Here is a 56,155-nt window from a genome sequence, read left to right on the forward strand (position 1 = left end):
GAAGCCCCCGCCGCCCCGGGGGGGGGGGGGGGCGGGGGCCTCTTGCGGGGGGCCCCCGGGCGCGCCTTTGCCGTGGGGCCGGGGGCCGCCGTGTCACGTGCGGGCCGGGGAACGGCCCGGCCGCCGCCCGGGGTCCGGGCCGGGCCGCCTTCCTAGTCGGTGGCGATCGCGTTCAGTACGTTCATCCGCGCGGCCCGGAAGGCCGGCAGGAGCGCGGCCAGCAGGCCGACGACCGCGGAGGCGACGAAGACGATCACGATCGTGCTCCACGGGATGCGCAGGATCTGCAACCCCTGGGAGGCGAGCACCTGCTGGGCGGCCGAACCCCAGCCCAGGCCGAGCGCGAGGCCGACCAGCGCGCCGAAGAGCGAGATGACCACCGACTCCAGCCGGATCATCCGCCGCAGCTGGCGCCGGGAGGTGCCGATCGCCCGCATCAGGCCGATCTCCCGGGTCCGCTCCACCACCGACAGCGCCAGGGTGTTGACCACGCCGAGCACCGCCACGATGATCGCCAGCGCCAGCAGCGCGTAGATCATGTAGAGCAGCTGGTTGACCTGGTCCTTGATCAGGTGCTTGTAGTCGGCCTGGTCGCGCACGTCGATCTGCGGGTAGTCGTGCGTCGCGGCCTTCAGGGAGGCGTACGCCTCCTTCTCCTTGCCGTCGGCGGCCTTGGCGAACATCAGGAAGTCACCGGGCATCTTGTCCGCCGGCAGGTAGGTCCGCGCGGTGTTGATACTGGTGAACAGGGTGCCGTTCTCCAGGGCGGTGCCGCCCTTGGTGACCGCGGCGATCTTCAGGTGCGCGGTGCGCCCGCCGACCAGCGCCACGGTCATGGTGTCCCCGACCTTGACGTGGTTGTCCTTGGCGAACTGCTCCGGCACGGACATCGCGTCCTTGCCGTAGGCGTCGGAGAGCTTGCCCTGCGTGGTCGCCAGCTGCACGTCCTGGGTGTAGGTGCTGTCGGCGGCGCTGAGCTGGCCCTTGATCTTCTTGCCGGACGGCGTGGTCAGGGTGCCGTTGACGATCGTGTAGTTGGTGATGTGGTCCAGGTCCGACGCCGACCTGATCGCCTTGGCGGCGGACGGGGTGATCGGCTGCGAGCCGTTGCTGCCGACCTCGATGATGAAGTCCGCGCCGACGGACTTGTCGAGCTGGTCGTTGGCGGAGGCCACCATGGACGAGCCGACCACCGACATGCCGGCCACCAGCGCCAGGCCGATCATCAGCGCGGAGGCGGTGGCGCCGGTGCGGCGCGGGTTGCGCAGCGCGTTGCGCTCGGCGAGCCGGCCGATCGGGCCGAAGAACCGCAGCACCACGGCGCTGACCGCGCGGACCACCACGCCGGCGAGCAGCGGGCCGACGATGACGAAGCCGACCAGCGACAGCAGCACGCCGATACCGAGCATCCCGCCGCCCGAGGACGCCTTGTCCGACTGGGATGCCGCGACCAGGGCGAGCACGCCCGCGGCGCAGACCAGCACGCCGATCGCGGCCCTGATCCGGCCGGCCCTGGCGTCGGCCGGGGTGCCGGCGTCGCGCAGCGCGGCCATCGGGGAGATCTTCCCGGCCCGGCGGGCGGGGATGTACGCGGAGACCACGGTGACGACGACGCCGATGACGAGGCCGACGATCGGGGTGGTGGCCTTGATGGTCAGCTCGGAACTGTCCAGCTTCAGACCGGCCTTGCCCATCAGCTTCATCAGCCCGACGGCCAGGCCGATGCCGCCGCCGATACCGACCACGGAGCCGCTGACGCCGAGCATCACCGCCTCGATCAGCACCGACCGGTTGACCTGGCGGCGGCTGGAGCCGAGCGCCCGCATCAGGCCGATCTCCCGGGTGCGCTGGGCGACCAGCATGGAGAAGGTGTTGACGATCAGGAAGATGCCGACCAGGACCGCGATCCCGGCGAAGCCGAGCATCGCGTACTTCATGAAGTTCAGGAAGCCGCCGAGGTCGTCCTCCTGCTTCTTCGTGGTCTCCTTCGCGGTGTCGACCGTGTAGTGGCCGCCGATCGCCGCCTTCACGTTCGCCTTGAGCTGCTCGTCGGAGACACCCTTGGCGGCGGTCAGGCCGTAGCCGGTGTAGGCGTCGGCGCGGCCGAGCAGCTTGGACTGCGCGACGGCGGTGTCCACGTAGACCACGGCGGCGCCGGGGTTGGTCGACTTGAAGGTGACGATGCCGCTGAGGGTGACCTTGAAGTCGCCGGGCTGCGCGATGACCCGCAGCGTGTCGCCGATCTTCAGGTGCTTCGCCTTGGCTGTGTCCGCGTCGATCACGGCGTCGGTGTCCGAGGTGGGCAGGTGGCCGGAGGTGAGCTTCACCGCCCTGGTCTCGGTGGAGTCCCAGTTGCTGACGACGGTCGGCGCGCCGGAGGACGGGCTGATCTTGTCGTTGTGCGCGTCGGCGACGGTGACGTCCTGGCTGGTGACGTCGGGCACCGAGGAGACCACGCCCTTCACGTGCGCCAACGTGCCCTGCAGGGAGGCGGGCAGGGTGTCCGGGATGCCGGTGGCCTGCTCGTTCTTCACCTCCTTGGCGCTGACGGTGACGTCGGAGGCGGTGTTGCCGAAGAGCCGGTCGAAGGTGGCGGTCATGGTGTCGGTGAAGACCAGGGTGCCGCAGATGAACGCCACCGACAGCAGCACCGCGACCCCGGACAGGGCCATGCGGCCCTTGTGCGCGAAGAAGTTGCGCACCGACGTCTTGAAGACGGTCACGAGGTCCTCCCGCGACCGTCGAAGGACTTCATCCGCTCCAGCACCGACTCGGCGGTCGGGCTGACCATCTCGTCGACGATCCGGCCGTCGGCGAGATAGAGCACGCGGTCGGCGTAGGAGGCGGCGACCGGGTCGTGGGTGACCATCACGATGGTCTGGCCGAGTTCGTCCACCGAGCGGCGCAGGAAGCCGAGCACCTCGGCGCCGGCCCGGGAGTCCAGGTTGCCGGTCGGCTCGTCGCCGAAGATGATCTCCGGCCGGGCGGCCAGCGCCCGGGCCACCGCGACGCGCTGCTGCTGGCCGCCGGAGAGCTGGGTCGGGCGGTGCTTGAGCCGGCCGGCCAGGCCGACGGTCTCCACCACGCGGTCCATCCACTCGCGGTCGACCTTGCGGCCGGCGATGTCCATCGGCAGCGTGATGTTCTCCGCCGCGTTCAGCGTCGGCAGCAGGTTGAACGACTGGAAGATGAAGCCGATCTTGTCCCGGCGCAGCTGGGTGAGCTTCTTGTCCTTGAGGTGGGTGATCTCGGTCCCGCCGATCCAGATCCGGCCCTCGCTGACCGTGTCGAGACCGGCCAGGCAGTGCATGAGGGTCGACTTGCCGGAGCCGGAGGGGCCCATGATCGCGGTGAAGCGCCCGCGGGCGATGTCCACGTCCACCGCGTCCAGCGCGACCACCCGGGTCTCGCCCGAGCCGTACGCCTTGGTCACCGACCGTCCTGCGGCGGCAACGGCCGTACGTTCTCCGCTGCCCCCGGCTGTGGGAACCGTCATAGCCGTCGTCACTTCTGTCTCCCGTGGTGGTGTCGTCGTACGTGACCGCGTGCGTGCGGGGCGCCGATCGCCCTTGTGTCCATGAGCCTGCCGGAGCGTGCCGCACCTGACGATGGGGCAGGTCTCCGGATCGGGGGTGGGGCTATCCCCACCTCCGAGGTGCGGGCGAGCGGTTCCATCCCGCCCTATGACCGTAGGCACCACCCGGCACCCGATCGTCATCCGCCGGTACGAACCGGTGGGCGCCGAAAGTAGGTGTCTCCCCCTAGGGGTCTGGTACCACGGTCGGAGACGCGGCTCAGGGTCGGCGGTCGGCGGCCCCGGCGGACGTGCCGTCAGGCGCCCGCGCGCAGCCCCGAGATGCCCACGTCGAGCGCGGCTTCGAGGTGGGTGAGCCGGCCGGTCTGCAGCAGGATCGACACCCCGCCCTGGATGCCGGCGAGCAGCGCCGCGGCCGCCCGTTCGGCGTCGACGCCCGGCGCGACCGCGCCCTGGTCCCGCATCGCCAGCACGCCGTCGGTGATCTTGCGCTGCCACTGTTCGAGCAGCCGCGCGGTCACCTCGCGCGAGGCGGGCGTGGTGCGGCTCAACTGGGTCATCAGGACCCCCAGCGGGCACGTCGTGCCCTGCTGGCGGTAGCGGGCGAGCACGGCGTCGCGCCACGCGTCCCAGGCCGCCCAGGAGGTCAGGTCGCTCAGGTACGGCTCCTGGTCCAGCAGCACCCGGTCCGCCTCGTATTCCGCGACGGCGTACATCAACTGCTCCCGGCCGCCGGGGAAGTAGTGGAAGAGCTGGCTCTTGCTGGTCGCGGTCACCCGGCAGACGTCGTCCAGGGTGGTGGCGACCGCGCCCCGGGCGCGGATCTCGGCGGCGGCGCCCTCGACGATGCGCTGCCGGGTGGCCCGGCCCTTCGCGGTGAACCTGACCGGCTGCTGCGTCATGCCCCCAGCGTCGCACACCGCGGCGCGTTTTCTGGACTTGCTGGTCCACTTTCTGGGTGCCACGCTCGGCCCTGCCACCAAGGAGCACCACCAGGCGTCGGGAGAACGCCGAGGTCGTGAGAAGGGTGGCACCGGTCGGCGCGCCGCAGCACCGCGTGCCACCGCGGACACCAGTCGGGGGCAGCACCCAGGAGGACGACAGTCATGGAACGGCGATTCGACGGCAGGACCGCCCTGGTCACCGGCTCGACATCGGGCATCGGGGCGCAGGTCGCCCGCACCCTTGCCGCCCAGGGCGCGCTGGTCGTGGTCAGCGGCCGGCGGGTCGAACGCGGCGAGGCGGTGGCGGAGGAGATCGAGGCGGCCGGCGGTCGGGCGGTGTTCGTGCCGGCCGACCTCGCGGCGGGCGGCGCGGCCGTACGCGGCCTCGCGGACGCGACCCTGGCCGCGGTCGGCGGCCGGCTGGACATCCTGGTCAACAACGCGGCGCTGCTGCTCGAACCGCGCCCGACCGCCGAGGTGGACGAGGCGACCCTGGACGCCGCCTACGCGGTCAGCGTGAAGTCCGCCTTCCAGCTCACCGGCGCGCTGGTGCCCGCGATGGCCGAGCGCGGCAGCGGCGTCGTGATCAACATGGGCTCCATCAGCGGCACGAGCGGCTGGGCCGACTCCGCCCTCTACAGCATGACCAAGGCCGCGGTGCACTCCCTGACCAAGTCCTGGGCGGCGGAGTACGGTCCGCGCGGCGTACGGGTCAACGCGGTCGCCCCCGGCCCGACCGCGACCGCGGAGAACATCGCTCACGCGGACCAGCTCGCGCCGCTCCTGGCGACCACTCCCTCGGGCCGTCTCGGCCGCCTGGACGAGGTGGCCGCGGCGGTGGCCTTCCTCGCCTGCGACGAGGCGTCGCACATCCACGGGGCGATCCTGCCGGTGGACGGCGGGTTCACGGCGGTGTGAGCGGTACGGGCGGAGGGCGCGGCGGACCGGGCGGACCTGCGGGCGGGGCATGCGGCCGGGCCGGGCGGCCGCCTTGCGGGGCGGGGCCCTTGCCCGGGGCGCCTTGCCCGGGGTGCCTTGCCCGGGGCGGCTCAGCTCATGGTGAGGCGGACCGGGCGGACCCCTCCGACCAGGGCGGACAGCGCGCGGTCGATGTCCGCGCCGACGTACCAGTCGCCGGTGTGGTCGACCGCGTAGACCCTGCCGTCGGGGTCGATCGCCAGCAGCGCGCCGGACCCGGACTCCTCGCCGATAGGGCTGATCTCGGTCTCCAGGGCGCGCCCGAGGTCGCCGAAGGTGCGGGCCAGGTGCAGACCGCGCAGCGGGTCGACGACGACCGGAGCGGGCGCGACCTGCCGGCCCGGCCCGGACACCGGGGGGATGGTCAGACCGCCGAACTCCGCCCACGCCTCGACGGCGGCCGGGAAGACCGCGTGCTGGTGGCCGCCCGGCGACAGGTGCCCGCGCAGCCGGTCCGCCCACTCCTCGGCCTGCTTGATGTCCCAGCGGCCCGGCTGCCACCCGGCCGCCCGCAGCGCGGCGTCGACGCCCACCGGGAAGCGCGTGCCGCCGGCCGTGCCCGCGCTCACGCCCGCCCCACGCCGGGGTCGAACGGCCGCACCCCGAAGTGCGCGAGCAGCGGCGCGCAGGAGCGGCAGGGCGGCGCGTAGGCGCCGTGCGCGGGGTCGCCGTCCTCGCGTATCCGGCGCGCGGTGAGCTTGGCGCCGCGAAGCGCCTTGCGGGCCTCGCCCTGGGTGAGCGGGCGGCGCGAGGCACGCTTGCCGCGGGTCGCCTCCACCGCCGTCAGGTGACGTGAAATCAGCACCGGTTCGGGGCACCGCCCGGTGAACCGCTCGCGCTGGGCGACCGGCAGCGCGTCCAGGAACTCCTGCACGATCGGGTGGAGCACGGGCGGCTGCTCCCCCTTGGCACCGGTGCAGGTCAGCACCTCGTCGCGGATGGACAGCGCGGCCGCGATCGCGGGCAGGATGCCGTCCCTGCGGTGCCGCAGCACCGGGGGCTCCAGCGGGTCGCGGGCAGCGCTCCAGCTCAGCCTCGGGTCGGCGGTGCCCGCCGCTGGTAGGCGAGTTGTCATATCCTGCCCCGTTCCGTCATCCATCCGCCCAAGGCGGCAGCTCCCCCGTATGCCGAATCAGAGTGCCAAACAGGCCATCCGATGGGGAAGCGGAACGCGGTGTGGCGACCTTCCTGTGTGGGCCATGTCACCGTCTTGTGACGTTACGTCGGCGCCATGGACACGCAGCGCGCACATCTGCCGCCGTTCACCGGCCGGTCGCCGGCACACAGCGCGGTCACAGCGTCACCGCGCGCCGTTTACGGGGCCGTTCGCGACCGGGAGGATCGGATCGGCGCCGCGAACCGGCGCCGATCCCCCCACACACACGACCCAGGGAACGTGACCCCATGCACCGTGCCCGAAGAGACGCGGACGCCCCGAGCGCCCGCCGTGTACGACGTGTTCCCCGCCTGCGGCGTCCCCCACGCGCCCGGGCCCGCGCCGCCGCCCTCGCCGTGCTGCCCGCACTCCTGCTGGCGGCCGGCTGCTCGTCCGGCTCCTCAGGTTCCACCGACGCCGACGGCGGCAAGGGCGGCGGGCGTTCCGCGGCCCAGGCGTCGGCCGACGCCGGCAAGGCGCCGCTGAGCGTGGCCCAGCTCTCCCGCGCGCTCGTCACCGACCATGACGTGCCCGGCTGGGTGATCGAGATGACGCAGACCGACGACGGCACCGCGACCACCGCGCCGGCCGGGGGCTTCGACCCCGACGACCTGGGCGCGCAGGACGACACCAGCGGCTCGCCGGTGCTGGTCGCCGACAAGCCCGAGTGCCGGCCGCTGGCCGACGTCAGCAGCTCGCAGCCCGCGATCCACCGGATGGCGTCGGTCGGCGCCACCTTCGCCGAGGCCACCCCCACGGCCGGTGCGGCCCCGGAGGAGATCGACCGGATGCTGATCGCCAGCCACGCCCCGGGCGACGCGCGGAAGGTGATGGCCGCGATCAAGGGCGCGCTCGCCACCTGCACCGCGTTCGAGGCCCGCGACCTGAACGGCACCCGTACGCCCTTCCGGGTCGGGAAGGGCCCGGTGGTGAAGGTCGGAGACGAGTCGGTGGCGTACGTCATGACCGACACCGCGGACAGAAAGACCGGCGCGGCCCTGGTGACGGTGGTGCGCACCGGCGACACCGTGACCTCCTACCTGTCGACGAAGACCGAAGGGGGCGCCGGGCAGGTGCCGTTGGAGGTCGCCCGCAAGGAGGACCGGAAGCTGCGGGCGGCCCTGGCCGCGCGGAAGTGAGCGGCGCCGCGCACGGGACGGCGGCCGGAGAGGAGGAGTGCGTCACCGTGACCGTGTGGTGATCGTGTTGTGAGCAGTGCCATAGGAGGCAGGGCGGGCCCGGTGCCGTAGAGTCGCGCGGCAGCGGGCCCACGCCCGCGAGGGCCGGGCCGGGACGCTCCGGACCGGACGCGGCACGCGGGCAGGGGCGGCGCCGCGCAGCCGGGCCCGCACACGACACAGGGGTACCCATCGATGCGGATACGCGCACGCCGTCGCCTACCGACCGGTAGCCGCAAGGTGCTGGCAGTGGCCGTACTGCTGCCCGCGCTCGCGCTCACCGCGGCCTGCGGGGGCGGCGGGAAGAGCAAGGACAGCGGCGGCGGCAGCGCGGCGTCCCGGAAGCTGACCCGCTCGGTGATCACGGCGAAGGACCTCGACCACCTCAAGGTGGTGCCCGCGACCAGTACGAGCCAGCTCCTGGGCGACGAGCAGACCACCGACCCCGCCGCGTGCCAGCCGGTGGCCGACCAGTGGAGCCTCAAGCCGAAGCTGGCCCGCACCGTCTACACCGGCGCGCTGGTCACCGACACCGCCGCCAAGGACGCGGGCGCCAAGACGATCTCGCTGGAGGTCGTGGCGTCGTATCCGGCGGGCCGCGCGAAGCAGGTGCTCGACCAGCTGTCCACCGCGGTCGCCCACTGCCCCGGCTACAAGGTCACGCGCAACGGCCGGACGTCGCAGTTCACGGTCAAGAGCGTCGACCCGTCCACCGGGCCCGCCGATACCGCCGGCACCTACGGCGACCAGCGGGTCACCTACACCGTCACCGACCCCGCCCTCGGGGCCTCCGGGGTGGCGCTGGTCACCGTCCTCCGGGTCGGCGACTCCACCGCCGCCTTCGAGACCGTCCGCGCCGACCACAAGACCGCGTCGCTGCGGCCGGCGATCGCCGGCAAGCAGGTCGCCAAGTTGCGGGCCGCGGCGGGCGGGAGCTGAGACCCGTACCGGCCGCGGCGGGCGGGAGCTGTCGCGAAACCGGGCCGATCCGGGGCCGATCGGGGCGATCCGGATGGCGGTGGCCGAGTTGTCCACAGGGACGAGGACGGGACCCGCGCCGCTCTTGCCGGACCCCCTAGGCTGTCGTCATCAGCTCAGACGCAGCAGGGGGCAACCGCCATGACCACAGGCCCGCAAGGGCTGGGATCACCTCCCGGACCCGTAGCCGCCGCGCAGGCCGCGCCACCGAACGCGGCCTACGCCGGACAGGTCGTGCACTTTCCCGACCCGGTCCGGGCCGCCCGCCACCCGCAAGGCGTGTGGGTGGACGACGAGGGCTACCCCGACTTCTCGCCGTACGCCCGCGCGGCGGCGGAGATAGCCGAGCCTCCGGAGGGCTTCGGCGTGGACGAACTGCGCCTGACGGACTACGTCTCGGCGAACGCCGCCCTGCACGCCGCCGGGCACGAACTGTGGGGCAACCTGCTGCCGGTGGCCACCCCGCACGGCTGGACCTGGCACCACGTCCGCGGCAGCCGCCGGCTGGAGTTGGTGCCGGTCGAGGTCAAGTCGCTGCTGCGGCACCACGGCGGGCTGGCCACCTCGGTGGCCGACCACACCAAGCGCGGCACCCGCCCGCTCCAGGAGACCCGCCCCGTGCACTTCGGGCTGCCCAAGGAGCCGGTCGCGGTCACCGAGCAGCAGGTCCGCGACGTGGAGGAGGAGTTGGGGTACCGCCTGCCCGGCGCGTACCGCGCCTTCCTGAAGGCCGCCGGCGGCTGCGCCCCCCAGGGCGTCGCCCTCGACCCCGGCCTCGGCCTGCTGCTGGACCAGCCGTTCTTCACCGTCCGCGACGACGCGGCGGTCAACGACCTCGTGTACGTCAACAAGTGCCTGCGCGACCACCTCACCAAGGACTACCTCGCGATCGGCTACGTCCAAGGCGGCCTCCTCGCGGTCCGGGTGAAGGGCGAGGGCACCGGCTCCGTCTGGTTCTGCGGTTACGACGACGCGCGCGACGGCGACGGGTGGGACACCCCGGCGGACCGGGTGGCCGACCTGCTGCTGCCCTGCGGCGACTCGTTCGACGAGTTCCTGCTGCGACTGGCCGGCAATCCACCCGAGTTGGACACGGTCGCGAATCTGATGGTCGACGGCGGCTTCGCCGACGCCGTAGCCGTGGAGGGATGAGACAGCACATGGTCACTTTCGCGCAGGCGCAGGAGCGCGCGGAGCGCTGGGTGAACGCGGACGTCCCCGCGTACGAGACCCGGGAGATCCGGGTCCGGGAGTTCGACCTGGGCTTCGTGGTGTGGTCCGAGGCCCGGGAGGACGGCCCGTCCTCCGACGAGGGGTCGGTCCGGGTGGTGATCGCCCGTGACAGCGGCGACGCCACCTTGTGGCCCGCTCTGCCCATCGGCGAACTCATTCGCCGCTACGAGGAGGAGTACGGCCCGGTGCCCGATGACGCGGCGCCCGAGCCGCCCCAGCGACTCGACCTCGAAGCGACCTCGTTCCTGCTCAGCCCCCCGCAGTGGCTCCAGGACGCCGCCGACCGGATGGGCATCCCGGACCGCCGCCCGTCCGCCGCCGAGCAGCCCCCGGTGCCCGCTCCCGCGGCGGGCGACGCCCCGGCGGCCGGGGAGCCGGCGCCCTCGACCGGCGGCCGTATCGACTACCGCCGTCCCGGCGACGGCGGCGGGCAGGACGCGGGGTCCGGCGCGGCGCCGGCCGCTGCCGCGGCGGGTTCCGGCGCGCAGGGCGGCATCGACTACCGGCGCCCCGGCGACAGCGGCGCCTCCCGTCCGGGCCCGGCCGACCAGCCGGACGGGCAGCAGGCAGCGGCAGCGGCCGACTCCGGGTCCGGGTCCGCCGGATCGGCGGGCGGCGGCGCGCCGGGCCCCACGGGTTCCGGCTCGGGCGGCATCGACTACCGGCGGCCCGGCTCGGTGCCCTCGGAGAGCTCGGGCGGCGGCAGTTGGGCCGGGAAGACGGTGAACGACTCCGGCGAGGGGCAGTCCGTCCCGGTGCCGGCGACCGTCTTCGCCCCGCCGATCAGCGACACGGACCAGGCCGAGGAGCCGGCGACGGGCGCGGAGGCCAGGACCGAGCTGCTGTCCGGGCGGAGTTCGCTGCCCCGCACCGCGCCCGCACCGCAGCAACAGCAACCGCAACCGGCACCCCCGGCCCGGCCCGGGGTGCCGCACACGATCGGCGGTTCCGAGTACCCGCCGCCCGGTGGTCCGGCGGTTCCGCTGCCGCCGCCGGGCAGCGCGGGCGGTCCGGCCGGTCCGGCCGCGCCCATGGGCCCCGGCCCCGCCGACATCGGCCGGCAGCCGAACCAGGGCCAGGCACCGGGCCAGGGCCAGGGCCAGGGTCCGGGCCCCGGGCAGGGGCCGGCTCAGGGCACCCCGCCCCCGCCGCCGTATTCCGGTCCGCCCGCACCCGGCGCGGGCACCCCGCCCCCCGCGGGCAACAACCCGCACTACGCGGCCACCATGCTCGCCGGCCCCGGCACGACCCCGCCCGGTCCCGGCGCGGGCGGCCCTCCCCCGCCGCCCCCGTACATGGGCACGCCCCCGCCCGGCGCGGGCACCCCGCCGCCCCCGCCGCCCGGTGCCGGCACCCCGCCGCCCGCGGCCAACGACCCGCACTACGCGGCCACCATGCTCGCCGGACCCACCCTGCCCCCGCCCGGCATGGGCACCCCGCCCCCGCCGCCGCCCGGAGCAGGAACTCCGCCGCCGCCCCCGGGAATGGGCACTCCGCCCCCCGGTGCCGGCACCCCGCCGCCCGCGGGCAACGACCCGCACTACGCGGCCACCATGCTCGCCGGCCCCGGCATGCCGCCGCCCGGCATGGGCACCCCGCCCCCGCCGCCGCCCGGCATGGGCGGGCCGGCGATGGCCCCGCCCGCGCCGCCCGGATACGGCTACCCGCAGGGCGGAGCGGTGCCCACGGTCGGCCCCGGCTACATGGCGGTGCTGCGCTACCGCGGCCAGGACGGCAGCGAGCAGCAGCTCATCCGGCGGTCGGCGCCGGGCACCCCGCACCCGGAGTGGCAGATCCTGCACGAGTTGCGCTCGCTGGGCATCCGTCCGGAGCAGGTGCTCGAACTCCACACCGAGCTGGAGTCCTGCGATCTGCCCGGCGGCTACTGCACCCGGATGATCCGGGAGACCTGGCCGCAGGTGCGGATCAGCCACACCGCGCCGTACGGCCGCGACCACGCCGGCCGCCGGCAGGGCGTCCAGCACCTGCTCACCCACCAGGGCGAGCTGCACCAGGTGGCCGGCGCCCCGGCCCGGCCGCAGCCGCAGCGGGTGCCGATGCCCGATCCGCACAGCGTGCTGCGGGTGCCGCCGGTCGGTCTCGACGTGATCGGCCAGGAGGTGGCGAGCGCGTTCGGGCCGCAGGGCGTGTTCAGGTTCGAGCAGCGGGCCGTGTCCCGGCAGGGCGTGCCGGACATCGTGGCCCAGACACTGATGTGGTCGGGGCTGCCGGTCGACTTCTCGCCGTTCTTCTGGGCGCAGGCCCAGCCCGGTCAGCCGGTGCCCACGCTCGCCGAACTGGCCGCGCAGCGCGGGGTGCAGCCGGCCGCGGACGCCGGGTCGTACCTCGTGATGGGCAACGACTTCGGCCGCCAGCTGTGCGTGCAGTACGGCACCGCGCACATCGTCGCGGTGCCGCTGGAGGCCGGGCCGGGCGGGCAGCCGGCGCAGCCGCAGTTCGTCAACTCCAGCCTCCCGGAGTTCGCCCGCTGCATGGCGCTGCTGGGCCGGATGTGGCGGCTGCGGATCGGGTTGACGCCGGAGCAGGCCGGGCACTGGACGGTGGACTTCCAGGCCCAACTGGCCGCGCAGGACCCGGCCGCGATCGCCTCGCCCGACAACTGGTGGTCGGTGCTGGTCGAGCAGATGTGGGACGGGCTGCTGTAGGCGGATCGTACGGATGTGCGGCCGTTTCGTGCGGGCCGGGTGGAAGCTGCGTCTTCCGCTCGGCCCGTCCGCGTTTCCGGGGTAGGAGACAGTCGGAGTGTCGAGGCTCTTACAATTCGGGCATAAGCGATAAATGGGAACACGGGAACGGCCCGACGTCGCGAGGGGCAGTGGCCATGAGCAGTGATACGTCCGCATCGACGCAGACGCAGCCGGAGGCACGGGAGAGGTTCGGTGCGGCGCGCGGACGCGGCTACCGGCCGGACCAGGTCGACCGCTTCCTGGACGAGCTGTCCGAGGACCGGGACGCGGCCTGGGAGCGGGCCGCCCGGCTGACCGTGCTCGCCAACGAGATGGACGCCGAGTGCACCTCCCTGCGGCAGCAGGTCGAGGCGCTCGGTCCGACCGACTTCGCCCGGCTCGGCGCCGGCGCGCAGGAACTGCTCCAGATGGTCGAGGACGAGGCCGCCGCGGTACGCGAACGCGCCGAGGTCGAGGCGCAGTACGCCCGGGACGCCGCCGACACCGCCCGCCGCACCCTCCAGGACGAGGCCCGCGCGGCCGCGTCCGCACGGCTCTCCGCCGCCGAGGAGCAGGCCCAGCACGTACTGGACGAGGCGTGCGGGCGCGCCGCGGAGATCCTCGGCGCCGCCCGCGCCGAGGCCGACTCCGTACGGGGCGAGGCCGGCGCCGCGCTCGACGCGATGCAGCAGCAGGTCGACCGGGACCGGGCCGCCGTCGACGCGGAGCAGCGCGAGCGGGTCGAGAGCCTGGAGCAGGAGCTCGCCGAGCAGCAGGCCGTGGTCGACGGCCGGCTGTCCGGGCTGCTCGCCGACGCGGAACGCCGCCTGGCGCAGGCGCAGCAGGAGCGGGCCGACGCGGAGGCGGCGCTGCGCGACCAGCAGGCCGAGGCCGACGCGCGGGCCGACGCGTTGATCGCGGAGGCGCGCACCCATGAGGAGAGGGTGCGGCGGGACGCGGAGCGGGTGCTGCGGGAGCACGAACTGCACCGGGACGAGGTGCGGGCGCACCTGGCGCACATCAAGGCCACGCTCTCGGAGTTGACCGGGCGCCCCTGACGCGTGCGGCGCCGCTGACGCGCGGGGCACCCCCTGACCCACCGGGGTGCCCCGTCCTGCCGGTTCGGGGCGCACCTGCCGGTGGAGGGTTGCCCGCCCCCACCCGCCCCTTGCGCGGGGTACCCCGGGGGTCAGGGCGCCGTCGGGACCATCGCGGAGACGCGGAAGCCGCCGTCGGGAGTGGGGCCGGCGGCGAACCCGCCGCCATGGGCGGTGACCCGCTCCCGCATCCCGGTGAGCCCGTGCCCGCCGCTCGGCAGCGCCGTGGCGACCACCGCCTCGGCCGGGCCGTTGACGATGAGGACGGCCACCTCGGCCTCGCGGTAGGCGAGCCGCACCTGCGCCTTCGCCCCGACCGCGTGCTTGCGCACGTTCGTGAGCGCCTCCTGCACCACGCGGTAGACGGTCGCCTCGATCCGCCGCCCGCAGGGCCGCTGCTCGCCCTCGACGGCCAGCTCGACCCCCATCCCGGCCGCCCGCGACTCCTGTACGAGCTGCGCCAGCTCCGCCAGGCTCGGCCCGGCGTCGGGCTCGTGGCCGAGCGCCGCCTCGACCCCTGCCTCGGCCGCGGCGTCGACCCCCGCCTCGCCGGCCGCCGGGTCCGCCGCGCCACCCGCGTGCTTCGCCCGGGGCGCGGCATCCCCCGTCCCCGTGCCCGAGGCCGAACGCAGCACCCCGAGCATCTGCCGCAGCTCGGTGAGCGCCTGCCGCCCCATGTCGCCCAGCAGTTCCGCGCTCGCCGACGCCTTGGCCGGGTCCTTCAGCGCCACCGCCTTCAGCGCGGCCGCGTGCACGACCATCAGGCTCACCCGGTGCGCGACCACGTCGTGCATCTCCCGGGCGATCCGGGCCCGCTCAGCGGCCCGCGCCCGCTCGGCCCGCTCCAGCGCCTTCTCCGCCAGCAGCTCCAGCTCGCGCTCCAGGCCGTCGGCCCGGTCCCGCAGGCTCTCCACCAGCCGGCGGCGGGCCCGTACGTACAGCCCGAACAGCACTGGCGGCGCGGTGAGGCCGAAGGCGACCAGGATCGAGATGGCCAGCACCAGCGGCAGCCCGAGCCGGCTGCTGGAGTGCCGCACGCTGGACTCGATGCTCACGAAGGCGACGAGCATGGTGCCCAGGCCGCTCATCCCGGCGAACAGCGCCGTCAGCCGGCGCGGCACCTCGGACGCGGCCAGGGTGTAGAAGCCCATCATGGACAGGATGAGGCCGGTCTGCGCGGGGGTGACCGCGATCGCGACCAGCACCACCGCGATCGGCCAGCGCCGGCGCAGCACCAGCATCGCGCCCACCAGCAACCCGATCAGGGCGCCCAGTCCGCTGACGATCCCGATCCTCGCCGCGAACGTGGCGCCCTCGAAGGACGCCTCCAACGCCGAGGCCGCCGCCAGCGACACGTCCAGCGCGACACTTCGCCGCCTCGTCCACCACCACAGGCCGGACCAGGACCCCGCGTGTGCCGCGTCGGCCTCCTCGTCCGGTACGCGCGCCCCCGTCGTACTCATGCCGTCCAGCGTAGGCGGTACCCGGAGCACGGGAACGGCCCGTCCTGGTGTCCGTCTGTTGGGCCGGGCGTCTCGCCGCGCGGCCCCCGACCTATCCTGGACCGGTCGGACAGCGCGGTCCGCGAGTCCCCGTACCCGAGTTCGTACCCACTCGTCTCCCAAGCCGTCGCCCATCCCACTGCACAAGGAGCCGCACCTGTGAGCAGCGCCGACACCCCACCGGACAGCAGCACCGCCCTGCGAGCCGATATCCGACGCCTGGGCGAACTGCTGGGCGGCACCCTCGTCCGGCAAGAGGGCCAGGAACTCCTCGACCTGGTCGAGAAGGTACGCGCACTGACCCGCAGCGACGGCGAGGCCGCCGCCGCACTGCTCGGCGAGACCGACCTGGAGACCGCGGCGAAGCTGGTCCGCGCCTTCTCCACCTACTTCCACCTGGCCAACGTCACCGAGCAGGTGCACCGAGGCCGCGACCTGCGCTCCCGCCGGGCCAACGAGGGCAGCCTGCTGGCCCAGACCGCCGACCTGCTCAAGGACGGCGACCCCGTACACGTGCGGGAGAGCGTGCAGAACCTCAACGTGCGGCCGGTCTTCACCGCGCACCCCACCGAGGCGGCCCGCCGCTCGGTGCTGAACAAGCTGCGCCGGATCGCCGAGCTGCTGGACCAGACCCCGGTCTCCTCCGGCGACCGGCGGCGCGCGGACCTGCGGCTGGCCGAGAACATCGACCTGCTGTGGCAGACCGACGAGCTGCGGGTGGTCCGCCCCGAGCCGGCCGACGAGGCCCGCAACGCGATCTACTACCTCGACGAGCTGCACGCCGGCGCGGTCGGCGACGTCCTGGAGGACCTGGCCGCGGAGCTGGAGCGGGTCGGGGTGCCGCTGCCGCCGCAGACCCGCCCGCTGACCTTCGGCACCTGGATCGGCGGCGACCGCGACGGCAACCCCAACGTCACGCCCGAGGTGACCTGGGACGTGCTGATCCTCCAGCACGAGCACGGCATCACCGACGCGCTGGAGCAGGTCGACTTCCTGCGCGGCGCGCTGTCGAACTCCATCCGCAACTCCGGCGCGAGCCAGGAGCTGCTGGACTCCCTCTCCGACGACCTGGTGGCGCTGCCGGAGATCAGCCCCCGCTACAAGCGGCTGAACGCCGAGGAGCCCTACCGGCTGAAGGCCACCTGCATCCGGCAGAAGCTGGTCAACACCCGTGAGCGGCTGGCCGGTGGCACTCCGCACGTCCCCGGCCGGGACTACCTGGGCAGCGCCGAGCTGCTGACCGACCTGCAGCTGATCCAGGACTCGCTGCGCGCCCACCGCGGCGGCCTGATCGCCGACGGCCGCACCGACCGGACGATCCGCACGCTCGCCGCGTTCGGCCTGCAACTGGCCACCATGGACGTGCGCGAGCACGCCGAGGCGCACCACCACGCGCTCGGCCAGCTCTTCGACCGGCTCGGCGAGGAGTCCTGGCGGTACTCCGACATGCCGCGCGACTACCGCCGCAAGCTGCTCGCGAAGGAGCTGCGCTCGCGCCGCCCGCTGGCCCCGAGCCCGGCGCCGCTGGACGCCGCGGGCGCGAAGACGCTCGGCGTCTTCCACACCATCCGCGAGGCGTTCGAACGGTTCGGCCCGGAGGTCGTGGAGTCGTACATCATCTCCATGTGCCTGGGCTCCGACGACGTGTTCGCCGCAGCGGTGCTGGCCCGCGAGGCCGGGCTGATCGACCTGCACGCCGGGGTCGCGAAGATCGGCATCGTGCCGCTGCTGGAGACCACCGACGAGCTGAAGATCGCCGACAAGCTGCTCGACGAGATGCTCTCCGACCCCTCCTACCGGCGGCTGGTGTCGCTGCGCGGCGACGTGCAGGAGGTCATGCTCGGCTACTCCGACTCCTCGAAGTTCGGCGGCATCACCACCTCGCAGTGGGAGATCCACCGCGCGCAGCGCCGGCTGCGCGACGTCGCGCACCGGCACGGGGTGCGGCTGCGGCTCTTCCACGGCCGCGGCGGCACCGTCGGCCGCGGCGGCGGCCCCTCGCACACCGCGATCCTGGCGCAGCCGTGGGGCACCCTGGAGGGCGAGATCAAGGTGACCGAGCAGGGCGAGGTGATCTCGGACAAGTACCTGATCCCCTCACTCGCCCGGGAGAACCTCGAACTGACGGTCGCGGCCACCCTCCAGGCGTCCGCGCTGCACACCGCGCCGCGGCAGTCCGACGAGGCGCTGGCGCGCTGGGACTCGGCGATGGAGATCATCTCCGAGGCCGCGCACTGCGCCTACCGCGAGCTGGTCGAGGACCCGGACCTGCCGAAGTACTTCTTCGCCTCCACCCCGGTCGACCAGCTCGGCGAGCTGCACCTGGGCTCGCGTCCGTCCCGCCGGCCGGACTCCGGCGCGGGCCTGGACGGCCTGCGGGCCATCCCGTGGGTCTTCGGCTGGACCCAGTCCCGGCAGATCGTGCCCGGCTGGTTCGGCGTCGGCTCCGGGCTGAAGGCGGCGCGTGAGGCCGGCCTGGACTCGGTGATCGAGGAGGCGCACGGCCAGTGGCACTTCTTCCGCAACTTCCTGTCCAACGTCGAGATGACGCTGGCCAAGACCGACCTGCGGATCGCCCGCCACTACGTCGACACCCTGGTGCCCGACGAGCTGAAGCACGTCTTCGCCACGATCGAGGCGGAGCACGAGCTGACCGTGCGCGAGGTGCTGCGGATCACCGGCGAGTCCGAACTGCTCGCCGCCAGCCCGGTGCTGGCGCAGACCTTCCACATCCGCGACCAGTACCTGGACCCGATCTCCTACCTCCAGGTGACGCTGCTCGCCCGGCAGCGCGAAGCGGCCGCCCGCGGTGAGGAGCCGGACCCGCTGCTGGCCCGCGCCCTGCTGCTGACGGTCAACGGTGTGGCCGCGGGTCTGCGCAACACGGGCTGACACCGCACCCGCACGTTCCCCGCGTCGCCACCCGGCGGCGCGGGGAACGTGCGACGGGGGGAACGTGCGACGCGGGACCCGCGCGGGCGATGTGCGCGGGGGAACCTGCGCGGGGCGCCCGCGCGGGAAGGACGGGTGAGCAGCCGCGGGGGATCTGGCCGGCGGTTCCGCTTCGGGTCCGCCACCAGCGGCGGCGCCCGGCCCGTCGGCGGCGCACGTCGGTAAAATCCAGGCCGGGAAGTTCGGCCAAGGTGGCTCCATTGTCCGGCCGAGCACCTACTCTTTTTCCACGACGCCGGTGGGGGCCGGCGTCCATCAGGGGGCGAGACGCACGGGGTCCGGCGCCTGGGCAAGGACGGCGGTCCCTGCCCGGTGCCGGGCTCCAAGCGAGGCGGACGCCCCGTCGCCACTGGGGGAGTGCCGTGAATCGGGAGTGGTGTCCGTGGGTCGTATCCGGGTCCTCGTCGTCGACGACCATCGCATCTTCGCCGAGTCGCTCGCGGCCGCCCTCGCGGCCGAGCCCGACGTCGACGTGTCCGCGGCGGGCAGCGGCTCCGCCGCGCAGCGCTGCCTCGACCGCGCGGCCGCCGACGGCCGCCGCTACGACGTCCTGCTGGTCGACGCCGACCTGGGCGCCGGGCCGCGCCCGCCGGTGACGCTGGCCGCGGTCCCGCCGGCGCTGCCGTCGCAGCCGCGCCCGCTGGAGCCGCGCGACCCGGTGCTGGACGGCCTCGCGCTGGTGGAGCGGATCAGGGCCGCCTACCCGGGCACCCGTACCGTGGTGCTCGCCGAGCGGGACGACCCGGTGCGCGCCGCGCGGGCGCTACAGGCCGGCGCGTCCGGCTGGGTCGCCAAGGACTGCTCGCTGTCGCGGCTGCTCGCGGTGGTCCGCGGGGTGCTGCGCGACGAGACGCACCTGCCGCCGGCGCTGCTGACCGGGGTGCTGCGGGAGCTGACCGCGGCGCGCCGGCACCGTACCGAGAGCGAGCAACTGGTGGAGTCGCTGACGCCGCGCGAGCAGGAGGTGCTGCGCTGCATGGTGGCCGGGCTCGGCCGCAAGGCGGTCGCGGAGCGGCTGTTCCTGTCCCCGCACACCGTCCGCACCCACATGCAGAACGTGCTGGGCAAGCTCGGGGTGCACTCCACGCTCGCGGCGGTCGCGCTGGCCCGGCGGGCCGGGGTGGGCCCGGTCGAACTGCTGCCGTCAGCCGGGGACGTTGTCGAACGGCGCGGTTAGCTGCCGCAGCAGCCCGGCGAGTTCGGTGCGCTGCCGGTCGGTCAGCTCGCCCAGGATGGCCCGCTCCTGGGCGAGCAGCCCGGCCAGCGACTGGTCGGCGCGGTCCTGGCCCTGCGGGGTGAGCCGGACCAGCACGCCGCGCCGGTCGCTGGGGTCGGGCTGCCGCTCCACCAGCCGCTTCTTGGCGAGCCGGTCGATGCGGTTGGTCATGGTCCCGGAGGTGACGAGGGTCTGGGTGAGGAGCTGGCCGGGTGAGAGCTGGTACGGCTCGCCGGCCCGGCGCAGCGCGGTCAGCACGTCGAACTCCCACGGCTCCAGGCCGTGCTCGGCGAACGCGATCCGGCGGGCCCGGTCCAGGTGCCGGGCGAGCCTGCTGACCCGGCTGAGCACTTCGAGCGGCTCCACGTCGAGGTCGGGGCGCTCTCGGCGCCATGCAGCGACCAGCCGGTCGACCTCGTCCTCCATGGGATCAGTGTAGTAGGTCTGTCGACATGAAGTCTCTTGACATCAAGATATCTCTGGGAGCAGGCTGAAGGTGAAGGGCAGAACCTCGCCCTCCGTTTTCGCCGACTCCGTAGCACCCAGGGAGTACGAACGATGCCAGCAGCGCCGACGTGGGACCCGCACCAGTATCTCCGGCACTCCACCCATCGCACCCGCCCCTTCCTCGACCTCCTCACCCGGATCACCGAACTGCCCGGCGGCGACGCGCCCCGGATCGCCGACATCGGCTGCGGCCCGGGCAACGTCACGGCGCTGCTCGCCGACCGCTGGCCCGGCGCACACATCACCGGCTACGACAGCTCGGCCGACATGCTCGACGCCGCCCGCGAGCACGCCGGCCCCACCTCCGGCGGCGGGGAACTGGACTTCCGCAAGGCCGACGCGGCGGTGTGGACGCCCGACGAGCCCTTCGACCTGATCGTGTCCAACGCCGCGCTGCAGTGGGTGCCCGGACACGCCGACCGCTTCCCGTCCTGGCTGGAGCACATCAACCCCGGCGGCGTCCTCGCCTTCCAGGTGCCCGGCAACTTCAACGCCCCCAGCCACGCCCTGCTCGCCGAGTTGTGCGACACCCCCCACTGGCGCGCCCGCCTGGAGGGCCACGGCCGCCGCTACGTGCACATCCTCTCCCCCGCCGACTACCTGGAGCGCCTGACCGAGCTGGGCTGCACCGGCGTCGACGTCTGGGAGTCCACCTACGTCCAGTTGCTTCAGGGCGAGGACCCGGTGCTGGACTGGACGAAGGGCACCGCGCTGCGCCCGGTGCTCACCGCGCTGGAGGACGACCCGGTGGCCGCCCGGGAGTTCGTCGGGCAGTACCGCGACCTGCTCCGCAAGGCGTACCCGGTGGGGCCGCACGGCACGGTCTTCCCGTTCCGCCGGATCTTCGCGATCGCCCGCACCGCCGCCGCGCCCGCCGGGGCCGCGTCGTGATCGCCGGCCTCGACCACGTCCAGCTCGCCGCGCCGCCCGGCAGCGAGCCACAGCTGCGCGCCTTCTACACCGGCGTCCTCGGCATGGCCGAACTGACCAAGCCGCCGGTGCTCGCGGGCCGCGGCGGCTGCTGGTTCTCGGCCGGCACCGCGGTGCTGCACCTGGGCATCGAGGAGCACTTCCGCCCCGCCCGCAAGGCCCACCCGGGCTTGCGCGTCAACGGCATCCACGGCTTCGCCAAGGGGCTCCAGGCCGCGGGCACGACGGTCGTATGGGACTACGACCTGCCCGGCCACCTGCGCTTCTACTGCGAGGACCCGGTCGGCAACCGGCTGGAGTTCCTGGAGCCGACCACCATCTGATCCGACCGTACGCCGCTGCCGCGATCCGGTCGTACGACCACCGGCACCACCGGCACCGCCGTACTACCGTCACCACCGCACCACCGCACCACCGCACCACCGCACCACCCGCCCGGCTCGCCGCACCTCGGCGGGCCGGGCTCACAACGTCAGGAACGCGCCGCCCAGCAGCGCCGCGCCCGCCACCGCGAAGGTCCACGCGACGCGCGGCAGCCGCAGCCCCAGCGCGACCACCACCGCCGCCAGCAGCAGCGCCCCGCCCAGGGGCACGAACCCGAAGAGCAGCCCGCCCATCCCGTCACGCACCCCGGTGTCCGTACCGGGCTTGAGCACCACCCCGACGGAGTCCCCCACGTGGTGACGCACCGGAAGGCTGACGGTGACCTTCGCGCGGGGGAGCGCGTCGCCGTGCGGCGCGAACGGCCCGGTGCAGTCCGTGTCACCGCACGCCACCAGCCGTACGGTGCCGTGGTCATGGCCCTTGCCGATCACCACGTACTGCGCGTCGCGCCACGAACCCCACGCGCCGGACACCAGGATCAGCGCCGCCACCGCCCCCACGCCCACCACCCGGGCGAACTGCACCAGCCCGCCCGCCTGCGCGGCACCGCGGTCACCGCTCCCAGTTGCCATGCGGGCGATCTTTGGCCATCGCATGCCACCGGGTCAACCCGCGGGCCCCGCACGGCAGTCGCGGCCGGACCGGTCAGCCGTTGCCAGGGCCGGTCAGCCGTTGTAGCTGCTCTGCGCCCGCTCCAGCCCGCCGGTGACCAGCGCCTCGACGGCGTCGGCGGCCCGGTCCACGAACCACTCCAGTTCCTTGCGCTCGGCCGAGGAGAAGTCCTTGAGCACGAACGCCGCCACGTCCATCCGCCCGGGCGGCCGGCCGATCCCGGCCCGCACCCGCAGATACTCGGCGCCGAGCGACTTCGTGATGGACTTCAGCCCGTTGTGGCCGTTGTCGCCGCCGCCGAGCTTGAGCCGCAGGGTGGGGAAGTCGATGTCCAACTCGTCGTGGACCGCGATGATCCGGTCGGTCGGCACCTTGTAGAACTCCTTCAGCGCGGTGACCGGCCCGCCCGAGAGGTTCATGTACGACATCGGCTTGGCCAGCACCACCCGCGCGCTCGCCGGGCCGGGCGGCCCGATCCGCCCCTCGACCACCTGCGCCTGCGCCTTGTGGGCCCGCTTGAACTTCCCGCCCATCCGCTCGGCGAGCAGGTCGGCCACCATGAACCCGATGTTGTGCCGGTTGCCGGCGTACTCCGGCCCCGGGTTGCCCAGGCCCACCACCATCCAGGGCCCTGTGCTGTCGCTCATCCACGTCTCCGAAAGCAGTCGCCGTACACCGTAGAACCGTAAGGGGCGCGCATCCTGGCCGGCGGTCCTTACACGCGCCCGCCGCGTACGACCGCCGCGTACGACCGCCGCACCGCGCAAACGGCCGCCGCCGCACCCGGAGGTACGACGGCGGCCGGCGCGTTCTGGTTCAGCTCTCGTCGGAGGCGTCCGCGGCGGGCGCCTCGGCGGCGGCCTCGCCCTCACCCTCGGCGGGCTCCTCGGCCTCGGCCTGCGCGGAGACGACCTGGATCACCACGGCGTCCTCCTCGGTGACCAGCGTGGTGCCCTTGGGCAGCTCGACGTCCTTCGCCAGGATGGACGCGCCCGCCTCCAGACCCTCGACGGAGACCGTGAACGCCTCGGGGATGTGGGTCGCCTCGGCCTCGACCGACAGCGTGTTGAGCACGTGCTCCAGCAGGTTGCCGCCCGGGGCCAGCTCGCCCTCGGCGGAGACCGGCACCTCGACGGTGACCTTCTCGCCGCGCTTCACGGACAGCAGGTCGATGTGCTCGATGAAGCCCTTCAGCGGGTCGCGCTGCACCGCCTTGGGGATGACCAGCTCGGACGCGCCGTCGATGTCCAGCGAGATCAGCACGTTCGGGGTGCGCAGCGCGAGCAGCAGCTCGTGGCCGGGGACCGTGACGTGCCGGGGGTCGGCGCCGTGGCCGTACACGACCGCGGGGACCTGGTTGGCGCGGCGCACCCGGCGGGCGGCACCCTTGCCGAACTCGGTGCGCGCCTGGGCGGGGATCTTCACTTCAGCCATGGGAATCGGCTCCTCGTAATGGTGGGCAGTACGGTCGCCCGGCCGCGACGGGCCGATCCTTCACGAGGAGCGCGTCGATAACGGAGGTGCTGCGGACGTACGTCCGGGCCCTTCCCTCGCCGAGCAACCTCGACAGCGTAACCGTGGGAAGGGCCCGGAACGAAATCCGTGCGGCGGGCGGCCTGACGGCGCCCTGTCAGCTCGAGCGCCCTGTCAGCTCAAGTGCTGGGTCAGTGCGCGTCCTCGAAGAGGCTGGTGACCGAACCGTCCTCGAAGACCTCGCGCACCGCGTTCGCGATGGTCGGCGCCATCGACAGCACCGTGATCTTGTCGAGGTCGGTCTCCGCCGGCGTCGGCAGCGTGTCGGTGAAGACGAACTCGCTGACCTTGGAGTTCTTCAGCCGGTCCGCGGCGGGCCCGGAGAGCACCCCGTGCGTGGCGGTGACGATGACGTCCTCCGCGCCGTTGGCGAACAGCGCGTCCGCCGCGGCGCAGATGGTGCCGCCGGTGTCGATCATGTCGTCGACCAGCACGCACACCCGGCCCTTGACGTCGCCGACCACCTCGTGGACCTTCACCTGGTTGGCGACGTCGGGGTCGCGGCGCTTGTGCACGATCGCCAGCGGCGCGCCCAGCCGGTCGCACCAGCGGTCCGCGACCCGGACCCGGCCGGCGTCCGGGGAGACCACGGTGAGCTTGGCCCGGTCCACCTTCGCGCCGACGTAGTCCGCCAGGACCGGCAGCGCGACCATGTGGTCCACCGGGCCGTCGAAGAAGCCCTGGATCTGGTCGGTGTGCAGGTCGACGGTGAGGATGCGCTCGGCGCCCGCGGTCTTGAACAGGTCGGCCATCAGCCGCGCCGAGATCGGCTCGCGGCCGCGGTGCTTCTTGTCCTGCCGGGCGTAGCCGTAGAACGGCACGATCACGGTGATGCTCCGCGCGGAGGCCCGCTTGAGAGCGTCGACCATGATGAGCTGTTCCATGATCCACTGGTTGATGGGGCTGGTGTGGCTCTGCATCAGGAAGCAGTCGGCGCCGCGGGCCGACTCCTCGAACCGCACATAGATCTCGCCGTTGGCGAAGTCGAAAGCACGGGTGGGGACGAGCTCTACACCCAGCTCGTATGCCACCGCCTCCGCCAGATCGGGGTGGGCGCGGCCGGAGAAGAGCATCAGCTTCTTCTCACCGGTCGTCTTGATCCCGGTCACTGCACCGTCTCCTTGGTGTTCGACTGGTGTTCGGCACAGCGTCGCCCGAAGTCGGGCGGGCTGGCGGAATTGTGTGCACCACACACGGTACGCCCCATCCGGCGCACCTGTGCACCTCACGTCCGGCCGATGAGACGACCCTCACTCACTCCGGCGCGTCGGTCTCGTCACCCTGCTGCTGTGCGCGTTCGGCCGCCTGCGCAGCGGCACTGCCGGGCCGCTTGCGGGCCACCCAGCCCTCGATGTTGCGCTGCTGGCCGCGGGCGACGGCCAGCGAACCCGACGGCACGTCCTTGGTGATCACCGAGCCGGCCGCGGTGTAGACGCCGTCGCCGATCACCCGGGGGGCGACGAACATGTTGTCCGCGCCGGTCTTGCAGTAGCTGCCGATGACGGTGTGGTGCTTGGTCTCGCCGTCGTAGTTCACGAAGACGGTGGCGGCGCCGATGTTGGTGTGGTCGCCGATGGTCGCGTCGCCCACGTAGCTCAGGTGCGGCACCTTGGTGCCCTCGCCGATCGCGGCGTTCTTCATCTCGACGTAGGTGCCGGCCTTGGCCTTCGCGCCCAGCCGCGCGCCCGGCCGCAGGTAGGCGTACGGACCCACGGACGCCTGCTCGCCGATCTCGGCGTGGTCGGCGACGGCGTGCGAGACCCGGGCGCCCGGTCCCACCGAGGTGTCGGTGAGCGTGCACTCCGGGCCCACCTCGGCGCCCGCGGCGATGCTGGTGGCGCCGAGCAGTTGCGTGTTGGGGTGCACCAGCGCGTCGGGCTCGACGGTGACGGTGACGTCCAGCCAGGTGGTGGCGGGGTCCACGATGGTGGCGCCGGCCAGCATCGCCCGCTCCAGCAGCCGGTCGTTGAGCGCCCGGCGGGCCCGCGCGAGCTGCACCCGGTCGTTGACGCCGGCGATCTCCTGGTGGTCCGCGGCGACGTACGCGCCCACCCGGTGGCCGCCGTCGCGCAGGATCGCCAGGGTGTCGGTGAGGTACTCCTCGCCCTGCGCGTTGTCGGTGGTGAGCTTGCCCAGCGCCTCGGCGAGCAGCCGCCCGTCGTAGGCGTACACCCCGGAGTTGATCTCCTTGACCGCCCGCAGCGCGTCGCCGGCGTCCTTCTGCTCGACGATCGCGGTGACCTGGCCGTCGGAACCGCGCACGATCCGCCCGTAGCCGGTCGGGTCGGGCACCTGGGCGGTCAGGACGGTGACCGCGTTGCCCTCGGCGCGGTGCGCGGCGGTGAACGCGGCCAGCGTCTGCGTGGTCAGCAGCGGCACGTCGCCGTAGGTCACCACGACGGTGCCGTCCAGGGCCGCGCCGCGCCGGTTCAGCTCCGCCAGGCCGACGCGCACCGCGTGGCCGGTGCCGAGCTGCTCCTCCTGCACGGCCGTCAGCGCCTTCGGGTCCTGCTCGGCGAGGTGCGCGGTGACCTGCTCGCGGCCGTGTCCGACGACGACCACCAGGTGCTCGGGGTCCAGCGCGCGGGCCGCGGCGACGGCGTGGCCGATCAGCGAGCGGCCGCAGATCGGATGCAGGATCTTCGGGGTGGCCGACTTCATGCGGGTGCCCTCACCCGCGGCGAGGATGACGACGGCAGCCGGGCGGTTGGGGCTCACGCGGGAGACTCCTCGGCTTCGGGGCTTCGGGTGCTGGACAACCGCAGCTTACCGAGGGTGGGGAATCTTCTCCCGATCCGCTCCGCCGCCAGGACTCGAACCCGGACTTAAGGCACCAAAAGCCCCAGTGCTGCCAATTACACCACGGCGGATCAACTCGACCTGCGGGACCCGTCGTCGGGGTCCTTCATGCCGGACGAAACCATCATGCCGTACGACACGGGGTGGACGCGACGCCGTTGCGGGGTAAAGATCCACTCGAACGACACCCGCAAGGGAAGGCGACCCTTACCCGACTGGTCCTGTCGCCCGCCGGACGCCGCTGCAATACTTACGGAGGCGTAGGTTGTGCGGCACACGGCCCCTGCGCCGTGCAAGCGACTTTCCCATCAGCTTTCCCATCAGCCCATTTCGGTCCCCTCCTCTCCTCAAGGGACGCACATGACCACACAGACGGACGTGATCACCGAGTCCCGGGAACCCGGGTCCTCAGGACAGGGATCGCCGCTGCCAAGTGCCACCCGCGGCGGCGAGAGCAAGCGATCGATCGAGCAGATCTCCCTGCTGCTCTTCATCTGCATCCCCTTCGTGGCGCTCGCCGCGGCGGTGCCGCTGGCCTGGGGACGGGGGATGAGCTGGCTGGACGTCGGCCTGATGGTCGTCATGTACTTCCTCGGCTGCCACGGCATCACCATCGGCTTCCACCGGCACTTCACCCACGGCTCGTTCAAGGCCAAGCGCCCGCTGAAGATCGCGCTCGCCATCGCCGGCTCGATGGCCGTCGAGGGCCCCATCGTGCGCTGGGTCGCCGACCACCGCCGGCACCACAAGTTCAGCGACGCCGAGGGCGACCCGCACAGCCCGTGGCGATACGGCGAGACCCTGCCCGCCCTCATGAAGGGCCTGTGGTGGGCGCACATGGGCTGGCTCTTCGACGAGGAGCAGACCCCGCAGCAGAAGTACGCGCCGGACCTGATCAAGGACCCGGCGATCCGCCGGATCTCCCGTGACTTCTGGCTGTGGACGGCGCTCTCCCTGCTGATCCCGCCGCTTGTCGGCGGCCTGGCCACGATGTCCTGGTACGGCGCCTTCACCGCGTTCTTCTGGGGGTCACTCGTCCGGGTGGCACTGCTGCACCACGTGACATGGTCGATCAACTCGATCTGCCACGCGGTCGGCAAGCGGCCGTTCAAGTCCCGGGACCGCTCGGGCAACGTGTGGTGGCTGGCGGTGCTGTCCTGCGGCGAGTCGTGGCACAACCTCCACCACGCCGACCCCACCTCCGCCCGGCACGGCGTGCTGCGCGGCCAGGTCGACTCCAGTGCCCGCCTGATCCGCTGGTTCGAGCTCGCCGGCTGGGCCTCCGACGTCCGCTGGCCGGACGCCGCCCGGATCGCCGCCCGCCGCCAGGAGAGCAACCGGCAGGACGTCGACGAAGCGGCATGATGGGTCGGTGAGCGACGGCGAAGACGGAAGAGCCCGGCAGCCCTCCGCCCCGGCGGGCCCGAGCGCGCGGCGCGCCCGGCGGGTCCGGATGACCGGCAAGGAAAGACGCGAACAACTCCTCGACGTGGGCCGGGTGCTCTTTGCCGAGCGCGGCTACGAGGGCACGTCGGTGGAGGAGATCGCGCACCAGGCGGGGGTGTCCAAACCCGTCGTCTACGAGCACTTCGGCGGCAAGGAAGGGCTCTACGCCGTCGTCGTCGACCGTGAGATGCGCCGCCTGCTCGACATGGTGACCGGCGCACTCACCGGCGGCCACCCCCGCGAACTCCTGGAGCAGGCCGCCTTCGCCCTGCTGGACTACATCGAGCAGTACACCGACGGGTTCCGGGTCCTGGTCCGGGACTCCCCCGTCGCCCAGTCCACCGGCACCTTCGCCTCCCTGATCAGCGACATCGCCACCCAGGTCGAGGACATCCTCGGCCACGAGTTCGAGCAGCGCGGCTTCGACCCCAACCTCGCCCCGCTGTACGCGCAGGCGCTGGTCGGCATGGTCGCGCTGACCGGCCAGTGGTGGCTGGACGCCCGCCGCCCGCCGAAGGCCGAGGTCGCCGCGCATCTGGTGAACCTGAGCTGGAACGGCCTGTCCGGCCTGGAGCAGCAGCCCCGGCTCATCGGCCACCGCAAGAGCTGACCTGGCGGCGGGCGCGTACGGAGCCGGTCCGGGGCCGGGCCGGAGCCCGTCCGGAACCCGTCCGGAACCCGTGCGGGGCCCGTGCGGGAACCCGCCCCGTACGCCGCGGGCGTGTGGTCGACTGGTGCCGTGGAAGCTGTCTGGACGAGTGCCGTGGCGGTCGCCGGCACGCTGCTGGGGTCGGTGCTCACCTACGCCTTCCAGCGCCTCGCGGCCGGCCGCAGCGAGCTGTTCGCGCGGGCCGAGGAACTCCGCAAGGAGCGCGTGGCGACGTACAGCGGGTACGCCGCCGCGGTCGAGGAGTACCGCCACGGTCAGGCCACCCGCTGGTACGTCCGGGCGGAGCGCCCCGACGGCGAGGCGTATCCGCGGGTGCGCGACGAGGCGCACCGGCTGCGGACCGCGGCCCGGCAGGCGCTGTACCGGGTGAAGTTGGTCACCGACGCACCCGACGTGGTCCTCGCCGCGGAGCGGGCCTACCGGTCCACCTGGGACCTGTCGAACGCGGCGGACCAGCGGGAGCACGACACGCGCGACGAGTCGGCCCGCCGGGCCATAGAGGAGTTCGTCTCCCGGGCGGCGCCGCTGGTGCGCTGACGGCGGCGGGCGGCGCCGGTGCTCCCGGCGCCGCCCGTGTACCTGTGCGCCCCGCAGGCGCCGCGTGCCTACCAGAGGCGGCGGGCACCCGCCGAAGGGGCGATCGTGAAGTGCCGGGACTGCGGGAGCGCCGCCGCCACCGCCTGCGTGATCCGGTCCAGGTCGCCCGCTTCGAGCAGCACGATCGCCGAGCCGCCGAAGCCGCCGCCGGTCATCCGGGCGCCGAGCGCGCCCGCGGCCAGCGCGGTGTCCACCACGAGGTCGAGTTCCGGGCAGGAGACCTGGAAGTCGTCGCGCAGCGAGACGTGTCCCGCGGTCAGCACCGGGCCGATCTCGCGGACCCGGCCGGCGTCGCACAGCGCGAGTACCTCCTCGACCCGGCGGTTCTCGGTGACGACATGCCGGGTCAGCCGGCGCAGCCGGTCGTCGGGGAGCGCGGCGAGGGCGTCGGCCAGGCCGTCGAAGGCCACGTCGCGCAGCGCGGGCAGGCCGAGCGCGGCGGCGGCGGCCTCGCAGCCGGCCCGGCGCTCGCCGTAGGCGCCGTCGGAGTGCGCGTGCTTGACGCGGGTGTCGACCGCCAGCATCGCCAGCCCCGCGGCGCCCAGGTCGAGCGGCACCTGCCGCTGGGTGAGGCCGCGCACGTCGAGGTGGAGGGCGTGGCCGTCGGTGCAGCAGGCCGAGGCGGTCTGGTCCATGACGCCGACCGGCGCGCCGACGTAGGTGTTCTCCGAGGACTGGCAGAGCAGGGCGAGGTCCTGCCGGGACATGCCGTGCACGCCGTGCAGTTCGGTGAGCGCGAGGGCGGTGACGACCTGGAGCGCCGCGGAGGAGGACAGCCCGCCGCCGACCGGGACGGTGCTGTCGTAGAGCAGGTCGGCGCCGCCGATGTCGTGGCCGGCCTGCCGCAGCGACCACAGCACGGCGGCCGGGTAGCGGACCCAGCCGGGTGTGGTGCCGGGGGCGAGGTCGGCGATCGCGAGTTCGACGGTGCCGTCGTCCATGTCCGCCGAGTGCAGCCGCAGCAGCCCGTCGTCGCGCCGGGCGACGGCCGCGCGGGTGACGTGCGGCAGCGCGAACGGCATCGCCAGGCCGTCGTTGTAGTCGGTGTGCTCGCCGATCAGGTTGACCCGGCCGGGCGCCGCCCACGCGCCTTCGGGGGCGCGCCCGAAGACGTCCTTGAACGCGGCCTCGAATGCGGAGTCGTCAGTCATCGTATGTCGCCCTCCCCGAGCGATCGAGCGAAGTCCCAGGCGTCACGGACGATGCCGGCCAGGTCGGTGCGGGACGGCTGCCAGCCCAGCCGCTCGCGGGCCCGGTCCGCGGAGGCGACCAGCACCGCGGGGTCGCCGGGGCGGCGCGGCTGCGAGGTGGCCGGGATCGGGTGCCCGGTGACCTCGCGGACGGTTTCGATGACCTCGCGGACGGAGAAGCCGTTGCCGTTGCCCAGGTTGCAGATGAGGTGCTCGCCGGCCTGGGCCTTGTCGAGGGCCAGCAGGTGGGCCTCGGCGAGGTCGGCGACGTGGATGTAGTCGCGCAGGCAGGTGCCGTCGGGCGTCGGGTAGTCCTCGCCGTAGACGGCGATCGACGGGCGGCGGCCCTGGGCGACCTGGAGGACCAGTGGGATGAGGTGCGACTCGGGGTCGTGGCGCTCGCCGTGCGCGCCGTAGGCGCCGGCCACGTTGAAGTAGCGCAGCGAGACCGCGGCCAGGCCGTGGGCGGCGCACTCCCCGCTGATCATGTGGTCGACGGCCAGCTTGGTGGCGCCGTAGGGGTTGGTGGGGGCGGTCGGCGCGTCCTCGGTGATCGGCACCGTGGCGGGCTCGCCGTAGGTGGCGGCGGTGGAGGAGAAGACCAGCGTGCCCACGCCCGCGCTGCGCATGGCGGCGAGCAGTTCGAGGGTGCCGGCCACGTTGTTGCGCCAGTACTTCTCCGGGTTCGCGACGGACTCGGCGACCTGGGAGGAGGCGGCGAAGTGCAGCACCGCGTGGTAGGAGCCGTCGAGCACCTTGCCGGCGTCCTGGACCCGGCCCTCGACGAACTCGGCGCCCGCGGGCACCCCTTCGCGTACGCCGGTGGACAGGTCGTCCAGCACGGTCACCTGGTGGCCGGCCTCGACCAGATGCGCCGCCACGACGCCGCCGACGTAGCCGGCGCCGCCGGTGACCAGCAGCTTCTTACGTCCGGGGGACCCGGTGGTGTCGGTCACTTCGTGGCCACCTCTCGCAGTCGCAGCGCCGCGGCCTCCGGAGGCACGTCGTTGACGAACACGCCCATGCCGGATTCGGAACCCGCGAGGAACTTCAGCTTGCCCGATGCGCGCCGAATGGTGAAAAGCTCCAGGTGGAGGGCGAACTCCCGGCGGTCGGCCGCGGTGAAGGGCGCCTGGTGCCAGCCGGAGATGTACGGGGTCGGCGGCTGGTCGGCGCCGAAGATCCGGTCGAAGCGGCGCAGCAGCTCCAGGTAGACGTGCGGGAACTCCGCCCGGGCGTCCTCGTCGAGGCCGAGCAGGTCGGGCACCCGGCGGTTGGGGTAGAGGTGCACTTCGTACGGCCAGTGCGCCGCGTACGGGACGAACGCCGTCCAGTGCTCGCCGGCCAGCACGATCCGGCTGCCGTCGGCGCGCTCGTCGGCGAGCACGTCGTCGAAGAGGTTGCGGCCGGTGGCCGCGCGGTGCTCGGCGAGCGAGCGCAGCATCAGCGCGGTGCGCGGGGTGGTGAACGGGTACCCGTAGATCTGCCCGTGCGGGTGGCCGAGGGTGACGCCGATCTCCTTGCCCCGGTTCTCGAACGGGAAGACCTGGACGACGCCGGGCAGCTGGGACAGCTCGCGGGTGCGGTCGGTCCACGCGTCGAGCACCAGGCGGGCGGCCTGCGGGGTGAGGCTCGCGAAGGACGCGTCGTGGTCGGAGGTGAAGCAGACCACCTCGCAGCGGCCCTTGTCGCCGGTGAGCGAGGGGAAGCGGTTCTCGAAGACGACCACCTCGTAGTCCGCGGCCGGGATCTCGGTCTGCCGCCCCTCGCGCGAGGGACACAGCGGGCACTGGTCGGCCGGCGGGTGGTACGTGCGGCCCTGCCGGTGCGAGGCGACCGCCACGCTGTCGCCGAGCAGCCGGTCGAAACGCGTCTCGGTGGTGGTGGCCACCGGTTCGAGCGGGCGGGGATCGCTCGCGTCGCGGACCACGGCGTCGGCTGAGTCGTAGTAGATCAGCTCACGGCCGTCCGCGAGCCGGGTCGGCGTCTTCTTCACCTACGGCACCTCACACCACGATCACTCAACACGCTTCCAACAGAACCGAACACAATGAATCACAACGCAACAGAACAGTCAATGCCGGGGGCCTACGAAGTCACATAGCTTGGTCACGATGGGGGATCGGGCCGTACGCAAGCGCGCCCGACCGCAGCGGGGCACAACCAAACAAAGCCGAACAGACCACGACGCAACGGGGCGCGGAAGCACTCCCCCGGAGCCTCGCCGGGGACACCCCACCCGGGCGAACCCCCGGGACACCCCACTCGGACGAAACCCCGGGGGGACAACGGCGCGAGGGACCGCCCGAGCACGGGCGGTCCCTCGGACCGTTCGGAAACGGGCGCCCCGGGCGGTCAGGGACGCCCCTCGCTCATCGCGTCGGCTCTCCGGCCGCCCGCTCCAGCAGCCCGGTCCGGGCCGCGAGCGCCGCCGCCTCCAGCCGGGAACCCACGCCCAGCTTCATCAGCACCCGCTGCACATGGGTGCGGGCGGTGCTCGGCGCGATCCGCATCCCGGCCGCGATCACCCGGGTGTCCTCACCCTCGGCGACCCGCACCAGCACCTCGACCTCGCGCGGGGTGAGCATGTCCAGCAGCCGGGCCCCCTCGTCGTCGGGCTGCCGGGCCGGGTTGAGCAGTTCGGCGAAGGCGCCCTGCAGCAGTTGCTGGGCCACCGCGACCTCGCCGGTCCTGGCCTTGGCCATGGCCCGCTCGACGCCCTCGATCCGCTCGTCGTGCCGGACGTACCCGGACGCGCCGGCCGCAAAGGCCGCGGCGATCCCGCGCGGGTCGGGCACCGGCCCGAGCACCACCACGGCCACCGCGGGCCGCTCACGCTTGATCCGCGCCACCGTGTCGAACGCGCCGGGCTCGGCGGGCGCGGCGGTACCGAACAGGCACACCTCGGGCGTCCTGTTGAGCACCAGTTCGGCCGCGCCCGCGGCGGGCGCCGCGGCCGCCAGCACGCGGTGCCCGCGCAGCCTCAGCGCCGAAGCCAGCGCCTCGGCGAGCAGCCGGTGGTCGTCGACCACGACGAGCCGTACACCCATCTCGGGTCTCCCCCATCCCCCTGCGGCCCGACGGCCGCCGGTACCGGTCCCCAGTCCATACCGCGACCGGACCGGTCCCAACCGCGCCTGCGGGCGGAAGCACGCGCTCGCCGCGAAAATACCCGCTTCCCGGCGCCGAGCGCGTCCCTACCGGTGGAAACGTGCCACGGTCCTACGATCGGATCGCCCGGTGCGCCCGGTGTCCCCGGAGCGCCCGGTGCGTTCCGGGCCGATGCGCGATCAGCCGTACACCACCAGGTACTTCTGCCCGGTCTCGCCCGCGTATACGGTCTTGGAGGCCAGGTAGAGGACGTTGTCGTGCCACACCATGTAGCGCTCGTCCCCGAAGGAGTCCAGCTTGTTGTACGCGTCGGACCCGAGCGTCGCGTAGGTGGTCATCGTGCCGTCGCCCGGATCGAGGGTGACGAGCTTGCCCGGCTTGTCGTACGACGGCGCCTCGTACCCGAGCACCTTGCCGTCCTGGAAGCCGATGCCGGTGATGTCGTAGTTGTCGGCCGGCTTGGCGACCCACTTCTGCTTGCCGTCCGAGAGGTTGAAGGCCACGATGCCGCTGAGCACCTTGCCCTCGCCCGCGGTGTCGCCGGCCAGCGTCAGGTAGACGGTGTCCTTGTCCACCAGCACGTCGTGCACGGACTGCACCTCGATGCCGTCGTCATCGATCCGGTACTTCTTGGTGCCCAGCGACACCCGCGACTGCAACCGGCCGTCGACCAGCGACGCCACGTCGGTGTAGATCGTGTCCTGGGTGCCGAGCAGCACCACCACCGGGTCGGTGGAGACGACCGCCGTCACCCGCAGGCCCTCCGGCGCGGCCCAGGTCCACTTCGCGGCACCGGCCTTGGCGGGATCGACCACCTGCACCTTGTAGGAGGTGTCGTAGCCGCAGTCGAGGACGGCCACGAACTGCGCGCCGCCGGCGTACCCGTCGTCCCTGCAGTTGTCGCCGCTGTCGCCGTCGCCGGACTGCCACAACGTCTTCTGCGCGCTGAGCTGGTAGCCGGCCGAGCCCTCGCCCCAGGTGATGCCGACCGAGTCCCCGCTGACCGCCATCTCGGCGTCGCGGTAGCTCGGCGAGCTGTCGCCGCCGGGGAGTTGCGCGGTCCACAGCATCTTGCCCGAGGCCAGGTCGATCGCCATGATCTTGCCGCAGTCGGCGCCGTACTGGATCGCGGTCATGTCGTGGTAGGCGTCGCGCGCCGCGGTGCAGTCCGAGCCGGCGGCCGCCGGGATCGCCCACGCCTGCGCGCCGGTGCCGATGTCGTACCCGACCACCTGGTTGATCTGGTTCTTCACCACGTACTTGTCGGTGAACCAGACGCCCAACTCGTCCTTCAGGTTGTCCTTCTCCGCGACGGTGTCGGCGTCCTTGTCCCACTTGAAGTCCAGCTGGGACTTGTGCGCGGCGGTGCTCGGACCGCCGCTGGTGCCACCGGAGTTGGCCTGCGGCTTCGGATCGTCCTTGCCGCCGCCCTTGGTCGCGAAGTACACGCCGCCGCCGATCACCAGCACCGCGGCCACCACGGCCGCCACGATGATCACCAGCTTGTTCTTCGACCCGCCGCCACCGGGTATGCCCGGCTGCCCGTAGGGCGGTTGACCGCCGTAGGGGGGCTGCTGGCCGTACTGCGGGGCGGGCGCCTGCTGCGGGTAGCCGTAGGGTCCGGCGGGCGGCGGCGTCTGACCGTACTGCTGCTGGCCGTATCCGGGCTGCGCGTAGCCCTGCCCGGGTTGCGGCGGCTGCGGGCCGGGGTAGCCGTAGCCGGGCGCGGGCGCCGGCGGGGGCTGCTGCGGCGGCTGTCGGGGTTGCTGGGGCTGCGGCGGCGGTGGGGGCTGCTGCTGGGGGAACGCGGGCTGGGTCGGCGCCGCGTACGGGTTCTGGCCCGGGGGCGGCGGAGAGGCGTACGGGTTGTCCGGCTGCGAAGGGGGCGGCGGCACAGCTCCGCCGGCGCCGCCGTACGGGGGCGGGTTTCCGGGGGGCGGGGGCGGCTGCGACATCAGCTGGTCCTTCTTCGGGCCGGGCGAATGGAGTTCGGGCGAGCGGAGACTCTTTCTATCACCCGCCCCACTTGACTCCCCGGGCCGCCGCTGTTCCGTTACCGGCCCGCTACACGTCCCCCACCAGCGCGCCCGCCGGCGCCCCCGGCACGCTGCCGCCGGGCCCCGCTACGCGTCCTCGGCCAGCTCCAGCCAGCGCGTCTCCAGGTCCTCGCGCTCCTCGCGCAGCGCGCGCAACTCCGCGTCGAGAGCGGCGACTTTCTCGAAGTCGGTGGCGTGCTCGGCGATCCTGGCGTGCAGTTCGCCCTCGCGCTCGCCGACCTTGTCCAACCGCCGCTCCACGCGCTGGAGTTCCTTCTTCGCGGCACGCGTGTCGCGGGCTCCGGCGCCGCCCGGGCCGGAGTTCGCGCCGGCGCCGTCGGCGGTCCGCTGGGCCGACTTCGCCGCCTTCGCCGGCTTCTGGGCGGCGGCGGGCGGCGCGGTGGCGGCGACGAGCGCGTGCCTGCGCTCCAGGTACTCGTCCACGCCGCGCGGCAGCATCCGCAGGGTCCGGTCGCCGAGCAGCGCGAACACCCGGTCGGTGGTGCGCTCCAGGAAGTAGCGGTCGTGGCTGATCACCAGCATCGAGCCGGGCCAGCCGTCGAGCAGGTCCTCCAGCTGGGTCAGCGTCTCGATGTCGAGGTCGTTGGTCGGCTCGTCGAGGAAGAGGACGTTGGGCTCGTCCATCAGCAGCCGCAGGATCTGCAGCCTGCGGCGCTCACCGCCGGACAGGTCGCCGACCGGTGTCCACTGCTTCTCCTTGCCGAAGCCGAACTTCTCGCAGAGCTGGCCCGCGGTCAGCTCCCGGCCCTTGCCGAGGTCGACCCGCTGCCGTACCGACTCCACCGCCTCCAGCACCCGCTGCGTGGGGGCGAGTTCGGCCACCTCCTGGGAGAGGTAGGCGAGTTTGACGGTCCGGCCCACCACGACCCGGCCGTGCGCGGGCTGCCGCTCCCCGTCGCTTGCGGCCGCCTCGCCCAGGGCCCGCAGCAGCGACGTCTTGCCGGCGCCGTTCACCCCGACCAGGCCGACCCGGTCGCCCGGGCCGAGCTGCCAGGTGATGTGCTCCAGCAGCGTCTTGGGGCCCGCGGTGACCGTCACGTCCTCCAGCTCGAACACGGTCTTGCCGAGCCGGGAGTTCGCGAACTTCATCAGCTCGGCGCTGTCGCGCGGCGGCGGCACGTCCTCGATCAGGGCGTTGGCCGCCTCGATCCGGAACCGCGGCTTGGAGGTGCGGGCCGGGGCGCCGCGGCGCAGCCACGCCAGCTCCTTGCGCATCAGGTTCTGCCGCTTGGCCTCCTCGGTGGCGGCGATCCGCTCCCGCTCGGCGCGCGCGAACACGTAGTCGCTGTAGCCGCCTTCGTACTCGTAGACGGTGCCGCGCTGCACGTCCCACATCCGCGTGCAGACCTGGTCCAGGAACCAGCGGTCGTGGGTGACGCAGACCAACGCGGCGCGGCGCGCGCGCAGATGGCCGGCCAGCCACGAGATGCCTTCCACGTCCAGGTGGTTGGTGGGCTCGTCGAGCACGATCAGGTCCTGCTCGCCGATCAGCAGCTTCGCCAGCGCGATACGGCGCCGCTCGCCGCCGGACAGCGGGCCGATCACGGTGTCCAGGCCGCGGTCGAAGCCGGGCAGGTCCAGCGCCCCGAACAGCCCGGTCAGCACGTCCCTGATCCGCGCGTCCCCGGCCCAGTCGTGGTCCGGGCGGTCCCCGACGATCTCCTGCCGGACGGTCGCGGCCGGGTCCAGCGAGTCGCCCTGCGTCAGCACGCCCAGCCGCAGGCCGCCCTGCTGCGTCACGCGCCCCGCGTCCGGGTCCTCCAGCCGGGCCAGCATCCGCACCAGCGTGGTCTTCCCGTCGCCGTTCCGCCCGACCACCCCGATCCGGTCCCCCTCGGACACCCCGAGCGACACCCCTTCGAGCAACATGCGCGTCCCGTAGGTCTTGCTGACGCTTTCGACATTGACGAGGTTGACGGCCACGGACGGCTCTCTCTTGGGGGACGGGGGTTGTCGTGGGGGACGGGTTCAAGGGTAAACGGGGCGGGGTGGCCGCCGGCGGCGGGGAGCGGAGGAAGCTGGGACGCCGGTGGGGCGGCGGGGTGAGGCGGCGGGCCGGGGGAGCGTCCGCGCCGCGGTGGTGTGCGGGCGGGGCGGGCCCCCGGGAGGGGTGGCGGGTGAGGTGACGGGCGGGGTGGCAGGCAGGTGGCCGGGGGCGTGAGGACGGTTACGGGAGGGGCTACCGGTCGGCCTGCGGGAGGACGGTGGCTCCGGCGGCGGGTGCGACCGCGACCCTCGCGGAATCGCCGAGCACGGCCGCGATCTTGGCGGCGCCCTCCTCCTCGGCGGCGAGGAAGGCGACGGTCGGCCCGGACCCGGAGACGATCCCGGCCAGCGCCCCCGCCCCGAGCCCCGCGGCAACGGTGTCGGCCAGGCCGGGGCGCAGGGACAGCGCCGCTTCCTGGAGGTCGTTCACCAGCACCCGGGACAGCGCGTGGGCGTCCCCGTCCGCCAGCGCGGCCACCAGCGCCGGGTCGGCCGCGGGCTCGGCCACCTCGCCCGCCAGGTCGCCCGCCCCGCTCTCCCGGCGGAGCCGGTCGCACTCGCGGTACACCTCGGGCGTGGACAGCCCGCCGTCGGCCAGCGCGAACACCCAGTGGAACGCACCGCTGACCTCCAGCGCGGTGAGCCGCTCCCCGCGCCCCACCCCGAGCGCGGCCCCGCCGAGCAGCGGGAACGGCACATCGCTGCCCAGCTCCCCGGCGATCCGCAGCAGTTCCGCCATCGGCGTGCGCAGTCCCCACAGCGCGTCGCACGCGAGCAGCGCACCCGCACCGTCGGCGCTGCCGCCCGCCATCCCCCCGGCCACCGGGATGTCCTTGGCGATGTGCAGGTGGACGCCGGGCTCGATGCCATGGTGCTCGGCGAGCGCGACCGCGGCCCGCGCGGCCAGGTTCGTACGGTCCAGCGGGATGCCGGCGACATCCCGCCCCTCCGCGGTGATCGTCAGCTCATCCGCGGACCTGGCCGTCACATGGTCGTACAACCCCACCGCGAGGAACACGTTCGCCAGGTCATGGAACCCGTCCGGCCGCCGCCCGCCGACAGCGAGCTGCACATTGACCTTGGCGGGCACACGTACGGTCACGGCGGTCACGATCAGATTCTCCTCGGTTCGTACGACGTTCGTCTCTGCGTTCTTCCGGTTCGCCCGCCCGCCCCGCGGCCGGTGGGATCGTCACACCGGCCGGTGCTCGGCGATCGCCGCGAACTCCTCCACCGTCAGCGCCTCGCCCCGCGCCTGCGGCGACACCCCCGCGGCGACCAGCGCCGCCTCGGCGGCCGCCGCCGACCCGGCCCACCCGGCCAGCGCGGCCCGCAGCGTCTTGCGGCGCTGGGCGAAGGCCGCGTCGACGGCCGCGAACACCTCGGCCCGGGTCGCCGTGGTCTTCGGCGGGTCGCGCCGCACCAGCGACACCAGGCCGGAGTCGACGTTCGGCGCGGGCCAGAAGACGTTGCGCCCGATCGAGCCCGCGCGCCGCACCTGCGCGTACCAGTTCGCCTTCACCGACGGCACCCCGTACACCTTGTTGCCGGGCGCCGCGGCCAGCCGGTCGGCCACCTCGGCCTGCACCATCACCAGGGTCCGCTCGATGGTCGGGAAGGTCGCGAGCATGTGCAGCAGCACCGGCACGGCCACGTTGTAGGGGAGGTTCGCGACGAGCGCGGTCGGCGCCGGGCCGGGCAGCGCGGTCACCGCCATCGCGTCGCTGTGCACCAGCGCGAACCGGTCGGCCCGCTCCGGCAGCCGCGCGGCCACGGTCGCGGGCAGGGCCGCGGCGAGCACGTCGTCGATCTCGATCGCGGTGACCCGGTCCGCGGTCTCCAGCAGCGCCAGCGTCAGCGACCCGAGCCCCGGCCCGACCTCGGCCACCACGTCGTCCGGCCCGACCTCCGCGGTGCGCACGATCCGCCGTACGGTGTTCGCGTCGATCACGAAGTTCTGGCCGCGCTGCTTGGTCGGCCGCACCCCCAGCGCGGCGGCCAGCGCGCGCACGTCGGCCGGTCCGAGCAGGGCGCCGGGCGCGTCGGGGTCTGTCGTACTCACACCCGCAAGGCTATCCGCCGCCCGCACCGGCTCCTACCAGCCGCCGGTCAGTACCCGAAGACCCGCGCCGTGTTCCGCGCCACCGCCGCCGCCAGGGTGTCCTCGTCCTCGCCCCTGGCCGCGGCCATCGCCCGCAGCGTCACCGGGATCAGGTAGGGCGCGTTGGGCCGCCCCCGGTGCGGCACCGGGGTGAGGAAGGGCGCGTCCGTCTCCACCAGCAGCCGGTCCAGCGGCGCGGCCGCCACCGCGTCCCGCAGGTTCTGCGCCGACTTGTAGCTGACGTTCCCGGCGAAGGACAGGTAGTAGCCGCGCTCGGCGCACAGTTTCGCCATGGCCGCGTCCCCGGAGAAGCAGTGGAAGAGCACGGTGTCGGGCGCGCCCTCCTCCAGCAGGATGCGCAGCACGTCCTCGTGCGCGTCCCGGTCGTGGATGACCAGCGCCTTGCCGTGCCGCTTGGCGATCGCGATATGCCGCCGGAAGGAGTGCGCCTGGGCCTGCGCGCCGCCCGGCCCGGTGCGGAAGTAGTCGAGGCCGGTCTCCCCCACGCCCCGCACCTGCGGCAGCGCGGCCAGCGTGTCGATCTCGTCGATCGCCGCCTCCAGCGCGGCCATCCCGCCCGGTTCCCGGTCGCCCTGGCGTGACCAGTGGTCGGGGTCGCCGTGCACGATCCTGGGCGCCTCGTTGGGGTGCAGCGCCACCGCCGCCCAGATCGCGTCGTACTCCGCCGCGGTCCGCGCCGCCCAGCGCGAGCCCTCCAGGTCGCAGCCGACCTGGATGAGGGTGTGCACCCCGACCGCCGCTGCCGCCGCCAGCGCCTCCTCGACCGTGCCGGACTGCATGTCCAGGTGGGTGTGCGAGTCGGCGACCGGGACGCGCAACGGCTGCGGGGCGGGTGCGGGCTCGGCGCTCTTCTTCGTCGGCTTCGTCGGCATGGGTCCGATCCTAGGGATCGGCGCGACCCGGCCCGTCACGCGGCCGGCGGTCCCCCGCGGGGCCCGTCACCTGCCCGGTGGACCCGGGCGGGGTCCACCGGGTCCCGTCAGACCGCGGGTCCCGCGGGTGTGCCGGGCCCGCCGTGCCTGCGCAGCAGCCCGAGCACCGACCAGTGGTGCGCGTGCGGCTCGGCGTGCGGCGGCCGCGGCGCGTGCCACCGCGACACCACCTCGTCGACCTGCCCGGAGCGCATGATGCGCACCAGGTGGCCGCCGCAGTTCCCGCAGTTGGGACGGGTCAGCGGCGAGGGGACCGCGGTGCCGTCGGCCAGGTACGTGACATAGGGGCGACCCGAGGTGTCGACACGGTGCTCTATCTCGTACGCCTGCTCCCAGCCGTGCCCGCAGTTCATGCACGCGAAGGAGTAGGCCTCCCTGACGTTGTACGCGGAAGCACCGGGTGGCACCGGGTGTCCCGCACTCGTGCTCGCCCCCGTCGCCGTACGTCCGCTTCCGACGGTGTCGCTCATGGCAGCTCCTGCGGCCCTACGGACGCCTTGTCCGACCGGGACTTCCCACCACCAGCGAACGCCCCGCCCGCCCCTCCCGCAGCACACCAGGGAGAGACTTGGGCCAGATTTGGGGCGTATGTGGGAGATCGGCGATATTGCTTTGCCCTGCACCACGTTTATCTCCGTCCTCCCGGGCCGGCCGAAGTTCGCGCCGGTCACGGCCGGAAGCGGGGGGACGGGGGACGGGGGACGTCGGCGGGGGCGGGGGCGACGGCGAGAGACGGAGGCGACGGCACGGCACGGCACGGCACGGCAAGCGACGGCGGGAAACGGCGGGGAGGCTTCCGGCTGCCCCACGCCTTCCGGGTGGTCCTCACGCCTTCCCGTGCTTCGCCGCCACCACCGCGTCGAACACGTCCCGCTTCGGCACCCCCGCCTCCACCGCGACCGCCGCGATCGCCTCCTTGCGCCGCTCCCCCGCCTCCTCCCGTACCGCCACCCGCCGGGCCAGCTCCTCCGGTGCCACGTCCCCCGCCACCGGCGCCGGGGCGCCCTCGACCACCACGGTGATCTCGCCCCTCACCCGTTCGGCGGCCCAGCGCGCCAGCTCCTCCAGCGGGCCGCGCCGCACCTCCTCGTACGTCTTGGTCAGCTCCCGGCACACCGCCGCCCGCCGCTCGGCGCCGAACACCTCCGCCATGGCGGCCAGGGTGTCGTCGATACGGTGCGGCGCCTCGAAGTACACGAGCGTGCGGCGGTCGGCCGCGACCTCCCTGAGCCGGGCCAGCCGCTCCCCCGGCTTGCGCGGCAGGAACCCCTCGAAGCAGAACCGGTCCACCGGCAGGCCCGACACCGCCAGCGCGGTCAGCACCGCCGACGGCCCCGGCACCGCCGTCACCCGCACCCCGTGCTCCACCGCGGCGGCCACCAGCCGGTAGCCCGGGTCGGACACCGACGGCATGCCCGCGTCCGTCACCAGCACCACCCGGGCGCCGCCCTGCAGCGCGTCGGCGAGCTCCCCGGTGCGGGCGGCCTCGTTCCCCTCGAAGTACGACACCACGCGCCCGGCCGGCTCCACGCCCAGCGCCTGCGTCAGCCGGCGCAGCCGCCTGGTGTCCTCGGCGGCCACCACGTCGGCCGCGGCCAGCTCGGCGGCCAGCCGCGGCGGCGCGTCCGCGACGTCCCCGATCGGCGTGCCCGCCAGCACGAGCAGGCCCTCGCCGGCGGGTACCGTCCGCACCGCGGACGGGTCGTATGCGATGGGCGCGGGTGCGGTGCCGTTCGTCGTGACGTTCGCGGTGCCGTCACCGGTTTCGTCGGGCCCGGCGTCGTGGGGCTGGGTGTCGTGCGGCTGGGCGTCGAGCGCGTCGCGGCCCGTGCCGTCGGCGACCGTGTCGTCGGCCACGCTCCGCTCCGCTTGCCGGGCCGCGTGCTGGGACGTGTGCCGGGCCGTGCGGTCGGACGGATCTTCGGATGAGCTGGTCACGGCTTGAGTCTAGGCGCGGCCCGGGGGCCGGCTCCGCGCTCGGATTACCGGACAAAGCCGCCCCGGGTGCGGACAGCTCATCGCAATCTCAGACGCTTTCCCTACGATGGGCCGGTGACGAGTGAGACCGTGGCGCAGGACCGTGCCCCAGAGGGCGTCCGGGCACAGGCGGAGCCGAGCGCGTGGGCGCGGCGGCTGCGCGGTTTCGGGCACGTCGAACCGCCCCGGACCGACACCCGCGAGCGCCTGGTCCCGCCGTTTCCCGAACCCGGCACCAGGATCTGGCAGATGCTCGGCCTCGGCCCGCGCCTCGCCCACCTGGCCGCGAAGTGGTCCGGCTGGCTCGGCCCGATCATGGTCGCCGTCCTCGCGGGCGGCCTGCGCTTCTGGCGCCTGGGCAGCCCGCGCGATGTCGTCTTCGACGAGACGTACTACGCCAAGGACGCCTGGTCGATGATCAAGTACGGCTACGAGGGCACGTGGCCGGACGGCAAGGTCTCCAACCCGGAGATCCTCGCGCACCCGCAGGTCATCCCGCTGTCCAAGGTCGGCAGCTACGTCGTGCACCCGCCCACCGGCAAGTGGATCATCGGGTTCGGCGAGTGGATCTTCGGGCTGAACCCCTTCGGCTGGCGCTTCATGATGGCCGTGCTCGGCACCCTGGCGGTGCTCATGCTCTGCCGGATCGGCCGCCGGCTGTTCCGCTCCACCGCGCTCGGCTGCATCGCGGGCACCTTGATGGCCGTGGACGGCCTCGAGTTCGTGATGAGCCGGATCGCGCTGCTCGACCTCGTCATCATGTTCTTCGCACTGGCCGCGTTCGGCTGCCTGCTGGTCGACCGCGACTGGGCCAGAGGCCGCCTCGCGGCCGCCCTGCCGGTCGGTGAGGACGGTTTCGCCGGGCCCGACGACGCCACCGCCTCCCGCCAGGGCATGGGCTGGCGCCCCTGGCGCATCGCCGCCGCCGTCCTCCTGGGCCTCGCCGCTTCCAGCAAGTGGAACGGCATGTACTTCCTGGCCTTCTTCATGATCCTGACGGTGCTGTGGGACGTCGGCTCGCGGCGCGTCGCCGGCTCCCGCAGCCCGTACCTGGCCGTCCTGCGCAAGGATCTCGGCTGGTCGGTGCTGACGATGCTGCCGGTCGCCGTGGTGACCTACCTGATCACCTGGACCGGCTGGTTCATGTCCAGCGACGCCTACGACCGGCACTGGGCGGACGGCCGCGGCGGCTTCTGGTCCTTCATCCCGGCGCCCCTTCGCAGCCTGTGGCACTACGAACACGACGTCTACAAGTTCAACGTCGGCCTGCACGCCTACCACCCGTACGAGTCCAACCCCTGGAGCTGGCTGGTCCTCGGGCGGCCGGTCTCGTACTACTTCGAGTCGCCCAAGTACGGGCAGGACGGCTGCACCGCCTCCGAGGGCTGCGCCCGCGAGATCCTCGCCCTGGGCACCCCGCTGCTGTGGTGGTCGGCCTGCTTCGCCCTGGTCTACCTGCTCTACCGGTGGATCGCCCGGCGCGACTGGCGGGCGGGCGCCATCCTCTGCGCGGCCGGCGCCGGCCTGCTCCCCTGGTTCCACTACCAGGACCGCACGATCTTCTACTTCTACGCGGTCGCCTTCGTGCCCTACCTGTGCCTGGCCGTCACCATGATGATCGGCGCCTTCCTCGGTCCACGCGGGGCCACCGAGAGCAGACGTATGTGGGGCGCGGTGGGCGCGGGCACCCTGGTGCTGCTCATCATCTGGAACTTCATCTACTTCTTCCCGATCTACACGGGCATGACGATCCCCTACCACTCCTGGCAGGCCCGGATGTGGCTGGACTCGTGGATCTGACCGGAGCCCGGTACGCGGATGTCCTCAGGTCCTGAAGACCTCAGCAGGACCTGAGGACTTCAGGACATGAGGACCTGGGGACCTGAGGACCTGAGGTCTTCAGGAGGTGCGCGGCCGGCCTCGCCTCACTCAGCCGCCAACGCGTCCGTGAAACCCGCATTGCTGTTCAGAATCCCGCCGTCCACCGGCAAGGTGACCCCGGTGATCCAGGCGGCGTCCCGCGACGCCAGGAACGCGACGGCCGCCGCGATGTCGGTGGGCTCACCGATCCGCCCCAGCGGATACGACCCGGCGGCCTTCGTGAGGATCTCCTCGCGGCCGGCCCACGCCGGGGTGCGGATCGTGCCGGGCGCCACGAGGTTGACCCGGACCCCGTCCGGCGCCGCGTGCACCGCGAGGGTGCGGGTGAGCGAGACCAGGCCCGCCTTCGCCGCGCTGTAGGAGTGGTTGCCGAAGTACGACAACCCGTTGACCGAACCGATGTTGACGATCGCGCCACGTCGGCGCGGTGCGTTCATCAGATGGGGAAGAGCGGCGCGCGAACATCTCATCGCACCGCTGAGGGTGACATCCAGGTCGCGCTGCCACTCCTCGTCACTCTCCAGGGTGAAGTCCTCATGGTGCTCGCCGCAGGAGTAGGCGTTGTTGACCAGCACGTCCAGCGTGCCGAACACGTCCACCGCGCGGGTGATCGCCGCGTCCACCGACGCCCGTTCCGCCACATCGCAGCGCACCGCCTCCGCCCGTCCGCCGTCCGCCCGGATCGCGGCGGCCGTACGCGAAGCCGCCACCCCGTCCAGGTCGGCGATCAGCACCCCCGCGCCCTCGGCGGCGAACCTGCGCGCCGTCGCCTCACCGATCCCACGGGCCGCCCCCGTCACCACCACGCCGTAGCCGTCGAAGCGTTCAGTCATCCGGTCAGCGTAGGCACTGCCGAACAGCCCTGACCAGAGCTTGTGCACGCGCATCCGCGGTCACGTTGCGCTGCATCCCGTTGGTGACGTACGCGAAGCCGATCCCGGCCTCGGGATCGGCGAACCCCAGCGACCCGCCGCGCCCCGGATGCCCGAACGAACCCGCAGCCAGCAGCGGCGAGGCCGGACCGTGCAGCATGAAGCCCAGCCCGAAACGGGTGTTGACCACCAGCACCCGGTCGGGCCCGTCCGCCTCCACGGTGCGCGCGGCCGCCAGCGTGCCGGGCGCGAACAGCCGCCGGCCCCCGCCCTGGCTCGCCGCGACGGGCCCGCCCTGCTCGACGGCACGGGCCTGCTCGCCCTGCTCGCCCTGCCCGCCCTGCCCGCCCTGCTCGCCCTGCTCGACGTCGCCGACCAGCGCCGCGTAGCAGCGCGCCAGCGACCGCGCGGTCGCGATCGTGCCGGAACCCGCCAGCTGGCCGGCCCGGTAGCCGGGGTCGTTCTCGTCCGGCAACGGGGTGATCGCGGCGAAAGCCCGGGTGGTCAGCGACGCGGGGTCGGCGTAGGCGTCCTGCACGGTGCGCTTGGGACGGGCCCGCAGCCCGCCGGACGCGGGCGGTTCAGGCGTGGCGACAGGCCCGATCCGGCCGACCCGGTGCTCCTGGTCCGCGGGCAGCCCCAGCCACAGGTCGAGGCCGAGCGGCCCGGCGACCTCCTCGGCGACGTACTGTCCGACAGTCCGACCGGAGACCCGCAGCACCAGTTCCCCGACCAGCCAGCTGAAGGTCTGCGCGTGGTACCCGTGCTCGCGTCCCGGCACGAACAGCGGCGCCTGCGCGGCCACCGCCCGCGGCCCCGACACCCCGTCGACCGCCTCCCGCGGGGTGAGCGGTGTGTCCAGCGCGGGCACCCCGGCCCGGTGCGCCAGCACGTCCCGCACCGTCACCCGGTCCTTGCCCGCCGCCTTGAACTCGGCCCAGTACGTGGCCACGGGCGCGTCGAGGTCCAGTTGCCCGCGCTGGTGGAGCAGCAGCAGGCACACCGCCGCCACCCCCTTGCCCGCCGACCTGACGACCTGCGCGGTCCGCCGTTCCCACGGCCCGCCGCCGTCGAAGCCGGTACGCCCGGCCCACAGGTCCACCACCGGCCGGCCCTCGTGGTGGAGCGCCACGGCCGCCCCGACGTCCCCGCGCCGCAGGAAGTTGTCCGCGAAGGCGTCCCGCACCGGCTCCCAGCCGTCCGCGACCGTCCCGTGCACCACGACACCGCCCGGACCGTCCGAACCGTGCGAACCGCCTGCGCCTTCCGCGGCACGGTCACCGCCGCCTGCGCCGCGGATGCCGCCGCCCTCGCCGTTCATCTTCTGCCGCCTCCCGAAACACCCGCCCCCACCCGTCCCCGTACTCCCCGATCGTACGAACCGGCGGGCGAGGGCACGCGGCGGGCCCGTAGCGGGACCGTCCCGGTCGTGGCGACCCGGGAGCGGCCCCGTCACGGGCCCGGTGGGGGGTTCCGCTGCCTACCTGCCAGGTGCTACGACAGCGGCGGGTACGCGTTCTGCAGGAGCTGGTGGAACTGCGCCGAGAACCAGTGGCCCGCGAGCGGCGAGTCCGGCAGCGCGCCGGTCGGGTTGTTGCCGTTGCGCGCGTTGCCGCCGTAGGTCGGGTCGCACATCTGGTCGAAGCCCTTGCCCTCGTCGTTGGCGATGGCCTTGCTCGAACCGTCCGACTCGCCCGGAGGCTTGATCCACACGTAGGCGTCCAGCCCCGCGGCCGGGGCCGCGGTCGGGCGCTCGCCGATGCCGGCACCGGACTGGTTGCACCAGTTGCCGGCGTGGATGCGCCGGTCGATCCGTCCGCCGTCGACGTAGGTGTCCACGCTGGTGGTGGCGCCGGGGGCGGTGGGCCGGGAGGTGCCGCCCCAGCCGTTGCGGCCGGTGTCGATCAGCATGCCGATGGTGCTGTCGAAGCCGACGCTGACCAGTTCGGTGCGCAGCGCGGTGGCGTAGGACTGCTCGTCGACGTAGTTGTTCCAGTCGACCCACTTGGACTGCCGCACCGTGGTGCCGTTGACGTTGTCGGTCACCTTGAAGTTGGGCTCCACGGTGGCGCTGTAGTTCGCCGTGTTGGTGATGAAGCCCTGTACGTCGTGGACGGTGGCGCCACTGGTGGTGGCGGCCTTCAGGAACTCCTGCGCGGCGGGGACGAAGTTGCTGTCCCAGCCGAGCCACGCGTGGTGACCGGCGTCGATGTAGTTGTAGGTGTTGGACAGCGCGCCGAGCTTGGCGAGCGCGTAGCCGACGCCCTTCTCGTAGTTGCCGTTCTGCTTCATCGTCGCGCAGGCGGCGGTGGAACCCGCCTCGCCGCTGGCGTTGGTGACGATGTTCGGCAGCGAGTCCGGCTCGATGATGTTGACGATCCGCAGGTTCGCGTACGCCGGGTCCGACATGATCGACGCGATCGGGTCGATGTACTGCGTCTCGTACGTCGACAGGTCGTCCGGGCCCAGCTCGCCGTTGGAGGCGAGCGCGGCGCAGTCGCGGCCGGGCAGGTCGTAGATGACGAACTCCACGGTCAGCGGCTGGCCGTTGGCCTGGGCGACCGCCTCGTCGAGGTGGTCCTTGAGGCCCATCGCGCCGTCGACGCCGTTGATCGCGGCGATCCGGTCCAGCCAGACCGCGGTCGACTCGTCCGCGATCGCGGCGCCGCCGTCAGCGGACGCCTCGGACGACCACTCCGGGTTGACGTATCCCTTCGCCCCCACGTACGGGTTGTCCACCCGCTGGCCGTCGCCGCCGCTCGGCGGGGTGGTCGGGGGTGTGGTGGGGGGAGTCGTCGGCGGGGTGGTGGTCCCGCCGCCCGTGGTGCCGCCGTCGCCGCCCGCGGCACCGCACGCGACGCCGTTGAGGGTGAACGCCGTCGGAACCGCGTTGGCCCCGCTGTAGGAGCCGTTGAAGCCGAAGTCGACGCTTCCGCCGGACGCCAGCGTGCCGTTGTAGGAGAGGCTGGACGCGGTGACGTCCGAGCCGGACTGGCTGATGTCGGCGCTCCAGCCCTGCGTCACCTTCTGGTTTCCGGCGAACGACCAGCCGACCTTCCAGCTGGTGGTCGCCGCGCCGTTGTTGGTGACCGTCACGGAGGCGGTGAAGCCGCTGTCCCACTGGGACGACACGGTGTAGTCGACCGTGCAGGCGCTGGACGCCGCCTGGGCGGTGGTACTGCTCAACGCGGCCGCGACCGCGCCGGAGGCGACGACGAGCGCCCCTGCGGCCAGTGCGGCTGTTCTGCGTCGGATTATCGGAACTGCCATGTGCGAACGACCTCCATTGGGGGGATGGACCTTCGAAGCTCCGTCGAAAGGTCATGGGAGGTGGTGCCGTTGGTGCGGTGTGGAGTTACACGCTCTTAACGTGGGAGCGCTCCCATAGTGGGGAGCCACCCCGCTCCTGTCAATGCTTGAAACACGACGAGGACACAGGCGCCGGTCGCCACCCAGGTCACGGCACGCCGCCGCAGGGCGCGAGCCGGATGCGGCCGCATGGGCCGCGGGCGAGATCGTTGGCGTACCGTCAATAGATTTACAGAACCGCTGATTGACGAACTGTCAGGCAGCCGACCGATCAGGCTCCCGCGGCCGTACGGGTGAGGTCGCGGGCGCCGGCGGACAGGCCGTCAGGTCACCTGAACGAGTGGGTTCGCGGGCACATCATGTGCTCGGCGCGTGCCCTCATCTCGGCATCACACCCATGCGTCGCATGCCGCTGAGGCGCACGCGTCGTACGCATCCCGCCCACCGCTCCCCTGCCCCGCGACTCCCGCCGCCCGTCACTCTCTGTCGCCGATCCGGGGTGCGCGCCGGCCGGTCGCGGATACGTCCGGGCCTTCCGCCCGAGGAGCCTCGAAGCCGGGTTCGCCACAACCCCTGACCGCGGGAGCGTGCTCGCGTAACGTGCTGCCCTAAGGTTTCTACCGGCGAGTAAGGATGACCGAGGGAGCGGGTCGATGGCGCTGGACGCGGACGTCGTGGTGGTGGGCGCGGGGTTGGCCGGGCTGGTCGCCACGGTGGAACTGGCCGAGGCGGGCCGCAAGGTGATCCTCGTCGACCAGGAGCCGGAGACGTCGCTGGGCGGCCAGGCGTTCTGGTCGTTCGGCGGGCTGTTCTTCGTCGACTCTCCCGAGCAGCGCCGGATGCGGATCAAGGACAGCGCGGACCTGGCCTGGCAGGACTGGCTCGGCACCGCCGGCTTCGACCGCCCCGAGGACCACTGGCCGCGGCGCTGGGCGGAGGCGTACGTGCACTTCGCCGCCGGTGAGAAGCGCGCCTGGCTGCACGAACGCGGCCTGCGGGTCTTCCCGGTGGTCGGCTGGGCCGAACGCGGCGGCTTCCTCGCGACCGGCCCCGGCAACTCGGTGCCGCGCTTCCACATCACCTGGGGCACCGGCCCGGGCGTCGTCGCGCCCTTCGAGCAGCGGGTACGCGACGCGGTCGCCGGCGGCCGCGTCGAGTTGCGCTTCCGGCACCGGGTGACGGCCCTGACCAAGACCGGCGGCGCCGTGGACGGTGTGGCGGGCGAGGTGCTGGCGCCCAGTGGCGTACCGCGCGGCGTGGCCAGTTCCCGTGAGGTGACGGGTGCCTTCGAACTGCGCGCGCAGGCCGTGGTGGTCACATCCGGAGGCATCGGCGGCAACCACGACCTGGTGCGCGCCGCCTGGCCCGAGCGCCTGGGCACCCCGCCGGCCAAGCTGCTGTCCGGAGTCCCCGCGCACGTCGACGGCCTGATGCTGGGCGTCACCGAGGCGGCGGGCGGCCGTCTGATCAACGGCGACCGCATGTGGCACTACACCGAGGGCATCGAGAACTGGAATCCGATCTGGGCCCGGCACGGCATCCGCATCCTGCCCGGCCCGTCGTCCCTGTGGCTCGACGCGACCGGCAAGCGGCTGCCGGTGCCGTACTTCCCCGGCTTCGACACGCTCGGCACCCTGGAGCACATCATGGGCACCGGGCACGAGTACACGTGGTTCGTCCTCACCCAGAAGATCATCGAGAAGGAGTTCGCGCTGTCGGGCTCCGAGCAGAACCCGGACCTGACCGGCAAGAGCGTGCGCGAGGTGCTCAAGCGGGTGCTGCCCGGCGCCCCGGGGCCGGTCGAGGCGTTCAAGCAGCACGGCGTCGACTTCGTGGTCGAGCGCGACCTCGGCGCCCTGGTGCGCGGCATGAACGCGGTCACCGGCGACGGGCTCATCGACGAGGCCGCGCTGCGCGGCGAGATCGAGGCCCGCGACCGGGAGATCGCCAACACCTACACCAAGGACCTCCAGGTGACCGCGATCCGCGGCGCCCGCAACTACATCGGCGACAAGCTGGTGCGCACCGCCTCCCCGCACCGCCTGCTCGACCCGAAGGCCGGCCCGCTGATCGCGGTCCGGCTCAACATCCTCACCCGCAAGTCGCTGGGCGGCCTGGAAACGGACCTGGACGGCCGTGTGCTGGCCGGAACCGCTCCCGGCGGCGACGAGGGCGCCGGCGGCCGCGGCGCGCCCCTGGCGGGCCTGTACGCGGCGGGCGAGGCGGCCGGTTTCGGCGGCGGCGGCATGCACGGCTACCGCTCGTTGGAGGGCACGTTCCTCGGCGGCTGCCTGTTCTCGGGCCGTACGGCGGGACGCGCGGCGGCCCGCGCCACGTCGTAGGCACGCGTCGTCGGCACGCGTAGGCATGCACAGCGCGCGGGACGCAGGCGTGCGTGCCACTCCAGGTGCGGGCCCCGCCGCTGCCTCCGTACGCCCCCGCGTCCGCATGCCCGGCGCGGGGCGTACGGAGGCAGCCCGGGGGCGTGCGACGGCGTGAAAAGTTGCCCGTCCCGCGGGCGCCCCGAACCATGGGTGAGGTGAGCGACGGCGCGTACCTCCGGTTCCCGCACCTGCACGGCGACCTGCTCTGCTTCGCCGCGGAGGACGACATCTGGGTGGCCCCGCTCGGGCCACCGGGTGCGCCGCCCGGCCGCGCCTGGCGGGTGACCGCCGACCGCACGAGAGTGGGCGTCCCCCGCCTCTCGCCCGACGGCACCTCCATCGCCTTCACCACCTGGCGGAGCCTTGACCCCGAGGTGTACGTCGTCCCCGTGGACGGAGGCGCCCCGCGGCGGCTGACGTTCTGGGGCAGTTCCGACACCCGGGTGTGCTCCTGGACGCCGGACGGCGACATCCTGGCGGTGTCGTCGCACGGGCAGCCGTTCGCCTACCACACCTGGGCACACAGCGTGCCGACCGAGCACGAGCCCGGCGGTCCGCTGCCCTGGGGGCCGGTCTCCGACATCGCCGTGCACGACTGCGACGACGGGGAGCGCCGCACCCTGCTGCTCACCGGCACCCCGCCGCACGAACCGCACGCCTGGAAGCGCTACCGCGGCGGCGCCACCGGCCGCCTGTGGCTGCACGGCGAGCGGCTCGTGCCCGATCTCGACGGCCATCTGGCCTCCCCGATGTTCGTCGCCGGCCGCATCGCGTTCCTCTCCGACCACGAGGGCATCGGCAACCTGTACTCCTGCCGTCCCGACGGCAGCGACCTGCGCCGCCACACCGACCACGCCGACTTCTACGCGCGCTCCGCCGCCACCGACGGCAACCGTGTCGTCTACCAGTGCGCGGGCTCCCTGTGGCTCGTCGACGACCTGGCCGCCGATGCCGAGCCCCGACGCCTGGACGTCCGCCTCGGCGGACCGCGCAGCGGGCGCCGCCCCTACCAGGTGCCGGCCGCCGCGAACCTCGACGGCCTGGCCATGGACCGCACCGGCCGCGCCAGTGCCGTCTGCGTACGCGGCAGCCTGTACTGGCTCACCCACCGCGACGGCCCGGCCCGCACCATCAGCGACGTCCCCGGTGCCCGGGTGCGCCTGCCGGAGATGCTCGGCGACACCGGTCTGGTCGCCTATGTCACCGACGGCGAGGGCGAGGACGGCATCGAACTCGCCCACCTGCCGGGGCGCGCCTCCCGGGCGCTGACCCGCGGCCCCGAGGGCGCGGGTGACGTTCCCGGCGACTTCACCGCCGAACTCGCCTTCGCCCCGCGGGCCGGCGCCGGCGCCGACGCGGACGCCGATGTCGACGTCGTCCCGGTCGGCGGGCGCACCATCGGCGGGCCGGTCCGCTGGACCAGCGACCTCACCCGTACGAGTGGGCCGGCGGGCGCGGATGTGACGCCGGGCGAGGTCACCCGCGCGGGTGACGCGAGCTCCCAGTCGTACGCCCCTGGCAGCAGCGAGGACGGCCCGGACGACGGCCAGGAGGAGGCGGACGGCGAAGGCGGCGGCAGGGGCGGCGGGCGACAGCGCGGTACCGGTGGCGCCACCCACCCGAGCCCGTTCGGCGACGCGCCCGACACCCCCCACGCGCGGCTGGCCGTCGGGCGTCTGGGCCGCGTCACCGAGATGGTCTCCTCACCCGACGGCGCCGTCCTCGCCGTCGCCTCCCACGACGGTCGGCTGCTGCTCGTCGCCACCGGCGAAGGCGACACCGACGACGAATACGGCCCGCCCCGCCCACCCGTGGTGACCGGCGCGGTCGACGAGCTTGTCCGCTCCACCAACGGCCCGGTCCGCAACCTCGCCTTCTCCCCCGACTCGGCGTGGCTGACCTGGTCGCACCCTGGCGTCGGACGCTCGCTTCGCTCCATCAAGATCGCCCGGCTCGCCGACCATACGATCATCGACGTCACCAACGGCCGTTTCGAGGACGAGCAGCCCGTCTTCACCCGGGACGGCCGCTACCTGGCCTTCTTGTCATGGCGCGGCTTCGACCCGGTGTACGACGTCCACACCGGCGACCTGTCCTTCCCTCTGGGCTGCCGCCCGTACCTGGTGCCACTCAACTCCGCCACGCCGTCACCGTTCGCGCTGCGGGTCGACGGCAGCCCGGTCGGCACCGGTCTGGACCCGGGCGAGGGCGGCGGCGACGGACCGGTAGTGGTGGAGGCTGAGGGGCTTCCCAGCAGGGTGACGCCCTTCCCGGTGGCCGCGTCCAAGTACAGCGCTCTGGAGCCCGTACAGGGCGGTCTGGTGTGGCTGCGGTGGCCGATCTCCGGTGCGCTCGGCGAAACGTTCGTCAACCCGACCGACCCGTCGGCCCGCCCCACCCTGGAGCACTTCAACCTCGGCAAGTCCAAGCGCACCGAACTCGTCCGCCACATGGACTGGTACGCCGTCAGCGGCGACGGCCTGCGGCTGGCCGTCTTCGACGAGGGCGAACTCGCCGTCCTGCCCGCCACCGAGCGCGGCGACGACGACTCCACCGTCTACGTCGACATGCGCCGCATCCTGCACGAGGTGGAACCGACCGCCGAGTGGCGCCAGTCGTACGCGGAGGCCGGCCGCCTCATCCGCGACTACTTCTGGGCGCCCGACATGTGCGGCGTGGACTGGCCGGCGATCCTCGACCAGTACCGGCCCCTGGTCGAACACGTCGCCACCCCCGACGAGTTCGCCGACCTGCTGCGCGAGGTGCTCGGCGAACTCGGCACCTCGCACGCCTACGTTCAGCCCGCCCGCCGCAACGAGGGGCCGCCGCACTACCAGCGCCCCATCGGCCTGCTGGGCGCCGACTTCCAGCACAACAAGGACGGCACCTGGACCGTCGCCCGCATCCTGCCCGGCGAGTCGTCCGACTCCAAGGCGCGCTCGCCGCTGGCCGGCACCGGCATCCGCGAGGGCGCGATCCTCACCCACATCGACGGCCGCCGCGTCGACCCGCAAGCGGGCCCGTACCCGCTGCTGTCGGGCGCGGGCGGCACCACCGTGGAACTGACCTTCACCCCGCCCGGCGGCCGCGGCGCGCCCCGCCGGATCGCCGTGGTGCCCCTGGTCGACGAACGGCCGCTGCGCTACCAGCACTGGGTGGCCAAGCGGCGCAGCGTCGTCCGGCACCTGAGCGGCGGCCGCTGCGGTTATCTGCACATCCCCGACATGGGCGGCTCGGGCTGGGCGCAGTTCAACCGCGACCTGCGCAAGGAAGTCGCCTACGACGCCCTGCTGGTGGATGTGCGCGGCAACGCCGGCGGCAACATCAGCGAGTTGGTCATCGAGAAGCTCACCCGTACGGTGCTCGGTTGGGACGTCACGCGCAACGCGCAGCCCGTCTCCTACGCCGGCAACGCCCCCCGCGGCCCGGTGGTCGCGGTCGCCGACGAGGCCACGTCGTCCGACGGCGACATGATCACCGCGGCCTTCAAACTGCTGCGGCTCGGCCCGGTGGTCGGCCTGCGCACCTGGGGCGGCGTGGTCGGTATGACCGGCCGCCACCGCCTGGGTGACAACACGGTCATCACCGTCCCGATGAACGCCGCCTGGTTCGACGCCTACGGCTGGTCCATCGAGAACCATGGTGTCGCGCCCGACATCGAGTGCCTGCGCACGCCGCTGGACTGGGCCGAGGGCAGGCACGGCCAACTCGCCGTCGCCGTACGCGAGGCGCTGTCCCTGCTCGGCGAACACCCCGCTGCGGTACCGCCCGACCTGTCCTCCCGCCCCAACCGCGCCCGCCCGCCGCTTCCTCCGCGCGCCTAGGCCCAATACTGGTGACTTTGGTGGTGTCTGGTCGTTGGTCGGTGTGTGCCAAGGCCTGGACAGGTGAAGTCGTCGGGGGTTGAGCGGTTCTCGGATCGGATCGCGTTGGGGGTGCTCACGCGGGCTTTCCCGCCCGAGTTGATCGACGAGGTCGTCGCCGAGTGTGGTCGGGTCGAGCAGCGGAACCGGCTGTTGCCGGCTCGGGTGGTGATGTATTTCGTCCTGGCGATGTGCCTGTTCTTCGGGCAGGGCTACGAGGAGGTGGCCCGGTTGTTGGTGCAGGGGCTGGAGCGTGAGGGCCGTTGGGTGAAGGCCTGGCGGGTGCCGACCACCGGGGCGATCGGCCGTGCGCGTCTGCGGCTGGGGCCGGAGCCGTTGCGGGTCTTGTTCGACCGGGTCTGCCGACCGGTGGCGGTCCCGCGGACCCCGGGTGCCTGGTATGGCCGGTGGCGGCTGGTCGCGGTGGACGGCACCGTCTTCGACGTGCCGGACACGGCCGCGAACGCGGAGTTCTTCGGGCGTCCGGGCAGCAGCCGCGGGCAGGGCAGGAGCGCGTATCCACAGGTGAGAGTAGCGGCCTTGGCCGAGTGCGGCACCCATGCCGTGTTCGCGGCTGAGGCCGGCCCGTTGTCGGTGCATGAGACCGCCCTGGCCCGGCGGATCTTCCCTGCTTTGACCGGGGACATGCTCGTACTGGCCGACCGGGGTTTTTGCGGCTTGGACCTGTGGCGGGCGGCCAAGGCCGGAGGCGCTGACCTGCTGTGGCGGGTGCGGAGCGTCATCGTGCTGCCGGTCCTGGCCGCGTTGGAGGACGGCTCTTATCTCTCGCAGATCGTCGCCACCCGAGACAAACACCGCCGAGCCGACCCCGAACAGGTTCGAGTGATCGAGTACACGCTCGGTCCGGGCGGGGCTGACGGGGACGTCTACCGGCTGATCACCACCATCCTCGACCCCGCCGACGCCCCGGCGGGCGAACTCGCCGCCCTCTACGCCCAGCGCTGGGAGATCGAGAACACACTCGATGAGATCAAGAACCATCAGGGCAGCCCCGGGATCGTATTGCGCTCCCAGCACCCCCGCGGGGTCGAACAGGAGATCTTCGCGTTCCTGCTGGTCCACCACGCCCTACGGGACCTCATGCATCACGCCGCCATACACGCCGGACACGACCCCGACCGGATCTCCTTCACCCGCACCCTGCGCATCGTCCGCCGCCACGTCACCGGGCAGGCGGCGCTTTCCCCCCTCCCGCCTGACCCACACACTCAGACAGAGTCTGCGTGAAATCACCGAACGGCCCCTACCCGCACGGCGGCCACGCTCCAACCCCCGCGTCATCAAACGCAAGATGTCGAACTGGGCACTGAAACGAGCCGAGCACAACCACCCGCCCCGCCCCAACACCCCCACCGTCCAACTGGTCGGCCCGACCAAAACCAACCCAACCCGCCGGAAAATAACCTAAATCACCGGTATTGCGCCTAGGCCGTGTTTTGGAAGTAGCGCCGTCCGCCCAAAGGGCGGGGCCCGTGGCGTCTGGTGCGTGCGATCGCAAGGCGGAGGGTTGTCCTCG

The 56,155-nt window shown here is 73.2% G+C and carries 43 protein-coding genes and 1 tRNA gene; 17 read left to right on the forward strand and 27 right to left on the reverse strand.

All coding sequences use genetic code 11. The features are described 5' to 3' along the window. Positions 1–152: 152 nt before the first annotated feature. The 3 genes from ACIPAE_RS35605 to ACIPAE_RS35615 all read right to left on the reverse strand — a co-directional run bounded on the left by ACIPAE_RS35605 (position 153) and on the right by ACIPAE_RS35615 (position 4,437). Positions 153–2,723 (reverse strand): ABC transporter permease, encoded by a 2,571-nt coding sequence (locus ACIPAE_RS35605; RefSeq protein ID WP_402451035.1) that lies wholly within the window; start codon positions 2,721–2,723, stop codon positions 153–155. Beyond that, positions 2,720–3,496, reverse strand: a complete 777-nt coding sequence (locus tag ACIPAE_RS35610) for an ABC transporter ATP-binding protein (RefSeq protein ID WP_328464833.1) — start codon at positions 3,494–3,496, stop codon at positions 2,720–2,722. Before ACIPAE_RS35610 ends, ACIPAE_RS35605 begins: the two co-directional genes overlap by 4 nt. Before the next feature lie 335 nt (positions 3,497–3,831). After that, positions 3,832–4,437 carry a TetR family transcriptional regulator C-terminal domain-containing protein gene (locus tag ACIPAE_RS35615; protein WP_329368594.1) on the reverse strand — a complete coding sequence of 202 codons (606 nt, stop codon included), beginning with the start codon at positions 4,435–4,437 and terminating at the stop codon, positions 3,832–3,834. Between the two features lie 204 nt (positions 4,438–4,641). On the opposite strand from ACIPAE_RS35615, the gene ACIPAE_RS35620 reads away from it, so the two are divergent. Then, on the forward strand, positions 4,642–5,397 hold the full coding sequence (locus tag ACIPAE_RS35620; protein ID WP_402451039.1) for an SDR family NAD(P)-dependent oxidoreductase: 756 nt from the start codon (positions 4,642–4,644) through the stop codon (positions 5,395–5,397). A gap of 131 nt (positions 5,398–5,528) precedes the next feature. Here the strand turns inward: ACIPAE_RS35620 and ACIPAE_RS35625 are convergent, their stop codons facing one another. Beyond that, positions 5,529–6,026, reverse strand: a complete 498-nt coding sequence (locus ACIPAE_RS35625; RefSeq protein ID WP_329368590.1) for an SUKH-3 domain-containing protein — start codon at positions 6,024–6,026, stop codon at positions 5,529–5,531. Beyond that, a complete protein-coding gene (locus ACIPAE_RS35630; protein WP_329368587.1) occupies positions 6,023–6,532 on the reverse strand; it encodes a YwqJ-related putative deaminase in 510 nt (169 codons plus the stop codon). The genes ACIPAE_RS35625 and ACIPAE_RS35630 overlap by 4 nt, the downstream gene beginning before the upstream one ends. A gap of 437 nt (positions 6,533–6,969) precedes the next feature. Between ACIPAE_RS35630 and ACIPAE_RS35635 the strand changes: the two genes are divergently transcribed. The 5 genes from ACIPAE_RS35635 to ACIPAE_RS35655 all read left to right on the forward strand — a co-directional run bounded on the left by ACIPAE_RS35635 (position 6,970) and on the right by ACIPAE_RS35655 (position 13,747). Then, entirely contained in the window at positions 6,970–7,752 is a 783-nt protein-coding gene (locus ACIPAE_RS35635) for a hypothetical protein (protein WP_402451041.1), read from the forward strand. Positions 7,753–8,040: 288 nt separating this feature from the next. After that, positions 8,041–8,730: a hypothetical protein gene (locus tag ACIPAE_RS35640; protein ID WP_402451043.1), complete on the forward strand. Its 690-nt coding sequence runs from the start codon at positions 8,041–8,043 to the stop codon at positions 8,728–8,730. Between the two features lie 180 nt (positions 8,731–8,910). Then, a complete protein-coding gene (locus ACIPAE_RS35645) occupies positions 8,911–9,921 on the forward strand; it encodes an SMI1/KNR4 family protein (protein WP_329368581.1) in 1,011 nt (336 codons plus the stop codon). Between the two features lie 8 nt (positions 9,922–9,929). Next, positions 9,930–12,668 (forward strand): SUKH-4 family immunity protein, encoded by a 2,739-nt coding sequence (locus ACIPAE_RS35650; protein ID WP_402451046.1) that lies wholly within the window; start codon positions 9,930–9,932, stop codon positions 12,666–12,668. A 176-nt stretch (positions 12,669–12,844) separates the two neighbouring features. Continuing rightward, the gene (locus tag ACIPAE_RS35655; RefSeq protein WP_329368577.1) at positions 12,845–13,747 is read left to right on the forward strand and encodes a DivIVA domain-containing protein; all 903 of its coding nucleotides are present in this window, start codon (positions 12,845–12,847) and stop codon (positions 13,745–13,747) included. A gap of 131 nt (positions 13,748–13,878) precedes the next feature. On the opposite strand, the gene ACIPAE_RS35660 is transcribed toward ACIPAE_RS35655, so the two are convergent. Continuing rightward, positions 13,879–15,249, reverse strand: a complete 1,371-nt coding sequence (locus ACIPAE_RS35660) for a sensor histidine kinase (RefSeq protein ID WP_402451048.1) — start codon at positions 15,247–15,249, stop codon at positions 13,879–13,881. A 198-nt stretch (positions 15,250–15,447) separates the two neighbouring features. On the opposite strand from ACIPAE_RS35660, the gene ppc reads away from it, so the two are divergent. Both ppc and ACIPAE_RS35670 read left to right on the forward strand, forming a co-directional pair. Then, a complete protein-coding gene (ppc, locus tag ACIPAE_RS35665; protein WP_329368573.1) occupies positions 15,448–18,180 on the forward strand; it encodes a phosphoenolpyruvate carboxylase in 2,733 nt (910 codons plus the stop codon). A 442-nt stretch (positions 18,181–18,622) separates the two neighbouring features. After that, positions 18,623–19,417: a response regulator transcription factor gene (locus ACIPAE_RS35670; RefSeq protein ID WP_328464854.1), complete on the forward strand. Its 795-nt coding sequence runs from the start codon at positions 18,623–18,625 to the stop codon at positions 19,415–19,417. On the opposite strand, the gene ACIPAE_RS35675 is transcribed toward ACIPAE_RS35670, so the two are convergent. Then, positions 19,385–19,882 carry a MarR family transcriptional regulator gene (locus ACIPAE_RS35675; RefSeq protein WP_328464856.1) on the reverse strand — a complete coding sequence of 166 codons (498 nt, stop codon included), beginning with the start codon at positions 19,880–19,882 and terminating at the stop codon, positions 19,385–19,387. The genes ACIPAE_RS35670 and ACIPAE_RS35675 overlap by 33 nt on opposite strands. 132 nt (positions 19,883–20,014) lie before the next feature. Between ACIPAE_RS35675 and ACIPAE_RS35680 the strand changes: the two genes are divergently transcribed. Further along, positions 20,015–20,854 (forward strand): trans-aconitate 2-methyltransferase, encoded by an 840-nt coding sequence (locus tag ACIPAE_RS35680; protein WP_366412738.1) that lies wholly within the window; start codon positions 20,015–20,017, stop codon positions 20,852–20,854. Then, entirely contained in the window at positions 20,851–21,216 is a 366-nt protein-coding gene (locus tag ACIPAE_RS35685; protein ID WP_366412739.1) for a VOC family protein, read from the forward strand. The genes ACIPAE_RS35680 and ACIPAE_RS35685 overlap by 4 nt, the downstream gene beginning before the upstream one ends. 141 nt (positions 21,217–21,357) lie before the next feature. Here ACIPAE_RS35685 and ACIPAE_RS35690 read toward each other — a convergent pair whose 3' ends face one another. The 6 genes from ACIPAE_RS35690 to ACIPAE_RS35715 form a co-directional block, all read right to left on the reverse strand. After that, entirely contained in the window at positions 21,358–21,849 is a 492-nt protein-coding gene (locus tag ACIPAE_RS35690) for a hypothetical protein (RefSeq protein ID WP_329368564.1), read from the reverse strand. Positions 21,850–21,942: 93 nt separating this feature from the next. After that, on the reverse strand, positions 21,943–22,536 hold the full coding sequence (gene pth, locus ACIPAE_RS35695; RefSeq protein ID WP_328464864.1) for an aminoacyl-tRNA hydrolase: 594 nt from the start codon (positions 22,534–22,536) through the stop codon (positions 21,943–21,945). 169 nt (positions 22,537–22,705) lie between these two features. Continuing rightward, on the reverse strand, positions 22,706–23,323 hold the full coding sequence (locus tag ACIPAE_RS35700) for a 50S ribosomal protein L25/general stress protein Ctc (RefSeq protein ID WP_329368560.1): 618 nt from the start codon (positions 23,321–23,323) through the stop codon (positions 22,706–22,708). Between the two features lie 230 nt (positions 23,324–23,553). Next, positions 23,554–24,531: a ribose-phosphate diphosphokinase gene (locus tag ACIPAE_RS35705; protein ID WP_329368558.1), complete on the reverse strand. Its 978-nt coding sequence runs from the start codon at positions 24,529–24,531 to the stop codon at positions 23,554–23,556. A 145-nt stretch (positions 24,532–24,676) separates the two neighbouring features. Beyond that, entirely contained in the window at positions 24,677–26,140 is a 1,464-nt protein-coding gene (gene glmU / locus ACIPAE_RS35710) for a bifunctional UDP-N-acetylglucosamine diphosphorylase/glucosamine-1-phosphate N-acetyltransferase GlmU (protein WP_329368556.1), read from the reverse strand. An 80-nt stretch (positions 26,141–26,220) separates the two neighbouring features. Further along, positions 26,221–26,292: transfer RNA gene (locus tag ACIPAE_RS35715), tRNA-Gln, on the reverse strand. 289 nt (positions 26,293–26,581) lie between these two features. On the opposite strand from ACIPAE_RS35715, the gene ACIPAE_RS35720 reads away from it, so the two are divergent. The 3 genes from ACIPAE_RS35720 to ACIPAE_RS35730 all read left to right on the forward strand — a co-directional run bounded on the left by ACIPAE_RS35720 (position 26,582) and on the right by ACIPAE_RS35730 (position 28,874). Next, positions 26,582–27,586 (forward strand): fatty acid desaturase, encoded by a 1,005-nt coding sequence (locus ACIPAE_RS35720; protein WP_329368554.1) that lies wholly within the window; start codon positions 26,582–26,584, stop codon positions 27,584–27,586. Between the two features lie 88 nt (positions 27,587–27,674). Continuing rightward, complete coding sequence (locus tag ACIPAE_RS35725) at positions 27,675–28,277, forward strand: TetR/AcrR family transcriptional regulator (RefSeq protein ID WP_329374237.1); 603 nt, start codon at positions 27,675–27,677, stop codon at positions 28,275–28,277. Between the two features lie 129 nt (positions 28,278–28,406). Next, positions 28,407–28,874 (forward strand): hypothetical protein, encoded by a 468-nt coding sequence (locus tag ACIPAE_RS35730; protein WP_329368552.1) that lies wholly within the window; start codon positions 28,407–28,409, stop codon positions 28,872–28,874. A gap of 68 nt (positions 28,875–28,942) precedes the next feature. On the opposite strand, the gene galK is transcribed toward ACIPAE_RS35730, so the two are convergent. The 11 genes from galK to rsmI all read right to left on the reverse strand — a co-directional run bounded on the left by galK (position 28,943) and on the right by rsmI (position 42,024). Beyond that, positions 28,943–30,085: a galactokinase gene (galK, locus tag ACIPAE_RS35735; RefSeq protein ID WP_329368550.1), complete on the reverse strand. Its 1,143-nt coding sequence runs from the start codon at positions 30,083–30,085 to the stop codon at positions 28,943–28,945. Continuing rightward, positions 30,082–31,080, reverse strand: coding sequence for a UDP-glucose 4-epimerase GalE (gene galE, locus ACIPAE_RS35740; RefSeq protein WP_329368549.1), 999 nt, complete (start codon positions 31,078–31,080; stop codon positions 30,082–30,084). Before galE ends, galK begins: the two co-directional genes overlap by 4 nt. Next, positions 31,077–32,120: a galactose-1-phosphate uridylyltransferase gene (gene galT, locus ACIPAE_RS35745; protein WP_402451058.1), complete on the reverse strand. Its 1,044-nt coding sequence runs from the start codon at positions 32,118–32,120 to the stop codon at positions 31,077–31,079. Before galT ends, galE begins: the two co-directional genes overlap by 4 nt. Positions 32,121–32,496: 376 nt before the next feature. Continuing rightward, positions 32,497–33,174, reverse strand: coding sequence for a LuxR C-terminal-related transcriptional regulator (locus ACIPAE_RS35750; RefSeq protein WP_328464882.1), 678 nt, complete (start codon positions 33,172–33,174; stop codon positions 32,497–32,499). A 240-nt stretch (positions 33,175–33,414) separates the two neighbouring features. Next, entirely contained in the window at positions 33,415–35,190 is a 1,776-nt protein-coding gene (locus ACIPAE_RS35755; RefSeq protein WP_402451061.1) for a PQQ-binding-like beta-propeller repeat protein, read from the reverse strand. 168 nt (positions 35,191–35,358) lie between these two features. Then, positions 35,359–37,215, reverse strand: coding sequence for an ABC-F family ATP-binding cassette domain-containing protein (locus tag ACIPAE_RS35760; RefSeq protein WP_402451063.1), 1,857 nt, complete (start codon positions 37,213–37,215; stop codon positions 35,359–35,361). A gap of 256 nt (positions 37,216–37,471) precedes the next feature. After that, positions 37,472–38,392 carry a 4-(cytidine 5'-diphospho)-2-C-methyl-D-erythritol kinase gene (locus ACIPAE_RS35765; RefSeq protein ID WP_329374235.1) on the reverse strand — a complete coding sequence of 307 codons (921 nt, stop codon included), beginning with the start codon at positions 38,390–38,392 and terminating at the stop codon, positions 37,472–37,474. Between the two features lie 78 nt (positions 38,393–38,470). Continuing rightward, positions 38,471–39,340: a 16S rRNA (adenine(1518)-N(6)/adenine(1519)-N(6))-dimethyltransferase RsmA gene (gene rsmA / locus ACIPAE_RS35770; protein ID WP_329368542.1), complete on the reverse strand. Its 870-nt coding sequence runs from the start codon at positions 39,338–39,340 to the stop codon at positions 38,471–38,473. Between the two features lie 47 nt (positions 39,341–39,387). Further along, positions 39,388–40,272 (reverse strand): TatD family hydrolase, encoded by an 885-nt coding sequence (locus tag ACIPAE_RS35775; protein ID WP_402451065.1) that lies wholly within the window; start codon positions 40,270–40,272, stop codon positions 39,388–39,390. Between the two features lie 107 nt (positions 40,273–40,379). Continuing rightward, on the reverse strand, positions 40,380–40,802 hold the full coding sequence (locus tag ACIPAE_RS35780; RefSeq protein WP_329368538.1) for a hypothetical protein: 423 nt from the start codon (positions 40,800–40,802) through the stop codon (positions 40,380–40,382). A 355-nt stretch (positions 40,803–41,157) separates the two neighbouring features. Then, the gene (gene rsmI, locus ACIPAE_RS35785; protein ID WP_402451088.1) at positions 41,158–42,024 is read right to left on the reverse strand and encodes a 16S rRNA (cytidine(1402)-2'-O)-methyltransferase; all 867 of its coding nucleotides are present in this window, start codon (positions 42,022–42,024) and stop codon (positions 41,158–41,160) included. A gap of 375 nt (positions 42,025–42,399) precedes the next feature. On the opposite strand from rsmI, the gene ACIPAE_RS35790 reads away from it, so the two are divergent. Beyond that, positions 42,400–44,109 (forward strand): dolichyl-phosphate-mannose--protein mannosyltransferase, encoded by a 1,710-nt coding sequence (locus ACIPAE_RS35790; protein WP_402451090.1) that lies wholly within the window; start codon positions 42,400–42,402, stop codon positions 44,107–44,109. Positions 44,110–44,234: 125 nt separating this feature from the next. Here the strand turns inward: ACIPAE_RS35790 and ACIPAE_RS35795 are convergent, their stop codons facing one another. The 3 genes from ACIPAE_RS35795 to ACIPAE_RS35805 all read right to left on the reverse strand — a co-directional run bounded on the left by ACIPAE_RS35795 (position 44,235) and on the right by ACIPAE_RS35805 (position 48,332). Next, the gene (locus ACIPAE_RS35795; RefSeq protein ID WP_402451068.1) at positions 44,235–45,023 is read right to left on the reverse strand and encodes an SDR family NAD(P)-dependent oxidoreductase; all 789 of its coding nucleotides are present in this window, start codon (positions 45,021–45,023) and stop codon (positions 44,235–44,237) included. A gap of 4 nt (positions 45,024–45,027) precedes the next feature. After that, positions 45,028–46,383, reverse strand: a complete 1,356-nt coding sequence (locus tag ACIPAE_RS35800) for a serine hydrolase domain-containing protein (protein WP_402451070.1) — start codon at positions 46,381–46,383, stop codon at positions 45,028–45,030. A 173-nt stretch (positions 46,384–46,556) separates the two neighbouring features. Next, the gene (locus tag ACIPAE_RS35805; protein WP_366412746.1) at positions 46,557–48,332 is read right to left on the reverse strand and encodes a glycoside hydrolase family 6 protein; all 1,776 of its coding nucleotides are present in this window, start codon (positions 48,330–48,332) and stop codon (positions 46,557–46,559) included. A gap of 692 nt (positions 48,333–49,024) precedes the next feature. Here ACIPAE_RS35805 and ACIPAE_RS35810 point away from each other — a divergent pair. The 3 genes from ACIPAE_RS35810 (at position 49,025) to ACIPAE_RS35820 (ending at position 55,866) form a co-directional block, all read left to right on the forward strand. Beyond that, positions 49,025–50,713 (forward strand): FAD-binding dehydrogenase, encoded by a 1,689-nt coding sequence (locus ACIPAE_RS35810; RefSeq protein ID WP_329368490.1) that lies wholly within the window; start codon positions 49,025–49,027, stop codon positions 50,711–50,713. 188 nt (positions 50,714–50,901) lie between these two features. Beyond that, positions 50,902–54,579 (forward strand): S41 family peptidase, encoded by a 3,678-nt coding sequence (locus ACIPAE_RS35815; protein ID WP_402451074.1) that lies wholly within the window; start codon positions 50,902–50,904, stop codon positions 54,577–54,579. A gap of 45 nt (positions 54,580–54,624) precedes the next feature. Next, positions 54,625–55,866, forward strand: coding sequence for an IS4 family transposase (locus ACIPAE_RS35820; protein ID WP_402451076.1), 1,242 nt, complete (start codon positions 54,625–54,627; stop codon positions 55,864–55,866). The last annotated feature ends 289 nt before the right edge of the window (positions 55,867–56,155 follow it).

The sequence above is a fragment of the Streptomyces sp. NPDC087270 genome, assembly GCF_044744625.1.
Lineage (GTDB): Bacteria > Actinomycetota > Actinomycetes > Streptomycetales > Streptomycetaceae > Actinacidiphila.

What these genes read in the sequence shown, in the direction of transcription:
- ACIPAE_RS35800 (WP_402451070.1), bottom strand. Translation starts at nt 46,383, where the DNA reads ATGAACGGCGAGGGCGGCGGCATCCGCGGCGCAGGCGGCGGTGACCGT.
- ACIPAE_RS35775 (WP_402451065.1), bottom strand. Translation starts at nt 40,272, where the DNA reads ATGCCGACGAAGCCGACGAAGAAGAGCGCCGAGCCCGCACCCGCCCCG.
- ACIPAE_RS35725 (WP_329374237.1), top strand. Translation starts at nt 27,675, where the DNA reads ATGACCGGCAAGGAAAGACGCGAACAACTCCTCGACGTGGGCCGGGTG.
- ACIPAE_RS35630 (WP_329368587.1), bottom strand. Translation starts at nt 6,532, where the DNA reads ATGACAACTCGCCTACCAGCGGCGGGCACCGCCGACCCGAGGCTGAGC.
- ACIPAE_RS35755 (WP_402451061.1), bottom strand. Translation starts at nt 35,190, where the DNA reads ATGTCGCAGCCGCCCCCGCCCCCCGGAAACCCGCCCCCGTACGGCGGC.
- ACIPAE_RS35720 (WP_329368554.1), top strand. Translation starts at nt 26,582, where the DNA reads ATGACCACACAGACGGACGTGATCACCGAGTCCCGGGAACCCGGGTCC.
- pth (WP_328464864.1), bottom strand. Translation starts at nt 22,536, where the DNA reads ATGAGCGACAGCACAGGGCCCTGGATGGTGGTGGGCCTGGGCAACCCG.
- ACIPAE_RS35805 (WP_366412746.1), bottom strand. Translation starts at nt 48,332, where the DNA reads ATGGCAGTTCCGATAATCCGACGCAGAACAGCCGCACTGGCCGCAGGG.
- ACIPAE_RS35795 (WP_402451068.1), bottom strand. Translation starts at nt 45,023, where the DNA reads ATGACTGAACGCTTCGACGGCTACGGCGTGGTGGTGACGGGGGCGGCC.
- ACIPAE_RS35645 (WP_329368581.1), top strand. Translation starts at nt 8,911, where the DNA reads ATGACCACAGGCCCGCAAGGGCTGGGATCACCTCCCGGACCCGTAGCC.
- ACIPAE_RS35700 (WP_329368560.1), bottom strand. Translation starts at nt 23,323, where the DNA reads ATGGCTGAAGTGAAGATCCCCGCCCAGGCGCGCACCGAGTTCGGCAAG.
- ACIPAE_RS35615 (WP_329368594.1), bottom strand. Translation starts at nt 4,437, where the DNA reads ATGACGCAGCAGCCGGTCAGGTTCACCGCGAAGGGCCGGGCCACCCGG.
- ACIPAE_RS35815 (WP_402451074.1), top strand. Translation starts at nt 50,902, where the DNA reads ATGGGTGAGGTGAGCGACGGCGCGTACCTCCGGTTCCCGCACCTGCAC.
- ACIPAE_RS35660 (WP_402451048.1), bottom strand. Translation starts at nt 15,249, where the DNA reads ATGAGTACGACGGGGGCGCGCGTACCGGACGAGGAGGCCGACGCGGCA.
- ACIPAE_RS35620 (WP_402451039.1), top strand. Translation starts at nt 4,642, where the DNA reads ATGGAACGGCGATTCGACGGCAGGACCGCCCTGGTCACCGGCTCGACA.
- ACIPAE_RS35650 (WP_402451046.1), top strand. Translation starts at nt 9,930, where the DNA reads ATGGTCACTTTCGCGCAGGCGCAGGAGCGCGCGGAGCGCTGGGTGAAC.
- galK (WP_329368550.1), bottom strand. Translation starts at nt 30,085, where the DNA reads ATGACTGACGACTCCGCATTCGAGGCCGCGTTCAAGGACGTCTTCGGG.
- ACIPAE_RS35655 (WP_329368577.1), top strand. Translation starts at nt 12,845, where the DNA reads ATGAGCAGTGATACGTCCGCATCGACGCAGACGCAGCCGGAGGCACGG.
- ACIPAE_RS35810 (WP_329368490.1), top strand. Translation starts at nt 49,025, where the DNA reads ATGGCGCTGGACGCGGACGTCGTGGTGGTGGGCGCGGGGTTGGCCGGG.
- ACIPAE_RS35610 (WP_328464833.1), bottom strand. Translation starts at nt 3,496, where the DNA reads ATGACGGTTCCCACAGCCGGGGGCAGCGGAGAACGTACGGCCGTTGCC.
- ACIPAE_RS35780 (WP_329368538.1), bottom strand. Translation starts at nt 40,802, where the DNA reads ATGAGCGACACCGTCGGAAGCGGACGTACGGCGACGGGGGCGAGCACG.
- ACIPAE_RS35675 (WP_328464856.1), bottom strand. Translation starts at nt 19,882, where the DNA reads ATGGAGGACGAGGTCGACCGGCTGGTCGCTGCATGGCGCCGAGAGCGC.
- ACIPAE_RS35680 (WP_366412738.1), top strand. Translation starts at nt 20,015, where the DNA reads ATGCCAGCAGCGCCGACGTGGGACCCGCACCAGTATCTCCGGCACTCC.
- ACIPAE_RS35750 (WP_328464882.1), bottom strand. Translation starts at nt 33,174, where the DNA reads ATGGGTGTACGGCTCGTCGTGGTCGACGACCACCGGCTGCTCGCCGAG.
- ACIPAE_RS35690 (WP_329368564.1), bottom strand. Translation starts at nt 21,849, where the DNA reads ATGGCAACTGGGAGCGGTGACCGCGGTGCCGCGCAGGCGGGCGGGCTG.